Origin of the sequence: Pyxidicoccus caerfyrddinensis, from assembly GCF_010894405.1 — a bacterium.
GTDB classification, from domain to species: Bacteria; Myxococcota; Myxococcia; order Myxococcales; family Myxococcaceae; genus Myxococcus; species Myxococcus caerfyrddinensis.
This window is the reverse complement of the sequence record NZ_JAAIYA010000009.1, coordinates 57,672-113,495: the sequence shown is the minus strand read 5'-3', so window position 1 is coordinate 113,495 and position 55,824 is coordinate 57,672. Positions and strand designations below refer to the sequence as shown.

Genomic DNA, 55,824 nt, shown 5'->3' with positions numbered 1-55,824 from the left:
AGCCCGTGGTACCGGCGATGAGCAGGTGCGGCGCCTTGGCCAGGTCGAGGACGTACGGCATGCCCTCGATGTCCTTGCCCACGCACATGGTCAGCTTGCTCGCGCCCTTGTTGAACGCGTCCTGCTCGGCAATCTCCTTGAGGTAGACCGTCTCACGGTCCTTGTTCGGCACCTCGATGCCCACCACGCCCTTGCCGGGGATGGGGGCGACGATGCGCACGCGCATGGCCTCCATCGCCATGGCGAGGTCGTCCGCGAGCGCGGCAATCTTGCTCACCTTGATGCCGGGTCCCGGGAGGAACTCGTACATGGTGACGACGGGGCCGGGACGGATTTCCACCACCTCGCCGACGATGCCGAAGTCCGCCAGCTTCGCGCGCAGCTTCTCCGCGGTGATGAGGAAGGCGTCCTTGTCCAGCGCGGTGCGCTCCTGCCTGTCGCACTCGAGCACGTCCAGCGGCGGCAGCGAGAAGCTCTTGCGGTCGCCGACGAACTCGAACTGGTCCTGGCTCCTCTTCGCGGTGGGCTTGGGCGGCGCCTTGGGCTCCACGATGAGCGGCATGCGCGCCGCCAGCGCGGACGGAGGCGCCGGGACGATGGCGGCCGGAGCCGCCGGAGCCGCGGCGGGCAGCACCGGGGCCGCGGCAATGGGCGGCACCACCGCCGGAGCGACGGGCTCGGCGTCCTGCGCCTGCGCGGCGGCCAGCGCGTGCGCGGACACGGGCGGCGTGGACGGCTGCGGGCCGGTGACGATGTTGGGCGTCTTGCGGCCGCGGCGCGGGGGCTCGGCGTTCTCCGCGAGGGCGGGCACGGGCCGGGGCTCGGGCGCGAGGAACGACGCGGCCCAGGCAGGGTCCGCGCCGGGCGCCGGACGCTTCTCGGCGCGCGTGGGCGGCTTCTCGGTGACGGCGGTGAGGGACACCGGCGGGAGCGACTCGTCCTCCTCCTCACCGCGCACGGGGTTCCTCGCCGCCAGCTGCTTCTCCAGCTTCTCGCGGTCGCGGGTCTCCTTGAGGGCCTGCTTCGCGGCGACGGCCTGCTCCTTCTCGCTCTGCCTGGCCAGGCGCACGGCCTCCTCGGCCATGGCCTCCGCCTCGGCGGCCTCTGCCTCGGCGGCCAGCCGCTCGGCCTCGGCGAGCTCCTCTTCATCCGACTCGAGCTGCGCGAGGAAGGCGGCCTCCTCCTCCTTCTCCTGCGCGGCGCGCTCCTGGCGCTCCTTGTAGGCGACCTTCTGCGCCTCCCAGAAGACGAGGAAGGACTCGCGCATGCGGTTGCCCAGCACGCACATGCCGGCCCAGGCCAGCGAGCACAGCTTGAGGAAGGTGTACTGCGTGCCGACGATGAGCGCGGCGGCGCTGATGGCCGTCACGAGGATGACGGTGCCGACGGTGGAGAACAGCCCCTCCATCACCCCGCCCAGGCCCGCGCCCAGCGCGCCACCCGGAGGATGCGCCCAGCCCTTGTCGCCCGCGAACACGAGCTGCGCCAGCACGGACACGCTGGCCGTCAGCATCACCAGGCTGATGATTTGCGGCGCCCGCTTGCGGTCCCTGCTGCCTACGAACAGCACCATGGCCGCGTAGATGCCGCCCGCGGGAATCAGGTAGGCACACACGCCCAGCATTCCCCGCAGCGACTCCGCGATGAGGTGCCCCATGGGGCCCACCGCGTTGCGGAAGCCCGGCCCCACCCTGTCCTTCGCATCGAATGTGGCCACCGCCAGCAGGGACAACAGCGAGGCCGCCAGCAGGAAGACACCGGTGATGGCCCGCCCGGCGACACTTCCGCCCGGGCCAGCCTTCATCCGCTTGTCCGCAAGCTGCCTTCGCCGCGTCGCGATTTCCTGCCGGGACAGTACCGCCTTCTCCGCCCGACCCTTCTTCGCCGTCATGACCGTCTTCCCTCTGCGCGTCTCAGTCGCGTAGCGGGCTGTAGCAATGCCCGTCGCGAGTGTAGGGAGGGAGGGGGACCGGTCAATTTTCCAGCAGTCCGCCGAGCGTCGTGAGAGGGGAGCGGAAGACAGCTGACGGGACGCCTACATTTCGGCTGCGCCCCTCCACGGAGGGGGTATGTTGCCGCCATCAACGCCGCCCGGACGCGCCGCGTCGCGGGACGGTTGGACTTCGCCCAAGGAGCACCCCATGGCTGACGCCCGAACCGAAAAGCCGTCTTCCACCGAGGAGGAGTACTTCGCCCGGGAGGAGATTGAGAAGAAGCGCAAGCTGGCCATCCAGCAGGCCGCGGAGACCGCGGCGAAGCAGCGCGAGGAGCTCAAGCAGCTGCACTACATGAAGTGCCCCAAGTGCGGCATGGACCTGCACACACTGAAGCAGGGCAACATCGAAATCGACACCTGCTTCAACTGCCACGGCGTCTTCCTGGATGCGGGCGAGTTGGACCAGCTCATCAACCGCCACGGCCACGAGGGCAGCGGCAAGGTGATGGGCGCCATCCTCAACCTGTTCAAGCACAAGTAGCTCTGGCGAGGACGCGTCCATGGCCCTCACGCTCGAGCAGGTGCGCCACGTGGCCACGCTGGCGCGGCTGGCGCTGACTCCGGAGGAGGAGCAGCGCTTCACCACGCAGCTGTCCGCCGTGCTGGACGCGGTGGCGCAGCTCCAGTCGCTCGACGTGGAGGCCGTGGAGCCCACCTCTCACGCCACGCTCGCGGCCTCGCTGCTACGCGAGGACGTGATGAAGCCGTCGCTGCCGCCGGAGAAGTCCCTGGCCAACGCGCCGGCGAAGTCGGGCACCAGCTTCGCCGTGCCCAAAATCATCGAGTAGCCCGGAGGCTCCACGTCAATGCAGCTCACGGACCTCACGATGCTGGAGCTGGCGGCGAAGCTGGCCGAGCGGGCGGTCTCCTCCGAGGAGGCCACCCGCGCGTGCCTGGAGCGCATCCGCCAGGTGGACTCGAAGGTGCGCGCCTTCCTGCGCGTGGACGAAGAAGGCGCCCTCGCCGCCGCTCGCGCCAGCGATGCGCGGCGCAAGGCCGGCAGCCCCGCCAGCGCCCTGGACGGCGTGCCGCTGGGGCTCAAGGACATCTTCCTCACGGAAGGCGTGGAGACCACCGCGGGCTCGCGCATCCTGGAGGGCTTCGTCCCGCCCTATGACGCCACGGTGGTGCGCCTGCTGAAGGACGCGGGCCTGCCGCTGGTGGGCAAGCTGAACATGGACGAGTTCGCGATGGGCTCGTCCAACGAGTCCAGCGCGTACTTCCCCAGCCACAACCCGTGGGACCTCGCGCGCACGCCGGGAGGTTCGTCGGGAGGCTCGGCCGCGGCGGTGGCGGCGCGCGAGGTGTTCGGCGCGCTGGGCACGGACACCGGTGGTTCCATCCGCCAGCCCGCGGCCTTCACCAACACCGTGGGCCTCAAGCCCACCTATGGCCGCGTGTCGCGCTACGGAGTCATCGCGTACGCCTCGTCGCTGGACCAGCCCGGGCCCATGGCGCGCACGGTGGCGGACACGGCGGCGCTGCTGCAATTGATTGCACGGCACGACCCGCAGGACTCCACGTCGGCAGCCGTGGAGACACCGGACTACCAGGCGGACCTGGAGGCCGGCGTGCGCGGCCTGAAGCTGGGCGTGCCGCGCGAGTACTTCATCGAGGGCATCGACCCGGAGGTGGAGGCCTCCATCCGCGAGACGCTGCGCGAGTACGAGCGGCTGGGCGCGACGTTGGTGGACGTGTCGCTGCCCCACACGAAGTACGCGCTGGCCACGTACTACCTCCTCGCCTCGTCGGAGGCGTCCAGCAACCTGGCCCGCTACGACGGCATCCGCTACGGCCAGCGGGCGAAGGACGCGCGCGGGCTGAAGGAGTTGTACGCGCTGACGCGCGAGCGGGGCTTCGGGCCGGAGGTGAAGCGCCGCATCATGCTGGGCACGTACGCGCTGTCCGCCGGCTACTACGACGCCTACTACCTGCGCGCGCAGAAGGTCCGCACCCTCATCCGCGAGGACTTCACGAAGGCGTTCCAGCAGGTGGACGCGGTGCTGTCGCCCACGTCTCCGGTGCCGGCCTTCAAGCTGGGCGAGAAGGTGGACGACCCGCTGTCCATGTACCTCATGGACGTCTTCACGCTGCCGTGCAACCTGGCGGGACTGCCGGGCCTGGCCGTGCCGTGCGGCTTCACGAAGGCGGGCCTGCCGGTGGGCCTGCAGATTCTGGGGCGGCCGTTCGACGAGGCCCGCCTGCTGCGCATCGCCCGCGCCTTCGAGCGCGAGCACGACTTCTTTCGCCGCCCGGCGCCCCTGTAGGGCACGCCGGGCCGCACGCCCTGGTGACACCGCCATGCCCGTGAGCGATTTCCAGCCCGTCATCGGCCTCGAGGTCCACGCGCAGCTCCTCACGCAGTCGAAGATTTTCTGCGGCTGCTCCACCGCGTTCGGCGCCGAGCCCAACCGCAACACCTGCCCGGTGTGCCTGGGCATGCCGGGCGTGCTGCCGGTGCTCAACCAGCGCGTGGTGGAGTTCGCCGTGCGCACCGGCCTCGCGCTGGAGTGCACCGTCAAGAAGACGAGCGTGTGGAGCCGGAAGAACTACTTCTATCCGGACCTGCCGAAGGGCTACCAGATTACGCAGTACGACCTGCCCATCTGCGAGTACGGCCGGCTCGTCATCGACACGCCGCAGGGTGAGAAGGTCATCCGCGTGCGCCGCATCCACATGGAGGAGGACGCGGGGAAGAACGTGCACGACGCGGGCGGAGGCCAGAGCCTGGTGGACTTGAACCGCGCGGGCGTGCCGCTGCTCGAAATCGTCAGCGAGCCGGACCTGCGCGACGCGGACGAGGCGGTGGAGTACCTCAAGACGCTGCGCGACGTGCTCATGTACCTGGGCGTCAACGACGGCAACCTGGAGGAGGGCAGCTTCCGCTGCGACGCCAACGTGTCGGTGATGCCGAAGGGCTCGTCCACGTACGGCCAGCGCTGCGAGCTGAAGAACCTCAACTCGTTCCGCTTCCTCAAGCAGGCGGTGGAGTACGAGATTTCGCGGCAGGTGGACGTCATCGAGTCCGGCGGGAAGGTGAGCCAGGAGACGCGCCTGTGGGACGTGAACAAGGGCGTCACCCGCTCCATGCGCAGCAAGGAGGAGGCGCACGACTACCGGTACTTCCCGGAGCCGGACCTGCCGCCGCTGCACGTGAGCGATGAGGCCATCGACGCCGCGGCCAAGGCGCTGCCGGAGTTGCCCCGCGCGAAGCTGACGCGCTTCATGAGCCAGTACGGGCTGCCCGCGTATGACGCGCGCATCCTCACCGCCGAGCGCCCGCTGGCGGACTTCTTCGAGGCGTGCGCAGCGCACTACGCGGACGGGAAGAAGCTCTCCAACTGGTTCCTGGGCGAGCTGATGCGCTTGCTGAAGGAGGAGGGCACCCCCCTGTCCGCGCTGGCCTTCACCCCGGCGCAACTGGCTGAACTGCTGGGCGCGGTGGACAAGGGCACGGTGTCCTCGAACGCGGGCAAGGACGTGCTCGGGGAGATGTTCCGCACCGGCAAGGCGCCCTCGGACATCATCGCGGAGAAGGGCCTGGCGCAGGTGAGCGACACGGGCGCGATTGAAGCGGTGGTGGACGACATCCTCGCGAAGAACGCGGGCGAGGTGGAGAAGTACCGCGCCGGCAAGAAGCAGGTGTTCGGCTTCTTCGTGGGCCAGGTGATGAAGGCGATGAAGGGCAAGGGCAACCCCGCCCTCGTCAACGACTTGCTGAAGAAGAAGCTCGGCGACTAACCGCGCGCGGGCAGGGGCACGGTGACGTGGAGCACGTCCTCGTCCCGGGGATTCGCGGACTGGGCGAGCACTCGCACCTCGCCTGGTGCCGGGCGCTCGAGGATGAGCGAGGGTGCTTCGAAGGTGTTGTCGAGGAAGCCGCCCACGAGCTGCGGGTTCACCGCGTAGCGCACGCGGGTGAGGGTGCGCAGTTGCGTATAGAGCCCCTCGCTGAACCACTGCTCTCGGCGGAGCTGGGACTCGCCCGCGCCCGTGTCGTTGAAGGCCCACGGCGCATCCCAGGGCCATGCGTTGGCGGACGGCTGGGCGATGACGTCCACCCCCAGCGCGTCCAGGTACTGCGCGCAGGGGACGAAGTACGGCTCCTTCGCGGTGTGCGGCTCGCGGAAGCCGTCGTAGCAGACGAGCGTCCCCAGCCGGCCGAAGGGCGTCTGGAGCACGGGCAGGTCCTCGGGACGTCCCGGGCTGAGGTGCAGCACGTCCTCCTGCGTGGGCACCAGGTTCACCTTGCGCGTCACCGCCACGCAGCGGCCTTCAGGAGAGAAGGTGTAGCTGGTGTTGTACGTGCGCGCGCCGTCCGGCTCGAAGTCCGGCGTGTCCTGGCCCAGGCGGTTGGCGGGTAGCAGCGCGCTGCCCGCCACCACCCACAGGCCGAAGTCGCGGGCGATGCCGGAGAAGGTCTCCCACATGGCGCGGTGCACGCGGGGCGCCACCGCGGCGTAGAGGCACTCCTCCATCGTCGGGGGCCGGAAGCGGCGCCACGTGCTCCACATGGCCCGCCACTCCGCGAGCGCCATGCGTGTCATGGCGCCATTCGTGGTGCGGCAGCGACGCACGCGGGGCAGGTGCCCCATCAGTCCCAGCGCCGCGCCCACCATCTCAGGCCACACGACGAGAGCGGAGTAGAGGGGCTTGCCGTGGGCGTCCCTCGCGCGCAGGGCATCCACGCGTGTGGCCAGTGCACGGTGCTTCGCGGCGAAGGACTCGGGCGAGGCGTAGTCCTCCAGCGCGACGCGTGGCTGGACGGCGAAGAGCTCGACGTGGGAGGCGGGCAGGGGCGCGTCCATGGGGCGGCGCCGGTTACTTCAACAACCCAATCTCCCGCAGGCGCTGCTTGAGGAACGCATCCGCGGTGATGGGGGCGTGGCGCGCCGGGTTGCTTGGCGTCTGCGTGCACGGCAGCGGCTGGAGCACGCAGTCCGCGTACGGGTGCACGAAGAAGGGCAGGGAGTAGCGCACCGTGTCCTCGGCCGTGCCGCGTGGATTCACCACCCGGTGCGTGGTGGCGGGGATGACGTTGTTCGTCACGCGGCTGAGCATGTCGCCCGAGTCCACGACAATCTGCCCGCGCAGCGTGTCCACCGGCAGCCACTCACCGTCACGCGTGAGCAGCTCCAGGCCGCCCGCGGTGCCCTCGCACAGGAGGGTGATGAGGTTGATGTCCTCGTGCTCGGCGGCGCGCACTCCGCCGGGGATGAAGCGCTCCTTCAGCGGCGGGTAGTGGATGAGCCGCAGCACCGAATTGCCGTCCGTGGCCATGTCGCGGAACGTGTCGCGCTCCACGCCGAAGTACTCCGCCAGCGCCTGGAGCATCACCCCCGCCGCGCCGTCCAGCGCGGAGAAGAGCGACAGCGTGTGCTCGCGGAAGGTGGACACCTCCTCCGGCCACACGTTGGCGCCGTAGACGTCGTGGTAGCGGTGGCTTCGCGGCAGCTCGCGGCCCACGTGCCAGAACTCCTTGAGGTCGCCCACCTTGCGATTCTTGGCGTGCTCCTGGCCGTAGCCGATGTAGCCGCGCTGGCCCCCGCGCTCCCTGTCCGCGTAGCGGGCCTTCACCGCCTCGGGGAGGCCGAAGAAGCGCTCCACGTCCGAGTAGGTGCGGCGGATGAGCCCGTCATCGACGCCGTGGCCCTCCACGGTGACGAACCCGAACTCCTTGAGGCCGTCGCCGAACACCTGCACGAAGCGGGCGCGCTCCCGGGACGTGCCGGTGCGGTAGTGGGAGAGGTCGACGACGGGGATGCGACGTGCGGTGGAAGACATGGCGCCGCACTCTATCCAGCTGATGGATTCTCGGCAGGAGGTGCGTTCTGCGCGGGACGCTTGCCTGCGACCGGGGAACCGGTTGGCTCGGTACTAAGAGACATCCGCCTTTACCGACAGTGGATGCGTGAGTTCCCCGGTGTCCAAGCTGTGCAGGCAGGCCCGGGGGAGCGGTATGGCCGAGGTGAGCAGTCGAGGGGAGTGCGCGGCGTGTGGCCGGTGGCATGGGGCGGAGGCTCCTTGCTCGACGCTCGTGCGTGCGGACGCGGCGGAGGGCGGGGGGACGCCCCGGAACCGGTGTGCCTCGACGGGCGAGGAGGGGGACCCGCTGGTGGGGCAGCGCTTCGGCAGCTTCCGCCTGGTGCGTCGCCTGGGCCGGGGTGGCATGGGGGCGGTGTACCTGGGCGAGCACGTGTCGATTGGCAGCAAGGTGGCGGTGAAGGTGCTGCACGACCACCTGGCCATGTACCCGGAGCTGGTGCAGCGCTTCCACGCGGAGGCGCGGGCCGTGAATCTCATCGGCCACGAGAACATCGTCAGCATCTTCGATTTGAACGCCGCGCTGCCGCGCCCGTACCTCATCATGGAGTACCTGGACGGGGCGCCGCTGTCCGCGTGGGTGGGCACGCCGCTGCCGGCCGCGGCGGTGGTGGCCGTGCTCTCGCAGGTGTGTGACGCGCTCCAGGCCGCGCACGCGCGAGGCATCGTCCACCGCGACCTCAAGCCGGACAACGTCTTCCTCGTGCGGCGCGGGCGGGGCTCGCCCTTCGTGAAGGTGCTGGACTTCGGCATCGCCAAGCTGCTCGACGCGCAGATGCCGCAGACGCACGCGGGCATCATCGTGGGCACGCCCGAGTACATGGCCCCGGAGCAGTCCGTGGGCCGCCGTCTGGACGGGCGCGCGGACCTGTACGCGGTGGGTGTCATCGCCTACCAGCTCGTCACCGGGCGGCTGCCCTTCAACGACGAGGGGATTACCGCGCAGCTCGTGGCCCACCAGACGCGGCTGCCGCCGCCTCCGCGCTCGGTGCACCCGGGCGTGTCGCCACCCGTGGAGCGCGTCATCCTGCGCGCGCTGGCCAAGGCGCCCGAGGACCGCTACCCGTCCGCCTCCGCCCTTCGCGCCGCGCTGCAGGCCGCCATCGCGGAGGATGCCCGGGCGCCACAGGCAGAGGCGGGCCCTCTCGCCGCGACACCGCCCGCGCGGGCTCCAACGCCTTCCGGCGGGGCGCCGCGAGAGCAGGCGCAATCCGCTCCGCCCGCCGAAGTGTCGGAGCAGGGGCGGGTGCAGTCGCCTCCGGTGACGCCGGGTTCTCCAGAAACGCCGGGGCAGGGGAGGGCGTCGTCCTCACCGTCCTCGCCCGGTCAGAAGGGGCCGGACGCGCAGGGCTCATCCGCGCCTCCCGCCCAGGCCGCGACGCCCTCCCGGCCTCGCACGGTGGAGCTCCCGGTGCAGGTGGTGCTGCGCCAGGGCGAGGCGCCCGTGCGGCTGACGGGCTCGGACCTGTCCCGGGGCGGCCTGTTCCTGCACAGTGGGGGCTCGCTGCCGCCCCTGTGCGCCCGGCTGTCGGTGGTGCTGGAGCTGGAGTCCGGGCCCCAGTCGGTGCTGTGCGAGGTGGTGCGTCAGGTGCCTCCCGAGCAGGCCCGCGTCTGGGGCATGCCCACCGGCTTCGGCGTCCAGTTCGTGGAGGCCACCGCCGCCCTCAAGACCGCGGTGGATCAGCTCCTCAAGGGCGAGCCCGTGCGCCGCCCCACGCCCGGGCCCCGGGGGGACGACGCGGAGGCGGCCCGGGTGCTGGAGGCGTGGCGCCAGCGCTCGGCCGGGGACCACTACGCCGTGCTCGGGCTGCCCCCGGACGCGGACATGGAGATGGTGCGTGCCCGGACGCGCGAGGCCTGGTCCGCCATGGAGTCCCTGCGCCAGCGGCCCCTGTCCCCGTCGCAGCGCGCCCAGCTCGACGCGGTGCGGGTCCGCGTCCGCGAGGCCGGCGACGCGCTCGGGGCTCCCGTGCAGCGGGCGCTGTACGACGCGGAGCGGGGCAACCACCTGGGCGTGGCGCGGTGCCTGGAGGCCGGGCTCACGGCCGAGCAGTTGGAGTCGCTGCGGCGCGAGTTCCTCGCCCGCCATCCGCGGGCCGCGGGCCTCGCGCGCGTCCACTTCCTCTCGGGGGGCGGCGTGGAGCGCGACGGCCAGCTCGCCCGGGCGCTGGAGTTCTACGAGCGCGGCCTGTCGCTGGACCCGCTCGAGCCCGGGCTGCTCCAGCGCTACCGCGTGGTCCGCCGCGCCCTGGAGGCCCGCGCGGCCGTGACGCCGAGAAATGACAGGGCCCGGTCCCCTTGAGAGGGAGCCGGGCCCTGTGGCACCGTCGAATCAGACGACGGCGGCGACGACTACTCGCAGCTCACGCCAGAGGTCTTGTTGGCGCAGGCCTGCAGCTTGGCGACCCAGTCCGCCTCCTTGCCCGACTCGCAGTCCGGCATGTCGTTGATGCAGTCGATGGAGTCGTTCAGCTTGTCCTTGTCGTCGTCCGAGCAGTTCTCGAGGTCGTCCTTGCACTCATCGATGTCCTCGTCGGAGAACTCGAGCTCGCCCAGCGCGCCCTTGATCTCGGGACAATCGTCGGCCTTGTCGGCCAGGCCCTCATAGGCGTCCGCCGCGTCATCGCAGTAGTTGCCGCCACAGCCGGTGCCGAACACGAGAGACGACATGGCCACGAGGCCGATCATGATCTTCTTCATTGTGGATTCCCCCTCGAATAGAGGTTGGTAGAACGGCACCCATGCTAGCCGCCGTAGGCCCGCTTTTCAGTTAACATTGGATTCGGGAGTGAGTAAACCTCTTGGAAGTGTGCGGGATGATCCTTCATCCGCCTTGACTCCCCAGGGCATCTCCCGTAAATCCCGCCGCCTTTGGCGCAATTGGATGGTGGACCCGTCCGAAATGCGCGGTCGATTCCAAGGGTTGACCCAACCCGAAAGCTGACAGGGGTTAGACGATGTACGCAGTCATTCGCACGGGCGGGAAGCAGTACCGCGTCGCCGAGGGCGATGTGCTCCGGATCGAGAAGATCGCTGGAGACATCGGCGCCGAGGTGACCTTCACGGACATCCTCATGCTGGGTGGTACGGACAGCCCCAAGGTGGGCAAGCCGACCGTCTCGGGCGCTCGCGTGGTGGGCAAGGTCCTGGCTCAGGACAAGCACCGCCGCGTCCTCCATTTCCGCAAGGAGAAGGAGGGCTGGACGCGCCGCCGTGGCCATCGTCAGCCGTACACCGAGGTGAAGGTCACCTCCATCGCCGGCTAGTCCGGTCGGATTCCCCTCAAACTTCAGGAGCAAGGTGTCATGGCCCATAAAAAGGGACAGGGTTCTTCGCGCAACGGGCGTGATTCCAACCCGCAGTATCGTGGTGTGAAGGTGTACGGCGGTGAGACGGTGTCGGCCGGCAGCATCCTGGTTCGCCAGGTGGGCACGGTCATCCACGCCGGCTCCAACGTGAAGCTCGGCCGCGACTTCACCCTCTACTCGGTGGTCGACGGCGTGGTGAAGTACGAGCGCCTGGGCCGCGACAAGAAGAAGGTCTCGGTCTACCCGGCCGCTGCCCAGCCGAGCGCCTGACGGTTCGCCGGCCTCATGGCCGGCAGCCGTGTGGCACCCACGAGCGGGTCGCTTCTCCAGTCCACGCGCCCATTTCGGCGGCGGGACGCGAGGGCGGCCCGCTCTGCGTTTTTCCAGGAGTCTTAGATGAAGTTCGTCGATGAGGTCCGCATCTTCGTGAAGGGGGGCGATGGCGGTAACGGCTCCGTCTCCTTCCGGCGGGAGAAGTACATCGAGCGTGGCGGCCCCAACGGGGGAGACGGTGGCAACGGTGGCTCCGTCATCTTCGTGGCGGATCCGCAGCTCACCACGCTGCTCGACTACCGCTACCAGCAGCACCACTTCGCGAAGTCCGGCGAGCACGGCATGGGCAACGACTGCAACGGTCGTGGCGCCGAGGACATGATTCTCCGGGTGCCGGTGGGCACGCTGGTGAAGGACGCTGCGACGGAGGACCTGCTGGTGGACCTGGGCGAGCCCGGGCAGCGCTGGGTGGCGGCGCAGGGCGGCCGGGGCGGCCTGGGCAACATGAACTTCGCCACGTCCACGCGGCAGACGCCGCGCTTCGCGCAGGACGGGACGAAGGGCGAGGAGAAGACGCTGCGGCTGGAGCTGAAGCTGCTGGCGGACGTGGGTCTGCTGGGCTTCCCCAACGCTGGCAAGAGCACCTTCATCTCCCGGGTGAGTCGGGCGCGTCCGAAGATTGCGGACTACCCCTTCACCACGCTGGTCCCCAACCTGGGCATGGTCCAGTACAAGGACGGCCTGTCGTTCGTGATGGCGGACATCCCCGGCATCATCGAGGGCGCCAGCGAGGGCGTGGGCCTGGGGCACCAGTTCCTGCGGCACGTGGAGCGCTGCAAGGTGCTGATCCACCTCATCGACATGGGCGCGCAGGGCGAGGGCCGCGAGCCGCTGCACGACTTCGACGTGCTCAACACGGAGCTGGCGAAGTACAGCGAGGAGCTGTCGTCCAAGCCGCAGGTGGTGGCCGCCAACAAGCTGGACCTGCCCGATGCGCAGGAGAAGCTGGCCGCCTTCACCGAGGCGCTGCGCGAGCGCGGCACCCGCGTCTACCCCGTGTCCTGCGTCACCGGCGAGGGCATGCAGGCGCTGATGGACTCGGTGGCGGAGGTGCTCTTCACCGGCCGCACGGCGAAGCTGCACGTGGAGAAGCCCGTCCGGGCCGCGCCGGCGCGCAAGGCCGCGTCCGTGGCGAAGGCGGCTCCGGCGAAGAAGGCTCCGGCTCGCAAGGCCGCGACTCCGGCGAAGAAGGCACCGGCGCGCAAAGCCGCGGCTCCGGCGAAGAAGGCTCCGGCGCGCAAGGCCGCCGCGAAGAAGGCTCCGGCGCGCAAGGCCGCGAGCACCGGGCGTGCCGCCATGAAGAAGGCTCCGGCCGCGAAGAAGGCGGCTCCGGCGAAGAAGGCCGCGGCGAAGAAGGGGGCCGCGCGCAAGGCTTCCGCGAAGCGGGCAGCGGTGGCGAAGAAGCGGCCGGCCGCGAAGCCGACCCGGACCGTGAAGAAGGCACCGGCGCGCAAGCCCGGCGGCAGGAGGTCCTGAGGCGATGTCCGGCGGCGGTGCTGGTTACGAGCGCTTCGAGAAGGAGCAGTACGAGCCGGAGCAGTTCCTGCTCGATGCGCGCAAGGAGAAGATCGACAGGGTCATCAGCCAGCGCACTCGCAACTTCACCGTCGTCCTGGACCGGCTGGAGGACAGCTTCAACATGGCCGCGGTGCTGCGCACCTGCGAGTCCTTCGGCGTCCAGGAGGTGCACGTCGTCATCAACCCCGAGGCCCCCTTCGTTCCCAACTCGAAGGTGGCCCAGGGGTGTGACAAGTGGCTGGACGTGAAGCTCTACAAGAGCTTCGCCGAGTGCCGCGAGCACCTGAAGTCGCGCGGCTTCCTCCTCTACGCCTCCGCCATCCGTGAGGGGGCCACCAGCCTCTACTCCATGCGCTTCGAGGCGAAGACGGCGCTTGTCTTCGGCAACGAGCGGCGCGGGGTGAGCGAGGAGGTGCTGAACGCCGTGGACGGCACCTTCTGGGTGCCCATGCGGGGCTTCAGCCAGAGCCTCAACATCTCCGCCGCCGCCTCGGCCTGCATCAGCCGGGCGGTCGCCTGGCGGGACGAGCACCTGGGGGGCTCGGGGGACCTGCCCCCCGAGGAGGCCCAGGCCCTGCGCGAGCGCTTCTACGTGCTGTCCATCAAACAGAGGAAGCGCATCTTCAAGACGCAGCCATGAATGCCGTGCCCCTCTTCCCCGTCGGTATGGGGTAGATGGACGCCGCTGGCCTACACGGCCCGCCTGGAGATGCACGCCATGTTCCTGGAAACCCTGCTCGCCACGCTCCTGTCCGCGGTCACGCCGGCCTCCGCCACCCAGGCCGCTCCCACCGACAGCGCGGTGAAGCCCGCGGTGGTGGCCCAGGCCGCGCCGACGCCCGCTCCCGCCCCGAAGCCCGCGGGTGAGGCGACCAAGGCGCCCCAGGGGACCAAGGCCACGGAGACGCCGGCTGCCGCCACCCCGGCGAAGCCCGCCGAGGCTGGCAAGCCCGCCGAGGCCGGCAAGCCCGCCACCGCGCCGCAGGGCAAGCCCGCGCAGGCGGCGCCCGCGAAGCCCGCCCCGGCGATGACGCCGGAGGTGAAGTCGCTGGTGGACCGGATGCAGGCCTTCTACGAGAAGACGGGCGACTTCCGTTCCGGCTTCCGGCAGGACTACAAGTACAAGACCTTCCGGCGCACGCAGACGTCCGAGGGCACCGTCACCTACAAGAAGCCGGGCCTGATGCGCTGGGAGTACCAGAAGCCCACCGCGCGCACCTTCGTGCTGGCCGGCAACAAGATATATGCGTACGACCCGGCCGCGCAGAGCCTCACGGTGGGCGGCGTGGACACGAGCCAGCTCTCCGCGTCGGTGACGTTCCTCTTCGGCCAGGGGAAGCTGGCGGACGAGTTCGCCATCACCAAGGGCGCGTGCAAGGACTGCAAGGGCACGCTGCTGGTGCTGGACCCGCTGAAGACCGAGCCCCGCTTCCGCCAGGTGCGCCTGGAGGTGGACCCGGCCACGGCGCAGGTGCTCAAGAGCACCGTGGTGGACCCGGACGGCAGCGAGAACACCATCTCCTTCCTGGGCCTGAAGACGAACGTGGGCATCGACGCGGACAGCTTCAAGCTGGACGTGCCGGACGACACCCGCGTGGACGACTTCACCAAGGCCAAGAAGCAGTAACCTGCGGGACGTGCGCGGCGCGTTCCTCCTCGCGGGTGTGGTGATGCTGGCCGGGTGCCATCGAGGCGCCACGGCCTCCGGCCCCGCGCCTTCCCAGGGCTTCGCGGGGCACACCCTGCCGCTGTTGGCCTCGCCCGCGCTGCGGCTCACCGTGGCGGGGCGGCTGGGCACGCATGCGGTGCCGGTGGTGCTGGACGTGGCGCGGCCCCTGTCGCTCGTCTCGAAGGGCTGCTTCGAGGGGCTACTTCCCGCGCCCGAGGGCACGGTGCGCGCGCCGGAGCCCGCGGGTGGGTTCCGCTCCTGGCCGGTGGTGCGGCTGCCCGCCTTCTCCGTGGGGCCGGTGGTGTCGCCAATGCGCACCGCGGGCCTGTCCGGCGAGCGCGCCTGCGCGGTGACGCTGGGCGCGGACGTCCTGGAGCCCTATGCGCTCACCGTGGACCCGCTGCGCCGTGAGGTCACCTTCTCCGCGTCCCGTGCGCGCGAGGCGTATGCCGCGGAGGCCGCCGCGTCGGATGCCGCTCGCGAGGTGCACGTGGTGGAGCTCAGCCGCGAGCCGCTGGGGGACTGGCCGCTGCTGGCCGCGCGCGTGAGGCAGGGAGAGGCGGACCTGACGGGGCCGTTCGTCCTGGGCTCGCGCGAGCCGTTCTCCCGGCTGGCGGTGGGCCCGGCCGAGGCGCAGGGGCTGCAGCCGCTGGAGACGGCGGCCAACCTGCCGGCGCGCACCTTCGCGGTGGACGCGGTGGAGGTGTCGGAGGGCGTGGGGGCGCGACCACTGGTCGTGGAGGCGGCGGGGCGGTGGGACTCGCCGAGCAGCCTGGGACGGCTGGGGCCGGACGTCTGGGGCCGCTTCACCGCGACGCTCGACGCGAAGGGTGGGGCGCTGGTGCTGCGGAGGCCGCGCGTGGGGCCGCCGGTGGCACCTCCGGCTTCGGCTGAGCCTCCTCTCGCGTCGGGCCCTGCCCCGAGCTCGGCTCCTTCCGTGGGCGCACCCGCCGCGTCGGTTTCGCCCCCGGCTCCCGCGGCATCGGCGCCGACTTCCGTGGGGGCCTCGCCTCCTGCGCCGGGCGCACCCCCGGCTCCCGCTGAGCGCCAGCGGTGCGCCAGCCCGGGCGGCACCTACAGCGAAGAGGCCTGCTACGGCCTCCACGTGCGCCGCGAGCCGGACGGCAGCGTGTCCGTCAGCGGCGCCGTGTACCGCGACCTGCCCGAGGGCGGGCGGCTGCACCTGGAGCCCGTGGGCGCGGATGGCCAGCGGCTCGAGACGGGCTGCGGCGTGGGACTGAGCTTCCCCTCGACCAGCCGGGGACTGACGACGCAGCACCGGTTGCCGTGGACCTCGCTCGCGCAGGCGCTGCCCGCCTGCCATGCGGCGCTGGCCACGGCCACCGGCTTCACGTTGGCCCTGTTCGAGGAGGGCCGCCAGCCCGAGTGCCCCACGGCCTGCGCCTTCGTCACCGAGGCCGCCTCACGCCGTACCGTCTGCGAGTGCCAGCCCACCCCCCTGGGCGAGGGCGTGGGGCTGCCCTCCCGCACGTCACCCTCGCGCGAGCCTCCCCCGGAAGAGCGCGAGCTGGAGCCCGAGGACCCGAAGTAGAAGGCGGGGCGGAGGGCTGGCGGACTGACGGGGGGCCGCGACAGTCCCACGCCGGTTGCCTGGACAGTCGGCGGGGCCTGCGTTCTGCTCCGGGCTCCACGTCCCACGGGTTTCCTCCTTCATGCGACCGCCCCCGACCGAGTTCGACCGTCAGTACACCGAGCAGCGCCATTCCATCGAGCTGGCCCGCCAATACCTGGAGAAGGAGGGCTTCGCGCGGATGCAGCGCGTGCTCGTGAAGGACGTGGAGCGGGGCAAGCTGACGAAGGAGGAGGGCGCGGGCGCCGTCCGCTACGCGCTGCTGGCCGTCGTCGAGCGCGTGGCCGCGCGCGTCGGCTACACGCGCTACGTCGAGCTGATGAAGGACCCGGAGATGGCGGACGCGATGCGCTTCGCCTTGGACGACATCAGCGAGCGGCACAAGGTCGAGGCGCCCGAGGCCCGTGAGCGGCTGCGCCAGTCCACCTTCCAGACCGTCCTCCGCCACTGGCACCTCGTCGCCCACGAGCAGCGCGGCCGGCAGCGCTACGAGGTGACGGCGGACCTCGCCCGTCGACTGCTGACGGGGACGCCGCCCACGCTGCCGTGTGATGACGTGAAGCTGCCGGTGGACTCGCTGGTGCTGGTGGTGCCCGAAGAGCTCGGCCTCGTGGGCCGGCTGCCCGGCGGCGGCATGGCGCCGATTACCGAAATCTACGCGGTGGAGTCCCCCGCGCCCGAGGGGCGCTACTGGTTCCTCTGGCTCAGCATGCGTGAGCCCTCGGGCACCGCGGCGTTCTCCCTCGTCAACGTGTACCTCGCGCCGGGGACGACGCTGGGGCAGGCCGTCCTCCTCACCCGCAGCGAGGGTGGCCCCGGACAGGACCCGGGCTGGGAGAACGCCTGCGTGCTCCTGGCGGGCGCCGCGCACTACCTCGCGTCGGGCGGCACCACGCGCCAGGACTGGTACGACGAGACGGCGCGCGACCTGCACGAGAAGCTGGCCGCGCTGCCGAAGGGGATGCAGAAGGAGCGGGAGAAGCTGCGCGAGCGGCTGCAGGCCGTCAGCCCGGGCCGTCGCATCATCCTGGAGGACGCGCCCACGAAGTGAGCGCGTCGCACCGCGCGGGCCGTGGCGCACTCGCCACGGCCCGGGTGACTCACTACTCCGCGCGCGTCGACGGGCGCGGCTTCGCAGTCATGGGCACCGGCGCGGGGTGCGCGTCGCGGGCGGTGTGCGTGCGCTGCTTCGGGTCCGGGCGCTCCACCACGCGGCCGACCAGGTCGTAGTCGTGGGCCTCCGTCACCTCCACCGTGACGAGCTCCCCCGGGTACGCCAGGCCGTCGTTGATGTACACGAGCCCGTCGATGTCCGGCGCCTGGCCCTGGTGGCGGCCCACCAGCAGGTGCTCCGTCTCCGGCGCGGGGCCTTCCACCAGCACCTCCAGCCGCTTCCCCACGAGCTTCTTGTTCTGCTCGCGGTTGATGCGCTTCTGGATGGCCATCACCTCGCGCCACCGGCGCTCAATCGTCTTCTGCGGCACCTTGTCCGGAAGGTCGAACGCGGCGGTGCCCTCCTCGTCGGAGTACTGGAAGACGCCCAGCCGCTCGAAGCGCTGCGCCTTCACGAACTCCTTCAGCATCTCGAAGTCTTCTTCCGTCTCACCCGGCAGGCCGACGATGAGCGAGGTGCGCATCACCAGCCCGGGCACGCGCTCGCGCAGCTTCGTCAGCAGGCCCTTGAGGAACTCCGAGTTGCGGCCGCGCTTCATGGACAGCAGCAGCTTGTCGCTGACGTGCTGCACCGGCATGTCCAGGTAGCGGGCAATCTTCGGCTCCGACGCCATGACGTCGATGAGCTCGTCCGGGAACACACGCGGGTACGCGTAGTGGAGGCGGATCCACTTCACGTCCACCTGCACCAGCGCCTTGAGCAGGTCGTGCAGCTTCGGCTTGCCCGGCAGGTCATGCCCGTACGCGGTGAGGTCCTGCGCGACGAGGTTCAGCTCCTGCACGCCGCTCTCCACCAGCCGCTTCGCCTCGATGAGGATGTCGTCGATGGGGCGCGAGCGCTGCCCGCCGCGCAGCGTGGGGATGATGCAGAAGGCGCAGGCGTTGTCGCAGCCCTCGGACACCTTGAGGTACGCCGTGTACTTCGGCATCGAGTTGACGCGCGGCGTGTTGGAGTCGTGGATGTAGTCGGGGTCCGGAATCACCTGACGCGGCGACGCCTCGGCGGCGAGCAGGTCGCCAATCTGCGCGTAGGCGCTGGTGCCCAGGAAGTGGTCGACCTCCGGCATCTCCTTCGACAGCTCCTGGCCGTAGCGCTGGGACAGACAGCCCGTCACCACCAGCGTCTTGCAGACGCCGGACTTCTTCAGCTCCGCCATCTCCAGGATGGAGTCCACCGACTCCTGCTTCGCCGGGCCGATGAAGGCGCACGTGTTGACGACGATGACCTGGGCTTCGGAGGCCTCCTGCACCAGCTTGTAGCCGTGGTGCTGCAACGTGCCCAGCATCACCTCGGAGTCCACCCGGTTCTTCGGGCAGCCGAGGGTCATCATGTACAGGCTCTTGGTGTCTTCCACTGCGTCTACCGCTTTCCGAGTTCGGTTCGCTCGAAGTGGTCTCCACTCCAGGCGAAGTTCATGGTCGCGCCGTTCGAGTAACCGATGGCCAGCGCTCCCTCTTCATCCAGCTCCATCGAAGCAGCCCGGCCCAGCGCGCAGGTGGCGGCCGGCCACTCGAGCACCCGAAGCGCCGTCTTCCCCGTCACCAGGTACAGCCCCACCCGCAATTCACTTTCGGAGTCACACCGACCGTCGACGGCATAGGGATTCTTCCCCGTGAGCACCGAGACAATCGGGCGCCCGTCCGGCAGGCTGAGCGTCTCCGGGACATTCACGCCCATCTTCGTCGCATCCAGCGCCTGTGGCACCACCAGCGCGTGCAGCGAGGAGGGAGTCAGGGGCACGTCCGCCTGGGCCCAGGCCGGGTAGCTGAACGCGTCCCAGCCCAGCCAGCCGTCCTTCGCGGGCTCCAGCGCGTTGACGGCCTCCGGCGGCTTCAGCTTGAGCGCCTTGCGCACGTCGTCCGGCAGCCGGAGCGCGTCGCCCACCATGGTGCCGCTCTGGCAGTTGGAGACGGACGTCGTCTTGCCGCCCGTGCCGTCCTGGTCCTCGTAGGTGAGGCACAGGTCCATCACCAGCGGGTCTTTCGCGGGGAAGCGGGGGAAGGCGCGCACGGGGATGGCGGCCATCAGCGCCAGCGTGTTGCCCCGGCGCTGCACGGCCGCGTTCACCTTCTCCTGGGCGAAGGCCGGCGTGCCGCTCTCCGCGCCGGACGCGCGCTTGCCGTCGAAGGCGAAGCGCCACAGGTGGCCGGTGGCGGTGGGGCCGGCACCCGGGAAGAAGAGGGACACGGTGAGCAGGTCCGCCGCGCCGAGCTGGTCGTCCGTGGCTTCCACGCCCACATAGAGGGTGTCCTTGCGGTAGCCCACCTTCGCGGTGAAGGACGCGCTGGCCCCCGCCACGGGCACGGGCTTGAGCACCAGCGGCGAGGCGAGGCCCTTGAGGCCGCTCTGGAAACTCGGAGCCTTCGTCAGCGAGGGCACCGGCTTCGAGGCGCGCTCCTCCTGGGCGGAAGCCACGGCCGGGACACAGAGCATGAAGAGGGACAGGGCGGCGGCGCGCATGGGGCGTCTTCTCTAATCGCGGAAGTTGGTGAACTGCATGTCCAGCTTCAGCCGGTCCTGCTCCTGGCGGAACAGGGCGATGGCGGCCTGCAGGTCGTCCCGGTTCTTCCCGGTGACGCGGAGCTGGTCCGCCTGGATGGAGCCCTGCACCTTCATCTTCGAGTCCTTCAAGAGCTTCACCAGCTCCTTGGACTTCTCCACGGGGATTCCCTGCTGGAGCTTGATGACCTGCTTCACGTTGTGCAGGCCCGTCTTCTCGATGTCGCCGTACTCCAGCGCGCGCAGGCTGATGTTGCGCTTGGCCAGCTTCACCAGCAGCACTTCCTTGGCGGCCTGGACGCGCTCTTCACTGTTGGCCTTCACGGTGATGGCGGTATGGTCCGGGGCGACCACGACGTCCGCCTGGGCGCCCTGGAAGTCATAGCGGGTGCTGAGCTCCTTCTTGGTCTGATTGACCGCGTTGTCGAGCTCGGCGAGGTCGATTTTCGAGACGACGTCGAAGGATGGCATCGGCCGGGGCCCTTACCATACCTACACCCGGACGACCATGGGCACCACCAGGGGCCGCCGGGAGGTGTACAGCTTGAAGGCGCGGCGTACCGCCCGGGTGAGTTCCTCTCGCACCAGGGCGTCATCCCCCCGGAGCTGGGGCGACAGGGCCTCGAAGAGGGTGCGGGCCTCCTGGGCCACCCGGGGGAGGATCACCTGTTCGTCCAGGTTCAGTCCCTGGCCTGACAGTTGAGGACCGGCCACCAGCTTCTGGTTGTCCCGCTGGAGGACGACGACGGCCGCCACCATGCCCGTCTCGGACAGCCTCACGCGCTCCTGCAGGGCGTCCGGGGTGATGATGCCGCTGCTGGAGCGGTCCTTGAGGACTCGGCCCGCCGGCACGCTGCCGCTGAAGCGGCCCCGGCCCTGGTCGAACGTCACCACGTCTCCGTCCTGTGCCAGCAGGCACTGCGCGGGGTCCATCCCCGCCTCGCGCGCGGTGGCCAGGTGCCGGTGCAGGTGGCGGCCCTCGCCGTGGACGGGGACGAAGTGGCGCGGGCGCACCAGGTCCAATACCCGACGCTGCTGTGGCCGGCTGGCGTGGCCGGAGACGTGGACGCCTGGCTCCAGCTGCGCGTAGGCGACCTTCGCGCCGCGCCACTGGAGGTCGTCGATGAGGGCGCCCACGGAGCGCTCGTTGCCGGGGATGGGGCGCGAGCTGAGCACCACCAGGTCTCCGGGGTCCAGGCGCACGGGCCCATCTCCGGAGGCGAGCTGCGACAGGCCCGCGCGGGGCTCGCCCTGCGCGCCGGTGGTGATGACGAGCACGCGGTGGGCCGCCAGCTGCGCCACCGTGTCCAGGTGGATGAAGAGCGAGTCGGGCACGTCCAGGTAGCCCAGCTCGCGCGCCATCTCCACGTTGCGAATCATGCTCCGGCCCTGGAGGGCCACCTTGCGCCCCAGCCGCTCGGCGAGCGCGAGGAGGTGCCGCACGCGGTGCAGATTGGAGGAGAAGAGGGCGACGATGATGCGGCCGGTGGCGCCGGTGAAGAGGCGCTCGAAGGTCTGCTCCACCACGCGCTCGCTGCCCGTCTCCTCGGTGAGCTCGGAGTTGGTGGAGTCCGACAGGAGGCACAGCACGCCTTCTTCACCGGCCTCGCCCCAGCGCTCCAGGTCCGTGCGCAGCCCGTCGATGGGGTCCGGGTCCAGCTTGAAGTCCCCGGTGTGGATGAGGGTGCCCTCGGGGGTGCGGATGATGAAGCCCACCGCGTCCGGCACGGTGTGCGTGACGCGGCTCGCCTCCACCTTGAACGCGGTGCCGACGGGGAAGGGCTCACGCGGCTCGATTTCGCGCAGGTCCGCATCCAGCCCCATCTCGTTGAGCCGGTGGCGCGCCATGGCCAGCGTGAAGCGCGTGCCGTAGACGGGGACGGGGACTTCGTTGAGCAGGTAGGGGAGCGCGCCGAGGTGGTCCTCGTGGCCGTGCGTGAGCAACACGCCCTTGAGCTGGGCGGCGTTCTGCTTCAGGTGGGTGAAGTCCGGGATGATGATGTCCACCCCGGGCATGCCCGCCGAGGGGAACATCAGCCCGGCGTCGATGAGCAGCATCTCCCCGCGACAGGCGACGACCATCGAGTTGAGGCCGATTTCGCCGAGGCCGCCCAGGGGAATGACGTGAAGCATTTGACGGAAGTCTAAGGACTCACGTCGTCGCGCGTGTTGGAAAGTTGCATGGCGAGGAGGCAGGAAGGCGTCCGTGCCCGTTCGCCAGCCCCCCAGGCCGGCGGCGTTCGAGGGCGGCGGCAGCTCAGGAAATGCGGATGGGGATGCCCTTGCCGCGTGTCCCGCCGCAGTCCACCACCTGGCAGGCCATATGCCCGCCGAGCCGGAAGAAGGGCTTGAAGATGTGCGGCAGATGGACCCAGGGCCTCAGCGCGGTGCCACACCAGGGCTTCAGGGGCGAGCCGTGCCATGGCCGCAGGGGAAGGGGCGCCGCGTGGGGCTGGCTCTTGCACGCGCTGATGCGCACGGGGATGCCCCGGCCGGTGGGCGGCGCGAAGCGGTCGACGACGGCCTCACCGCGGCCCTGGCGCGGACCGGCCGGGCGGGGAGTGGACGGCATGGGCCACCGGGGCGTCTGGGGCAGCAGCTCCTTCAGCACGCGACCCAGCAGCCGGAGCTGCGGGAACAGGGCCCGGAAGGCCGGCGTCCGCGCGGAGGCGGCGGACAGGACGGCGGCGGCGGGACGCGAAGCGGTGGGGCTGGTGGGAGCCTGCTGGGTAGGGATGCGCACGACGCAACTCCGGTCGGGTGGAACGACACCCGCGTAGAACCTCTGTCCTGGTTATCGGGACGAGGTCCTCCGGAAGTGCGTGGGAAAGCGCCGCCGCGCCTTGTCAGGGGGCTTGGGTCCGGGGAGACCCGGAACGTCGGCCCCGGAGCCACTCGCGGACGTGGTCGGCCTCGGCGGAGAAGGTGGCGGCGTCCGAGGCGTAGAAGTCCAGGGCCTGGGTGGCCAGCGCGCGGGCCCGGGGTGCGTCCTTCCACGCCAGGGCCCGGGCGAGCGCGAAGCGCGTCTTCGCGAGGTCCTCTCCCGGGCCGGGGTTGCTCGTGCGAAGGGCGAGCGCGCGCTCCAGCGAGGTGTGGGCCTCGCGCGACTGTCCCTGGGCCAGCAGGGCCTGTCCCAGCGTGGTGAGCGGCGCGGCCACGTCCGGGTGGTCCTTCTGGAAAGCCTCGTAGGCCGCCACGCCGCGCCGGGCGAAGTCCACCGCGTCGCGTGGCCGGCCCTCGCGCAGGGCCAATTCACCGAGCGCCGTCAAATCGGTGGCCGTCTCCGGGTGCGCGGGGCCGTAGGCCTTCAGGTCCAGGTCGAGCGCGCGCTCGCGCAGGGGACGGGCCTCCGCGTAGCGGCCGAGTGCCTCCAGCGCGTCGGCGAGGTTGTTGAGCGGGTAGCTCAGCGTGGCGCTGTCGGGGCCCAGCGCCTGCTCCTCCAGGGTGATGGCCCGGCGCAGGAAGGGCATGCCCTCCTCGAAGCGGCGGCTGGACACGAGGTGATAGCCCACGGCGTTTGCGGCCATGGCCGTCTGCGGATGGTCCGGGCCCATCACCCGCTCCGTCGTCTCCAGCACGCGGCGCAGCAGGCCCGCGGCGCGCTCGGTGTCTGGCGTGCGGGACAGCGCCGCGGCCTCGTTGCGGAGCGACTCCACGGTGAGCAGGTGCTCGGCGCCGAAGTACTTCTCGCGCAGCGCGGCGGAGCGGCCGAAGGCCTCGGCGGCCTGCGCGTACTGGCCCCGGAGGAAGGCGTTGCGGCCGAGGCTCGTCTGGAGCAGCGCCTCCAGTTCCGGAGCACCGCCGGCGCGCTCGATGGAGGAGCGGGCCTGCGCGACGCTCCACTCCTCGAGCGTGGGCTCGGAGGAGACGGTGGTGACGAGGCGCGCGGCGGCGCGGGCGGCGAGCTGGTCATGGCGGAGGGCCTGCGCGGTGAGGAGCGACTCGCGCAGCGCGGCCTGGGCACGCGCCTCGTCGCCCGTGACGAGCCCGAGCCGGCCCTCCAACTCCAGCGCCTCCGCGAGCACCGGCCGGGCGCCGGACGCGCGCGACTGCTCCAGCGCCGTCTTCAGCTCGGCCTGGGCCTGGGCATAGCGGCCCGCGTCCACCAGCGCGGTGGCGCGGTCCACGTGGGTGCGCAGGGACTGCACGCGCTCGCGCTGCTCGGGGGACTCGGGCAGGCCGCGTTGCAGGGCCTCCACGTCCGCGCAGCCGGACACGGGCGGCAGCCGTTGCGCGGTGTCCAGCGCGGAGTCGAGCGACTCCACGTCCGTCTGCGCGAGCACGCCCGTCACCGCGTCGAGCGCGGAGCGGCGCCGGTCCAGGCAGGCCATGCGCAGCGACAGCACCTCGTCGGACTGGTGGCCGCGCACGCGGGTGGCCTCGCAGGCCTCGCGGTGCATGCCGGTCCACTCGCGCGCGAAGCCATCGAGCGCCGCCGCCACGCGGGTGAAGGCCGCGGACGCGTGGGGTCGGCCCGTGGCGGTGAAGGCCTTCTGGACGTCGGCCTTGCGCTGCGCGTCCCAGACGCCGGCCAGCCGAGCCTCCGCGCCGAGGCACGGTGCCTGACGTTGGTTGCCCACCCACCAGGTGACGCCCACCGCGCCGGTGAGCAGCAGCGCGGCGGCGGCCACGACTCCACGGCGGCGCCACGCCACGGACGGGTCCTGGCCGAGCGCGTCCAGCAGCACGGCCATGGATGGGTAGCGCGCCTCGGGGGCGGGAGAGAGGCCGCGCGCGACGGCGCGGAACAGCCAGGCGGGGACGCGGCTGCCACGGGGCGGCGGGCGCACGCGGCCGGCGCTCACCTCGAGGAGGTACTCCGCCGAGCGCTTGCCCTCGAAGGGGAGCTGTTCGTAGAGGGCCTCGTAGAGTGAGGCGCAGAAGCTGAACTGGTCTCCGCGTGCGTCGGTGCGCCCGTCCTCGTGCTGCTCGGGCGGCATGTACGCGGGCGTGCCCATGACGAGGCCGGCCTCGGTGAGGGGCGACTCCAGGAAGTCGTCCTGGAGGATGGGCACCTTCGCGGGTGCGGTGCGCCGGCCTGCCTCCGCCGCCTCGAGGTCCGCGGTGGTGCGCGCCAGCCCGAAGTCCGTCACCTGCGCGCGGCCGTCCTGGCTGACGAGCACGTTGGCGGGCTTGAAGTCGCGGTGCACGAGGCCCGCCGCATGGGCCGCCACGAGTCCCCGCCCGGCCTGGCGGAAGACCTCCAGCACCTCGCGCCAGGTGCGGTGCTCGGCGCGGAGCCAGTGGCGCAGCGACAGGCCGTCCACCAACTCCATGGCGATGAAGACGCGCCCGGCGAAGGTGCCCGCGTCGTGGACGGAGACGACGTTCGGGTGCGAGAGGCGGGCCATGGCCTGGGCTTCGCGCAGCAGGCGCGAGGCACCATCGGCACGTGCCACGGTGTTGGCGTCCGGGTGCAGCAGCTTGATGGCGACGCGCCGGTGCAGCTCCGGGTCATAGGCGCTGTAGACGACGCCCATGCCGCCGGAGCCCAGCTTGTCGAGGATGTGGTAGCGGCCCACCGAGGCGCGCGACGACGGCTCCCGGTCTGCATGGGCCCTGCGTCCGGGGACGGTGGGGATTGCGTCGGAAGGGGAGAAGGGCTCGGGCGGGAGCGGTGCTTCGGGGCTTGCGCGCTCGGGCAGAGGGGCGCGTGGGTTGGCGTTCTGCGGTGGAGCGGGGCGGGCGCTGGCGCCCGGGTGCTGCGAGGGCGGAGGGATGCGTACGCTGGCGCCCTGGGGTGGAGCGGGGGGAGGGACGATCAGCGTCACCTGCGCGGGCGGGGTGGCGGGTGATGCAGCGGGGCCCGCCTCCGACGTCGCGGACGGAGGAGAGGCCGCGGTGCCTGAATCGGCAGGCACGGGCGTTGCGGACCGCTTGCCTTGCTTCGGGGGCGCAGGCTGAGCACCACCGTTGCCAGGAGTCGAAGCTGCCGACGGGGCGGCAGTGACTGACGCGTGTACCGGGTTCGCCCGTGATGCACCCGGGGATGGCGGCGGCGAGACAATCGTCGGTGCTTCGGGCCGCTCAGGCGGCGGCGAGACAATCGTCGCGGGAACGCGCGGCTCGGGCTGCGGCGAGACGAGCGTGGCTGGCTCGGGAGCGACGTTGACCTCCGTGCGCGCCTCCGCGGAGCCCGGGCTCGCACCCGTCCACGCCTTCGAGAGCCGGGCGAGGACGATGGGCTCGGTGACGCCATCCTCATCGACACCGCCCTGCGCGTCGCTTCCCGGTGCGGCGGCATTCCTGCCCGTGACCTCATCCTCCGGCGCGGATACGCGACGGTGCGAAGCAGTGCCCGGAGGCGTCACCCGGGCCAGGAGCGCCGCGCATTGTCGGCACCCCTCCGCATGGCGACGCAGCCGGTTGGCCTCCACGGAGGGAAGCATCCCAGCGGCGAGCGAACGTGCGGTCTTCTCATCGAAGCAGGACACGGCCGGGATGTTCCCCCACGCTCCGTGTCCATGAGAAGGGGCCCACCCCGGGGCCCGGGGACTTGCTTTCCCCAGGAAACTTCAGGCAGGGCCCGCCACCCGCGTGGATTCCCATGCACCGGGCCCGAGACTCCGCTTCCCGTCAGGAGCGACGCGTGCTGCCATGCGGCGCGTCCGGCCGATTCCCCGACAGGAGCCCTCCGTGTCCGCCACTTCGCGTGTCCTCGAGCTCACCTCGCCTCCGCCGCTCGCGCGGGAGTTGCTGCGCGCCGCCGTGGCCCGCCGCCCTTCGCGTCCCGGCGAGGTTCCCCGGCTGGAGGTGAAGCTGCGGCACTTCTCGCCGGACCCGGTCCAGCTCGCGCGCTACCGCGAGGTCTGCGGCTTCCCCGCCGACGGACATCTGCCCTTGCCCTTTCCCCAGGTGCTCGCCGCGCCGCTGCACATCGCGCTGCTGAATCACCCGGACTTTCCCTACCGGCTGCTCGGCATGATTCACGTGCGCAATCGCATCCACCAGCACCGCCGGCTCGCGGAAGGCACCGCGCTCTCCGTGCACACGTGGGTGGAGGGCCAGCGCGAGGTGCGGCAGGGACGCGAGTTGGAGCTGCACACCCACGTCGAAGTGGAAGGCACGCGCGTCTGGAGCGCCCTCACCACCATGCTCCGCCGCCTCCCCAGCGCCGATGCGCGCCCGCGCGAGCCGAAGCCGGTGAGCCCGTCAGCCGTCACGGAAGAGGACACACTCTTCGCGAACAGCCGCCCCGCGAGCTGGACGGTGCCCGAGGACACGGGCCGGAGGTACGCGCGGGCCTCGGGGGACTACAACCCCATCCACCTGTATGCCCTCACCGCGCGCCTCTTCGGCTTCCCGCGCGCCATCGCGCACGGCATGTGGACCGTGGGGCGCTGCGTGGCGGAGATGGGCGAGGCCTCGGAGGCCTCCGCCCTCACGCTCACCTCGGAGTTCCGCCGTCCACTGCTGCTCCCCTCGCGCGTGGTGTTCCAGACGGCCCCGCGAAACGATGGCGCGGTGGCCTACCGCGTGAGAGCAGAGGACGGCCAACCCCACGTCCAGGGAGTGCTGTCTCCGGGCGCCTGAGCCACGTCTGCCCATTCCTCCACCGGTTCTCGCCCCGAGCTTCAGGGCCCCGGAGCCACACCCCGAGGCGGCTTCTGAAACAATGCCCCGGGGCCCACGCCGCGCGAGCGCTCAGCGCGGAATCAGCGAGATGTCATCCAGGTACACCGTGCCCTGGTCCCCGCCCGACGCATCCTGGAAGTACAGGTCCACCAGCGTCCCCGAAGAGATTCCCAGGCTGCTGAACGGGACGGTCACCTTCTGCCACGTGCCCGCGGCAATGGGTGCCGCCAGCGCCGAGTCCAGCGACACCGCCCCGAGCGTCTGCGTGCCGTCATGGAGCACCAGCTGCACGGCCTGTCCGCCCGTGGTGCCGCCGTGCACCCACAGCTCGATGGCCTGGTACCCGGACAGGTCCACCCCCGAGTGGTGGAACATCAGCCCCGACCAGCCATCCGGCTCGAAGCGGATGGCGTTGGAGCCCGCGTGCACCACGCCCGTCTCGTCGAGCGAGTGCGTCGCCCAGCTCCAGTCCTGGAAGCCGCCCTCCAGTGCGTCCGCGTAGATGGGCAGGCCCGCCGTCGGGTCCGGCTCCGTCTTCCCCTCCATCATCGCCACGCCCTGCGACAGCGTGACGGTGCGCGCGCCGCGCGTCCGGATGTAGTCGAGGATGGCCGTGAAGTTGGCCGTCTTGTACTGCGTGTCGCGCGTGGGCGTGCCGTCCACGAACTCGTGGAACACGAGGATGAGCCAGCTCTTCTCGGCGATGGCCTGGTCAATCCACCCGCGCACCGTGGCCACCGTCACCGAGCGCGCCACGTCATTGGCGCGCAGCTCGTACACCACCGTGTCGCGGAAGTTGCGGCCGGCGCTCACGGTGCGGCTGCTGGCGTAGTACTGCTTGATGCCCGTGAGCACGGTGCCGTTGTAGATGCCGTAGGGCACCGCGAAGTGCGGCACTGCGGGCAGGCTCAGGTTGCTCACCAGCCACGCCTGCGAGTCCTGCAGCTCGGAGGTGAGCTGGGGCGCGGTCAGCGTCGTCAGGTCCGGGTGCGTGAGCGTGTGGCTCGCGATGTCGTTGCCCTCGGTGACGAGCGTCCGCACCTGGTTCGTGGTCATGTACCCGCCCCAGCCCTGCGCGAGGGCGTTGGTGATGAGGGCGTAGGTGGCGTCCATGTTCCGCGTGTTGAGCGCCGGACGCGCCTTCGTGTACTGCGTGGCCCAGCCGTCATCCAGGGTGATGGTCACCATCCCCTGTTCGAAGGGATTGGCGGCGGACGCGGGCAGCGCCAGCGCCACGAAGCACAGTGTGACAATCCCTCTCAAAGCCTTGCGTGAGTCCAACATGGTGTTCCCCCTCCCGGCGCCACGCGGGTGTGACGCGGAGGCAGGGGCGATAGCAGACGTCCCGCACGCCGGGCAATCGAGCGGACATGCCTGCCAGTCCTCGCCTGGCGGTCACATCCGGGGCCATAAACCGGCGGAAAAGGATGGGATTCAGGATGCGCTTCACCCTGTTCGTCAGGACTCGCAGCACTTCACGAAAGGGATACGTCACATGAGGAAGATCGCGGCGCTCGCATGCCTGTTGGGACTGCTTGGGGCCCTCCCCGCCACCGCTGCCGAGCTCAAGGACGTATTCGGCAGGGAGGTTCCCATCGGCCAGGGGCGCCCCACGCTGGTGCTCTATGCCAATCGTGGCACTCGTGACGAGCTGCGTCAGAATGTCTACAAGTTCATCTACGGCGTGCGCGAGCAGCGGCCCATCGTCGTGGTGCGCGTGGACCTGCGGGACGTGCCCGGCCTCTTCAAGGGCATGGCGAAGGGTGAAATCAAGAAGAGCCACCAGGAGTCGCTCGACCTGATGAGCAAGGAGTTCCGTGAGCACGGGCAGGCGGCGCCGGCGGAGATGGACGCGTCGCTCTTCATGGTGGCGGACTCCAAGGGTGAGCCTCACCAGTCCGTCGGCCTGAAGAAGGGCTTCGACCAGGTCGTCGCGGCGGTGCTGAACCCCGCCGGGCAGGAAGTGGCCCGAGGCCCCTTCCCGGACAGCGCCCGCAAGCTCAGCCAGGCCATGGGCAACCCGCCGGCCAGGGTGGCCGGCCGTACGCCCTGACGAAGAGTGTCACCGGCCGAGCGCGGGGTGTGGAGGGGCAAGCCCTCCCCCGCCGGAAGCGGCGCGAAAGGGGCAGTCGAGCACGCTGGAGCGCCCGCTGTGGCTCCTGCCCCTCGCGGCTCAGGCGGACAGCGCCGCCGCGCCGCGCTGCCTGCCGAGCTTCAACTGGGAGCGCAGCCACGCCGCCACGGCCTCCGCGCGCTCCGCATCGGACACGTCGACGATGACCTCCCGGCGAGGCCCATCATCTCCGGGGAGCTGAAGGGTGGGGCGGTACGTCGTCCGGATGCCCTTGCCCGTCTTCTGCTGGTGGGGCTCCACCGTGACGGCATGGACTTCGTCCCACGCCACCTCCAGCCGCGCGTTGCGGCCAGAGATGGCAGGCAGGGACAGTCGCCGCGCGCGTGAATCCAGCACGAGGTCGTAGTGGCCGGACTCCACGCGCGCCCGCGTCCACCGAAGCGCATACACCCCCGCGGCCACGACGGCCCCCCAGGTGACGAGGGCCACGGGCAGCGGCGGGTCGAAGCCCGTGGGGATGCCCACGAGGAACACGGACCCGAAGCTCGCGCCGCCCACACCCAAGGCCCCAGCGAGCTTCGGCGAGATGTCATTGAACGCCACGTGCAGTCTGCCTTCCTTCTGCACGGGCACCACCGCCGTGTCCTCCGGCCGCCGGCCCCGGAACCCGCCGAGCGCCATGCCCACCATCACCAGGTTGAAGGGCATGAGGAACAGCAGCACGAGGAGGTCTCCCCCGTGGATGCCGGGCTCCAGCACGGAGTCGCTGCCATCCGGAGCGTGGAACACCGTGACGGGCGAGCCCACGGGGTAGCGCCGCACCAGCGCCTCCGCCGCACCGCTGTTGGAGGTGCTCCAGCTGGAGAAGCGGTGCTGGTTACCCTCGTACGGCCTGCCGTCGACGGAGTAGCTGTAGCGCACGGCCAGCTTGTACGTGGTGCTCTTGCTGCCCCGGGACGCGCTGACGGAGCTGTGGGTGATGGTGCCCTGGGCCGCGGGCCAGGCCGTCGCCCGGAGGCTCTTCACCATGCCGTGGAGGGCAAGCCCATCCACCGTCAGGGTGATGAGAGACCAGAAGAGCAGCAGGAACGCGAAGAAGAGGGTCGGGCCCGTCTTGCGGAGCATGGGCCAATCCTAGCCTGAGCGCGGGCGGCCTCCGTCTCAGCTCCCCGTGGCGGGCGGCTCCGCGGGGGGACGCGAAATCCACGCGGCGATGAACACGTCCAGCTCGCCGCGCATCACGTCCTTCACGCGCGGGCTGCCGGCGCCGGTGCGCGGGTCCTCCACGCGGGCGCCCCGGCCCACGTAGTAGCGCCGGGCCTCGTCCGTGGAGCCACCCTGGCCGGCCACACAGCGCGCGGCGATGTCCTTCAGTTCATCCAGCTCGCCCGCGCCGGTGAGGGTGAGCACGCGTCCGGTGGACTCGTCCTTCACCGTCACCTCCGTGCGCACGCGCTGCAGGTAGGAGCCCTCGTGGCTCTTCACCGGCCGGCCCTGCACGTCCAGCAGCTCCAGGTCGCCTTCCTCCAGCGCGCCGCCGCGGTGCACGCGCACGTACGCGCGCTGGCGCTTCTCGTCCTCCAGGCGCCGGTGCAGGCCCGCCTCGCCCGCGAGGAAGCCGTACGCGCCCGGGCCGGCGATGCGCACCACCACGCGCGCGGGCTCCTCCGCCTCGGCCACCGCCACGGCCTCGTAGCCGCGCCGCTGCGCCCAGCCCAGGTACATGGTGGCCAGCTCCTGCACCCACGCGTCCTGCGCCTCCGCCGCGTCGCTGGCGCAGATGTCCACCAGCGCCTCGTTGTCCTGCTGCGTGGCTCCGGACGCGTGCAGCGCCTCGGCCATCTGCACCTCGCGCGCGACGTCCTCCACCTGCTTCGCCGCGGAGGCGAGCTGCACCTCGTTCTTCGCCTCGCGCACCAGCCGGCGCGCGAAGAGGCACGCGGCCTCCAGCCGCTCCAACTCGTTGAGGTGCGCCTCCACCGAGCGGAAGGCGCGGATGACCTCCGCCGCGCGCGTGGGGTCATCCCAGAGGTTGGGCGCCTGCGTCTCCGCCAGCAGCGCCGCGCGCCGGGTCTCCAGCTCCGGCCGGCCCGAGGACACCGCCAGCGCGCGCGTCTTGCCCACCAGCCGGTCCATCTCGAACAGGAGCGACTTGCGGTCCAGCCGCCGCTTCACCGGGGCCGCGCGGGCGGACGGCAGGAGCAGCTGCGCGGTGGGGGAGGGCGGCGCGGCGGGGGGCTCGGCCACGGCCACCACCCGGCTTCCGGGCCGCGTCTCCACCCGCACCGGTGTGCCCGGAGGCAGCGGCTTGCGCGCAATCTCCACCGCCAGCGCCGCGGTGAGTGTCTTCTCGATTTCGCGCTGCAGGTAGCGCGCGCCGAACTGCGGCGAGTAGCCGCGCTCCACCAGCAGGTCCACCACCTGCGGTGTCACCTCCACGTCCAGCGAGCGCGCGCGGATGCCCTCGCGCTCCAGCACGCGGCCCACCTCGCGCTGGGCAATCTTGCGGATGTCCACCTTGGACAGCGGCCGGAAGTGACAGATGGCGTCGAAGCGGTTGAGGAACTCCGGGCGGAAGGACTCGCCGATGCGGCGGTCCACCTCCGTCACCATCTCCTCCGCGCGCTTGTGGCCCACGAAGCCCATGCCCGACTCGCGGTACACCTCCGCGCCCACGTTGGACGTGGCGACGATGAGCGTGTTGTTGCACGACACCGTCTCACCCGCCCCGTTGACGAAAGTGCCCTCGTCGAAGAGCTGGAGGAAGCGGTCGTGCACGCTGCGCGCCGCCTTCTCGAACTCGTCGAGCAGCAGCACGGTGAACACTTTTCCATCGAGCAGCGCGCTCAGCTCGCCCCGCCGCGTCTCCAGCGCGGGGGCCCACGCCGCGCCGAAGGGGACGCTCTCGTCACCGTCGTTGGGGTAGTCCGCCATGTTCAGGCGCACCAGCCTGTCCGCCGAGCCGAAGAGGTACTCCGCCAAGAGCTTCGCCAGCTGCGTCTTGCCCACACCGGTGGGGCCCGCGAAGAGGAACACACCCAGCGGGCGGCGCGGGTCATTGAGGCCCGCCTTGAGCAGCGCCACCGAGCGCAGCACCGCGCCCACCGCGTCCGTCTGGCCGAGCAGCCGCTCCCCGAAGAAGCGCTCCGTCTCGTCCAAATCCAGCGGCATCGCGTCGTCCACCACGAAGCGCGGCAGGCGCGTGGCGGAACAGAAGCGGGTGAGCACGTCCTCGGGACCGACATGGTCCTTGGCCGCGCTCGCGGCCTCCGCCGCCGTCTCCTTGAGCAGCTCAATCGCCTTGCGCGGCATCCGCTGCGCGAGCAGGAACTTGGCCGACAGGCGCAGGGCGAGGTCACACGCGGCCGGGTCGATGGGCAGCCGCAGCTCCTTCTCCAGCTCCTCCGCCACGCGTCCCAGCACCCAGCGCGCCTTCTCCAGCGGGGGCTCGTGCAGGGGCAGCAGGTGGAGCCGCTCGGCGAGCGCCTCGTCCGAGCGCAGCAGCTCCTGCACGCGCTTGGGCTCGGTCTCGAAGATGAAGCGCAGGCCGCCGGTGCGCAGCGCGCGCACGGCCACCGGGGCCAGGGGGCCACCGAGGGCCGCCGGCAAGTCGCGGATGTAGACGATGGGACAGGAGTGACGGCCCAGGTGCGCGAGCAGCTCCTCGAAGCTCTCCGCGGCCTGGCGCTGGGTGCTGCGCGCGAGGATGTTGGCGACGGACACCTCCACCAGCCGTCCCTGGGCCAGCTCGGCGTCCACGCGCCCTTCCGCGATGCGGCGCGCCACCTCCTGGACGAGGGCGCTCTTGCCCACGCCGGGCTCGCCCGCCAGCAGCGGGTGCTTGCCGCCCCGGGTGAGCAGGCCGAGCACCTCCGTCACGGCGGCGTCCACGCCGTGGGCGGCCGGCAGCTTGCCCTCCCGCGCCAGCGCGGTGAGGTCGCGGTCGATGAGCCGTTCCTGGTCCTCGCTCTTCCTCGTCGCCATGTCGTCAGACGCCCCCTCGCCGGTTGCGCACTCTAACCTTGCTGAACCGCCGTGGTGAGCGCGCAATCCCGAGGAGTCGCCAGCGGGCCCCGGAAGGCCGGGGCCGGGCGGCGAGTGGCCGCTCTCAGGGTGTCGGGGCGGGCGCCGGCCCAGGCCGGGCCGGGGGAATGGCCCGCAGGTACTCGTAGATGGCCCGCAGGTCCGCGTCCCGCATCATCCCGTAGATGGGCCAGGGCATCACCTGGAGGATGTCCCCGCTCGGCTCCCGGCCGGTTCGCATCAGGGCGAGGAACTCCTCATAGGTGAGACCCGCTGGCAGGCCCTGCGCGTCGGGGGTGAGGTTCCGGGACACCACACCACCCGGAAGGAAGAGCATTCCGCCCGCCAGGAAGTTCTCGGTGTTCACCTGCGTCGGCTCTCCCAGGAAGGGGTTGCCGCCGGGGGCATAGGGCGGGTTGGTGTGGCAGTCATTGCAGGCGGCCTGGGAGTTGACGATGTAGCTGCCCAGTCCCACCAGGTCCCGGTCCAGCCCCGTCAGGTTGACGGGCACCGGCGAGTGCATCAGTCCCATCTCGATGCGCTCGCGGTCCTCGGCTCCCACCGGGACCTGACTCTGCTCGTCCTGTGGAAGGTCCGACGTGGTGCCGTCCGACCCGCAGCCGAGGGCAAGTCCCGTCGTGACGGTGAGCAACCCCAGCCCCGCCGCCGCCCAGTGGCCCATCCGGAAGTCCTTCATGTGCGCGCATCCTTTCCCTGCTCCCGGGAGGTCCCGGTGGCGGGAGGCTAGGGACGGCGAGGCGCGCGGCCATGCTGCGTGCCGGTGTGGGGGCCGAGTCGCCCGGTGTACACCCGAAGCACGGCACTGCCCCACGGGGCATGGAAAGCGGAAGTCGGAGGACTCGAACCTCAAGCCGGAGTTCCGGCTCGCACCCGTTAGCAGCGGGGCCAGGCGCCATCGCCAGTCCAACTTCCAGAAAAGACGGAGCAGGGTGGAGTCGAACCACGAGCCCACGAGGGGCTCTCCTGGTTTCCAACCAGGCGACCGGCCACCCGGTCTGCATGCTCCAGAGAAGACAGCGGAAGGCAGGGGACTCGAACCCCAAGCGCAGTGCGCTCGCACCGTTTTCGAAACGGGCCGCCGGCCTCCGGCGTCGACCTCCCAGGTGAAAAGTGCCGGCAGCAGCGTTCCCGCCTGCCGGCGCGCGGGGAGGTCCGCGTGGAGCGGGAGGCCCACCTCTGGTGGGACTTCCTAGGGGCCACCTCTGGTGGTTCCCCTATTGCTCCGCGACCTCACTCCTCCAGCTCCACGTGCCAGTACGCCATGTCACCCAGGAACTTGGCCCACGACACGGGCATGCCCTTCTCGAACAGGAAGGTCAGGTGCAGTGCCTCGGGCAGCTTCTTCGGCTTCGCCGGCGTGCTGCGCAGCGCCATCTTCGCCACCACCGGCGTGCGGTTGCCCTTCTTCTGGTTGCAGGGCACACACGCGATGACGACGTTCTCCCAGCAGGTCTTGCCACCCTGCGCGCGGGGGAGGACGTGGTCGTACGTGGCCTCGGGCCGCGACACCTTGCTGCCGCAGTACTGGCAGCGGCAGTTGTCGCGCAGGTACACGTTCTCCCGGCTGAACTTCACGCCCTTGGGACCCCGGCGCAGCCCGCGGATGAAGCGGATGACGGACGGCATCTTCACCGCCACCGTCACCGAGCGCACGAAGCGGTCCTCGTACTCCTCGACCACCTCGACCTTGCCCTGGAAGATCAACATCACCGCGCGCTGCCAGGGGACCCGCGCGACGGGCTCGTAGGATTGACTCAGTACCAGCGTCTCCATGACACGGCGCCTCTCGGGTTGATGTCCACGGCGAGATTCGAACTCGCACTCGGCCGGGTTTGAGCCGGCGGCCTCTCCCAATTGGGCTACGTGGACGTGCTTCGGGAGCTTCTTCTGACCACACCTCTGTACGACTCACTGCGACTGCATGTGCACGCCCCGGGGATCGAACCCGGCAGATACGGTGTGTGGGACCGTCGCCGTCTCCAGCTGGCTCGGCGTGCATGAAAGTTGCGGAGCAGGGAGTCGAACCCTGCGACCCGGGCTTATGAGGCCTGGTGGGACGTCCGGTCCCACTCCGCATCAAAGACGTTGGTATGTGCTCCCGGCAGGACTCGAACCTGCGACCGTGCGCTTAGGACGCGCCCGCTCTGAATCCACTGAGCTACGGAAGCGTGTGGCAGTTGCCTCTGGCAGGGCTCGAACCTGCGGCCTCACGGTTCGGAACCGTGCGCTCTCATCCAACTGAGCTACAGAGGCGTGAAGTGGAACCACCGGGATTCGAACCCGGACATCTCGGGTGCAAGCCGAGCGCTCTCCCATTGAGCCATGGCCCCATGAAACGGTACCGCGGTGCGACGAGTGCTCCCGGTCGGGTTCGAACCGACGACCCCCGGTTTACGAAACCGGTGCTGCTACCAGCTGAGCTACAGGAGCGTCTGAGACAGGCCGCCAGGGTGTTGATCCCCGCTGGCTTCGATTTGGAGTCGAGGCTGCTCCCCGGAGCGCGGCCTATGAAGGTGCTGCTTGCTGCGTGCTGCGAGTGCCGGCCCCCGGAATCGAACCGAGTCCTCCTGTGCTTCAGACAGGCGCGCGGACCACCTACGCCAGGCCGGCAGATGCTTCTTGTGAGACGGAGAGGCCAGTGCGGGAGTCGAACCCGCCTCAAACGGTTTTGCAGACCGCTGCCGCCCCAGGCGGAACAGGCCATGTGAATCAGCTCCCCGGGAAGGACTCGAACCTTCAACCCCGCGGTTAACAGCCGCGTGCTCTGCCATTGAGCTACCGGGGAATGTGCTGCGCTTGCTGCGTGCTATCGAGAACCAGGGGCAGGAATCGAACCTGCGCTTGCGGAGTCAGAATCCGCCGTCGTAGCCGTTTGACCACCCTGGTAGAGAAGACGTGAAAGCGGGTGACGGGATTCGAACCCGTGTCGTCGGTATGGGACACCGAAGTCCTGCCGCTGGACGACACCCGCGTGAGTACCTCCGGAGGGATTCGAACCCTCACCGCCCGGGTAAGAGCCGGGTGCTCAGCCGTTGAGCTACGGAGGTGTTTGCGTGCCGCCCCTGGAGTGAGCGGGCGGCGTGCTTTCACCACTGCGATTCAGTTGTCAGAGAGTTGCTGCTGGTTGACCAGAGGGAATCGAACCCTCTTCCCCGGGGTCACATCCCGGTGGCTCACCATTCGCCGTTGGCCAACATGAAGTCGGGGCACCCGGAGTCGAACCGGGACCGCCCGCTTATCAAGCGGGAGCTCTGCCTTTGAGCCATACCCCGTGCACTGCAATGTGTTGCGTATCTGGGTGACAGGATTTGAACCTGCGGCCTCACGGACCCGAACCGTGCGCTCTGGCCAGACTGAGCTACACCCAGGAGTGGTGCTGCGAATCTGCGGTGATGGGGACGCTGGGAGTCGAACCCAGCGGGCCCTCTCGGGCTCCAGCTCTACAGGCTGGCGCGTCTCCGTAACGCTCTACGTCCCCGGATGGAGCGGGAGCCCAAAAGCCGAGAGGCCGGGGTCCCTTTGGGGAGCCCGGCCTCTGCATGGCTTCGCGTGTCGGAGACACGACGGGAGCGTCAGCAGGAGTCGGGCGAGAGGCCGTGATACGAGCGGAGTCCCACGGAAAAGCTTGGGACGGCGGCGGGGCGCATGCACGGGAGGACAGAGATGCTGTGCCAGGGGTTGTTCTTCAACTGGGACTGCGTCGGGCTCTTCCGGTTCGTCGTATTCATGGCCACCGCTCCTTTCATGGGGGACTGACGCGGCGATAATTCGTCCCTGACAGCGCTCTGATTTCTTTTCCGTGCGGGGCCCTCCGAGCCCGCGCCTGCTCGGCGGTGTGTCCCGCCGGGGCCAGGGGCCGGTGCCTACGTTTGCGGGCATGAGCAAACCGATGAGGCCCGAGGGGAAGCAGGTCACGGACGCCAGCGCCACTGAAGGAGGGGCAGGCCAGGCAGTGGCGAAGGAGGGGGCGGAAGCCTCCCCGCCCGGTGCCTGGAACGGCCACATCCCCGAGGGCTTCACCGAGCGCTTCGCCGACGTCAACGGCGTCCGGCTGCACTACCTCACGGGTGGCCAGGGCAGTCCGGTGGTCCTGCTCCATGGCTATACGCAGACGGGCTACGCGTGGCACTCCCTCATGCCGTTGCTCGTCCGGCGGCACACGGTCATCGTCCCGGACCTGCGCGGTGCAGGGGGCTCGGACAAGCCGGTGTCCGGCTACGACAAGAAGAACATGGCCGTGGACATCCACGAATTGGTGTCGTCCCTGGGGTTCGAGCGCGTCACCATCGTCGGGCACGACATTGGAATGATGGTGGCCTATGCCTTCGCCGCGCAGTCCCCGGAGGCGACCGAGCGCGTGGTGCTGATGGATGCCTTCCTGCCCGGGATTGGGAACTGGAGGAACTTCGGGCTCGCGAAGGACACGTGGCACTTCCACTTCTTCGGCGAAGTGCCGCTGGCCCTGGTCCAGGGGCGCGAGCGCATCTACTTCGAGCACTTCTGGAATGACTTCGCGGCCGACCCCCAACACTCGGTGCCGGAGGAGGACCGCCGCATCTACACGGCGGCCTACGCGCAGCCGGGAGGCATGCGCGCCGGCATGGAGTACTTCCGCGACTTCGAGCGGGATGCCCGGGACTTCGCCCAATTGGGCACGAAGCGCCTGGAGATGCCGGTGCTGGTCCTCGCCGGCGAGAAGTCCGGCGGCAGGTTCCTCATCGAACAGGTCGAGCAGGTGGCTTCCGATGTCCGGGGCGAGGTGGTGACGGGCTCTGGGCACTGGCTGATGGAGGAGGCGCCCGGGAAGGTGATTCCCGCCATCAGCGGGTTCGTCGACGCTTCCGCCTGAGGCCGCGCCCTGGCGCCGTAAGGGAGAGCAGGGGGAAGAAGCGTCGCGCAGGAGGGGTTGCTCAGGAGGAGGTCGAGATGCCCACGTTGTCGCTGCCAGCCCAGGGGAAGCACCACACCCGCCGGGCCGGGCTGCGCCTTCGTTCGTGCATCCGTCACCGGGCAGCCGCCTGGCTCCTCGCTCGCGCAGGGACGCCTCGCTCGTAGAGGGGTCTCGCGCTTGCTGAGTGGAGCTCGTGCTCGCCGCACCGCGTGACAGCACGCGGGAGTGCCGTGCCGTGGGGCCCCGCCCCACATGTCGCTCCGACCTTCCCCCCTGAGTCGTCATCCCACCCCCTGCCCCCGGGAGAGCCATGCGCTACCTCGCCCTTGCCATGAACCTGGATGGAACCCTTGCGACCGGCGGCCGTGCCGATGAGGCCGCGCTGGCGGCGCTCTCGCGCCTGCGCCACACCGGGCGCCGCGTCATCCTGGTCACCTCGCGGAGGCTCGCGGACCTCACGTCTGTCTTCTCGTCCCTGGAGCTCTTCGACTGTGTCGTCGCGGAGAACGGCGCGCTCCTCTACTGGCCCGCGCGCCGCGAGAGCACGGCCCTGTGCCGCCCGGTTCCCGAGTCCTTCGTCCGCGCGATGCTCCAGCGTGGTGTCACCCCGCTCGTGCGCGGACAGGCGGTGGTCTACGCCCCGCGCGCCCAGGCCGGCGCGTTCGTGGAGGCCGTGGGCGAGCTGGGCCTCGAGCTGCAGGTCATCTTCGCCGGGGAGCGCGTTCTCGCCGTGCCGCCGGGCATCAACAAGGGAGAGGGACTGCGTGAGGCCCTGCTGTCGCTCGGGATGTCGGTGCACGAGGTCGTCAGCCTCGGCGCCGGTGCCAACGACCACTCGCTGCTCGACGTGAGTGAGTGCGCGGTGGCCGTCGCCAACGCCCTGCCGGCGCTCAAGGAGCGGGCCGCCTTCACGACGCGCGGCGCGGCGGGCGCGGGGGTGGTCGAGCTCGTCGAGGAGCTGGTCCAGCACGACCTCCGGACGGACGGGGTGTGGACACCTCAAGACTCGCTGACCCTCGGGTATGGCCCGTCGGGTGAGCGCGTGGGCATCCCCGCGTACGGAGAGAACCTCCTCGTCGTCGGACCGCGCGGTGACGAGGGGGCCAGCTACGTGCAGGGCTTCCTCGAGCGCCTCCTCCAGCGGAGGTACCAGCCCTGCGTCATCGACTGCATCGGGGACTTCGAGCCGCGCGACGACATGGTGAAGCTGGGCGACAGGCTGCACGTCCCCCGGGTGTCCCAGGTGATGGCGGCGCTGACGGCCCCTGCCGTGAAGCCCGTGGTGAGCCTCGCCGCGCTGGCGCCCGAGGCGCAGCCCGGCTTCTTCCGCGAGCTGCTGCCGGCGCTCGAGGGGATGCGGCTGCGGACGGGGCGCCCCCACTGGCTCATCGTCAACGGCGCGCAGCGCCTGTGGCCCGCCGGAGCGCGGGACGCGCTTCGCGACGCGCCGAAGCTCGGGGAGACACTCCTGCGGGTCGAAGACCCGGGCGCGGTGGCGCGCCCCATCCTCGAGCAGATGGATGTAGCGGTGGGCGTGGGGCCGGCGCCTGCCCGGGCCCTCCAGCAGCTCGCCGGTGCAATCGAGGAGACGGCGCTGCACCTGCCCCTGTCCGCGGGGGCGGAGCATGCGGTGCTCGCCTGGTTCATCGCGGAAGGGCGCTGGCCGCTGCGGCTCCGGGCCCCGCCGCGGCGGGCCGAGCGCCTGCGCCGTGTCCCCGAGCAGGTGGAGGGGGACCTGGGCGCGCTCGGCTTCACCTTCCGGGGCCGTCGCGGGCGGACCAGCCCGCGAGCCCACAACCTGCGCGCCTTCTGCCGCCTGGCGGCGCAGGTGGACGACGACACCTGGCTCTTCCACCTCTGGAACGGAGACTTCTCACGCTGGCTCCGGGACGTTCTGCACGACGACGCGCTCGCCCGGAAGGTCGCCGCCATCGAGTGCCGCTACGAGCTGCCCGCGTCGGACAGCCGCCGCGAGGTGTGCGGCGCCATCACCCACCATTACGCGCTGGCGGCCTGAGGCGGGGGCGGCTGGTGCGCCCGAGCATCCACCCAGGAGCGTCACATGTTCACCGATATCTCGCTCGTGCTGGCCATCGTGCTGGTGACCATCGTCCTCTTCTCCCTGGAGCGAATCCCGCTCGAGGTCACCTCGCTGGCCGTGGTGTGCCTGCTGGGGCTCACGGGCGTGCTGACGCCCGCGGAGGCCTTCGCCGGGTTCTCCAACGAGACGGTCATCTTCATCTTCGCGCTGCTGGCGATGACCGAGGGGCTGGCCTCCGCGGGGGTGATGCACCGGGCCGGCGCCTGGCTGTCCCACCTGGGCCGGCTCGGGCCGAGGGGCTTCCTGCTGGGGGTGATGGTCCTGGTCGCGGCCTTCTCCTCGGTGGTCTCGAACACGGTCACCACGGCGGCCTTCCTGCCGGTCGTCCTGCGCGGAGCGAAGGCCGCGGGGCTGCGCCGCAGCTGGGTGCTGATGCCGCTCGCCTTCGCGTCCATGTTGGGTGGGATGGGCTTTCTCTACGGCACCTCCACCAACCTGGTGGTCTCCGCGCGTCTGGAGGACCTCGGCCTCGGGCCCATCGGCCTCATCGAGCTGACACCCGCCGGGCTGCCCCTGGCGCTCCTGGGAATCGTGCTGGTCGTCCTCCTGGCGCCCCGGCTCCTGCCTGTTCGCACGGGCGCGGAGGCGGACGGCGGGCAGGGCCGCCACTTCGTCACCGAGGCCCGGGTGCCCCACGGCTCCCGGCTCGTGGGGAAGGGACTGGACTGGCTCGAGCGCCGCCTGGGGCTGGAGGTGGTGTCGCTCACGCAGGCCGGCTCCATGCTGGCACTGGGGCCGGGCGTCCTCCTCTCGCCGGGGGACCGGCTGCTCCTCAGCGGGCGGCGCCGGGACATCCTGCGTCCGGTGCAGCTGCGCGGCCTGGAGACGGCGCACGGCGTGGACACGCGCACTTCGCGGCGCGGGTCGGAGCCCGTGCTCGCCGAGGCCATCGTCCAGCCGACGAGCGGGCTTGCGGGAGTGCGGGTGGGCGACGTGGGCTTCTCGCGGCGCTTCGGCGTCCGCCTGCTGGCGCTGCACCGCCACCCGTCCATCCAGCGGCCCCTGCGCTCCCAGGAACTGGGTTCCCTGCGGAACGTGCGGCTGCAGCCGGGAGATGCGCTGCTGCTCGCGGGCCCGCGTGAGCGCCTTCACGCGCTGGTGGACGAGCCCACGCTGCTGCTGATGCCGGACCTGGGCTTCCTGCCGCTGCCGCGCCGCTCGCGGGCGCTGCTCGCCGGCCTCATCTTCGTCGCCGCGCTGGTGGCGGGCTCGAGCGGCGCGGTGTCCCTGGCGTTCGCGGGAGTGGCCGGCGTGCTGCTCATGGTCCTCACCGGGTGCCTGGACGCGAAGCTCGTGTTCCGCATCGACTGGCGGGTGGTGCTGCTCATCGGGTCGATGATGGCGCTCGGGCTGGCCATGGAGAAGAGCGGGGCGGGGCAGCTGCTCGGCGGCTTCGCCGCGGGGCTCGCGGAGGTGGGTGGCCCCCGACTGGTGCTGCTGTGTCTGATGGTGCTGACCGTCATCCTCTCCATCCCGATGAGCAACCAGGCCGCGGCGCTCGTCATGCTGCCGGTGGCGTTGAGCGCGGCGTCGGGGCTGGGCGTGGACCCGCGCGGCTTCGCCATGGGGATTGCGCTCGCCGCGTCGTGCTCGTTCCTCACGCCCCTCGAGCCGAGCTGCATGCTCGTCTACGGGCCCGGGCGCTACCGCTTCAGCGACTTCCTCCGGCTCGGAGGGCCGCTCACCGCGCTGATGCTCGCCGCGCTCGTGCTGCTCGTCCCCTGGGTGTGGCCTCTGCACGGGCGGTGAGGCATGGGGGAAGACAGTCCACGGACGGCGAGGCACGGCCGGTTGCCAGACGGTATTGGCGCACGACCGCCGTGCTCGCCGTGTCGGACCGCGGCATGTCGAGGCGCCTCCCACTTGGAGAAGCGCCCCAGGAACACGCTGTCCGAGGACTAGTACGGGCTCAGCGCGAAGGCGGACACCCGGCCATCCGGGATGATCGCCACCCGGTAGCGCAGCGTCGTGGAGCCGGCCTTCACCAGGTACGTGTAGACGCGGTCATCGCCCAGCACTTCCCGCTTCGCCAGGACGAGCGGTCCCGACGGCCCCAGGCTCTGCAGCAGCGACTGGTAGTACGGCACGGCCTCCGGGAAGAACCACCCGGGGACGTACGCGAACTCGGCCGGGTTCAGCGTTCCTGCCCGCAGCTGCTCGAGCAGCGTCGCGAGCCGGGCGGTGACCTCCGGCTCGAGGTCCGGAATGGCGGCCAGCGGAGGCACGGCGAGCGCGGGGTTGACGATGGCGGCGATGCCATTGACGAAGGCCGCGGGGTCCGCCTGATTGAAGTTGAGCAGCACGATGATGGAGAGGTCGTCGCCGAGGAAGCGGTAGTAGGCGGACATGAAGCCCTGCCATGAACCGGTGTGCTGGTGCAGGGGCTGGCCGTTGCGCTCCTGGAGGACCCACCCGAAGCCGTAGGGGTAGGAGGCGCCGCTGTCGAGCTTCACGGGCGTCAGGATGTCCCGCCAGCTCGCCTTCGTCAGGACGGCGCGGTCATCCACGGCTTCATCCCATGCCAGCATGTCCTTCAGGGAGAAGTAGAGCGAGCCGTCCCCCGTGGTGTTGAGGGAGGGGGAGACCCACTCCTGGTTCTTCACCACCCCGTCGAGCATGCGGTAGCCGGCCGCGCGGTTCGGAACGATGTCCGCCTCGCTGATGCCGCGCGCCGTCTTCATGCGGGTGGGCTTGAACACCTGCTCGCCGAGGACGTTGACGTAGGAGGTGCCCGCGACCCGGTTCACCAGGAGGCCCAGCAGGACGTAGCCGGAGTTGCTGTAGCTCCATCGCAGGCCGGCGGGGAAGTCCAGGGGCAGCGTGTAGAGGAACTGCGCGAACTCCGCGTCCGTGTAGTCCTTGCGCACGTCGATCAGCCCATCCAGGTCCCCGAGGCCGGAGGTGTGTGTCAGCAGGTGGCGAATCGTGATGGGGGCCCAGGTCGCGGGCGCGTCGGGGAAGTACTTCTTGATGCTGTCGGACAGCGAGATGCGGCCCGCCTCCACCTGGAGCATCACCGTCATGGCGGTGAACTGCTTGCCCAGGGAGCCGGACTGGAAGAGGGTGTCCGGGGTGACGGGAACCTGATGCTCCAGGTTCGAGAGGCCATACCCCTTCGCCACGATGACCCTGCCGTGGCTGACGACGGCCACCGCGACGCCCGGCGCATTCTGCCGCTTCTGCTCCGCGCGCACGAAGGACTCGATGCGCTCACGGAGCGGTTCATGGGCTGAAGCGGGATGGCCCGCGAGCAGACCCACGAGGAACACCATCGCCAGGGAAAAGGACTGCCACGAACCGCGCATGGGAGCTCCAGAGGCCCCGGGCAGGGATTGCCCACGGGCCCGCGCAGGGGACCACCGTCCTTCCACGGTGGTAAAGGATTCGGAGGAGGGGAGCTACGATAGTTGTCGTACGATGGGTATCGTTGGGCTCCGGAGTGGCCGCTCCGTTACGTTCATGGGAGCCTGCAACCCGCGATGATGAGCCCCGTGGTAGACTCACTCGCCTGGATGGGGAGGGCCGCCCGGCCCTCCATGGTGTGATTGCCCTCATGGCCCTCGTGACGTCAGCCCTGGTGAGCACTGGAAGCCGCCAGGTCGCGGACGGCCGGGTCCTGCTCGCACACGGCCGGGCCACGGCCTGGCTTGGGACGGACGCCACGCGCCTTTCCTAGCGTGCGGCGTCCCCCCCTCCCATTCAGCCCTGAGCCTCGGCGTCGTCCCCGGGTGCGCGACAGCGCCACCGCTGTCGGGGCGCACCCACGTCCATCCTCCTGCCGCCTCCGTCTCTCATTGCAAAGGAACCCCCATGCACACCCCACATACCGTTGCCGTCACCGAGCTGGACCTGGAGCGCCTGCAGCGGGTGCTCGACCTCCACGGAAGTGACGCTCCCTCCGAGCACACCGAGGCGCTCGAGTGGAAGCTCTCGAAGGCGCGCGTCACCTCCCCCGAGGCCGTGCCGCCGGGCCTCGTGACGATGAACAGCACCGTCCTCTTCGAGGACGAGGGAAGGGGCGAGTTCCAGCAGGTGACGCTCAGCTACCCCAAGGACTCGCGGAGTGCTCCCGGCCGCGTGTCGGTGCTCGCGCCGGTGGGCGTGGCCCTCCTGGGGCTGTCGCTGGGGCAGCGCGTGGAATTGGAGGTGCCCGGTGGCCGTCGGCGCCGGCTGCGCGTGGTGGCCGTGCCCTACCAGCCCGAGGCCGCGGGACACTTCCATCTGTGAGCGCGTCCGAGCTCGGGAACGACACCATGCGCGAGGACCGCTGGCAGCACCTCCTCCACGCCGCTTTCCTGCTCGAAGAGGAGGACAGCGCGGCGCGGGCCCGGGGCGACACGTCTGGAACGGAGGAGCGCCAGCGGCGGGTGAAGCGGCTCCTGGACAGCCTGCTCGAGGTGTTCCCCTCCAGCCTCGACCCCGTCGACGACTTCGAGGGCTACGCCGTGCGAAGGCTGGCCCAGGTGCTCCTGCGCACGCTGGAGTAGACCTCCGTCCACGCAAGAGGCCCCGGAGCTCGTGAGCCCCGGGGCCTCTGTTTTCTCACGCGCCCATCGTGGGGATGACCGCCGTCAGGTTGACCAGGGCATCGCGCTTCACGCCGTGCTTCACGAAGTCCTGCACGGCGCGGGCGAGCGTCGCGGCCAGCAGGCCCAGCAGGGGCAGGTGCGCGCCGCCCTCGCAGGTGGCCTGGCCCGCCGTGTCCTCGGCATCCGGGGTGAAGCGCTCGTCCCAGCGCACCAGACCGAAGGTGCCGTCCGCGCTCACCGCCCCGTGCACCAGCGGCTTGCCCGCCTTGCGCGCGTACTCGCTGAGCAGCAGGCGGCTGTCCCGGTTGTCGAAGCAGTCCACCAGCAAGTCACCCCCGCCGCACAGCGCCTCCACGTTGTCGCGGGTGAGGCGCACGCCGAAGGACTCGGCCTTCACGCCGTGCAGGTTGAGCAGCTGCAGCTTGAGGGCCTCGGCCTTGTTCTTCCCCACCGAGGGCTTCACGTACGCCTGGGCGAGCAGGTTCTTGGACTCCACCCGGTCGAAGTCGATGAAGGCCAGCTGGGCCTCCAGGTTGCGGCACAGCACCGCCGCCGAGGAGCCAATGGCCCCCACGCCACAGAAGAGGATGCGCATGGCCTCACCTCACCGGGCGCCGAACGGCACCTTGGGGCGCAGGTAGATGCGCTCGTCGCCGCGCGCACCGCGGAACCGGTCCACCACGTAGTGCTGGAACGCGTCCTCGCGCAGATGGTTCAGGTGCAGCCCGGGCACCCCGCCGGAGCGCACCAGCTCCGCGGCGATGCGCCGCACGTCCGTGTCCGACACCGGCCGGTCCAGCTCCACCGGCACGTCCGCGGACATCCCGTCATAGGTGATGTTGAGCGTCGCCATGGCCTCTCGTGCCTCCTCACGCCGCGGGCGGGACGCGAGGAGCGCGGCCGGCCGGGCACTGTCGCCGGGACGCGGGCGGCGGGGGCTTCCTGACGTTTCCCGAGGCCCGGGGCCCGCAAAGCAGACAGCCCGGCTCCCGTAGGCGGGGAGCCGGGCTGCCTGGAGCACCTCCGCGTGGGAGGGGTTACCGCGGGGTGCTATCAGTGACGGGAGCCGGTGCCTGGATGCGCGCCCTCATGACGGTGGGGAGCAGGGGCACGGCGCCGATGAAGCCCGAGTAGGCCATCCGGTTGGGCGAGCACCAGCCGGGGTTGGCCACCTTGTCGGTGGTGAAGTTGGAGATGAGCGCGGTGGTGATTTCGTCCGGCGTGGCCTTGGGGTTCATCTCGAGGAAGAGGGCCACCACGCCCGCCACGTGGGGCGACGCCATGGAGGTGCCGCTGAGGACGCGCGTCGCATCGTCGCCGTAGTGCCACGAGGAGGTGATTTTGTTGCCGGGCGCGAAGACGTCCACGCAGTCACCCCAGTTGGAGAAGGACGCGCGTTGGTCCCCGTCGTCGGTGGCGGCCACGGTGATGGCCTCCGGCGTGCGCGCGGGCGAGTGCTTGCAAGCGTCCGCATCCTCGTTGCCCGCGGCGACGACGTAGGTGACGCCCGAGGCGATGGACTGGCGGACCGCGTCGTCGATGGCCTGGTCGGTGTCACCGCCGAGGCTCATGTTGGCGACCGCGGGGGACTGGTGGTTCTTCGTCACCCAGTCGATGCCGGCGACGACGCCCGAGGTGGAGCCGGAGCCGTCACACCCGAGCACGCGGACGGAGTGGATGCTGGCGTTCTTGGCGAGGCCGTAGGTGCTGCCCGCCACGGTGCCCGACACGTGCGTGCCGTGGCCGTGGCAGTCATTGCCCTTCATGCTGTCGCCCACGGAGTCGAAGCCGAGCGAGGCCCTACCGCCGAACTCCTGGTGCGAGAAGCGCACGCCCGTGTCGAGGATGTACACGTGCACGCCCAGCCCCGTGGCGGTGTACATGTAGAGCCGGTCGAGCGGCAGGTCGCGCTGGTCCACCCGGTCGATGCCCCAGGTGGGGCGGGGCTGGCTCTCGGCGAGGGAGACGACGCCGTTCTCCTGCACGTAGGCCACCGCCGGGTCATTGGCCATGGCCCGCGCCTGGGCCTCGCTCATCTTGCTGGCGAAGCCGCGCAGCGCGTGCTCGTACACGGCGAAGGCGCTGCCGCCGTACTTCGCGGTGAGGCTGTGCGTGGCCTGCGTCACCGCCACCTGCGCCACGCTCTGCTCCGGCGCCTTCAGCACGATGATGTACTCGCCCGGCACCTTCTTGCGGACGGTGAGGAACTTTCCGGTGCGCTGCTGGCTCAGGGTGATTCGCTTCGCGGCCGGGTCTCTGCACGGCGCCTGCTGCGACGCACACCCACCCAGGAACACCAGCGCGCCCACGGTGAGCGTCCACTTCAAGATGTGTCGATACATGTTTCACCTTCGGGAAAGGAGTTGTCCGGGTGAAACGAATCGACGTTTAAGGCGGTTTATCCCTGATTCGGCCCCCTGGGATGAGACAGCGGTCGGTCAATGAACAGGCGTGCTCAACGCGACCAGTCGATGGCGTCGAGGAGCGCGTGGAGGCGGGCTCCACGCTGTGGGTGCACGGAAGCCACCCATGCAACACGTCCCACCAGGTGCGCCCTGAAGTCAGGATGACCTGTATGGTTTTGCGTCGACGGGCCCTGCCGGATGCAGTTGGTCAGGGTGGCCTTGAGTGTGTCGAAGTCGGCGCGTGGCACATTGGGACGCGCGTTGACCACGACGCCGGCCACCTGCTGCCGGACGCTCTGGCGCAGCACGCGCGTCTTGCGGACGTTGGGGACGAAGCCTTCGTCGCGGATGACGGTCTCCACGAGGTGGCGGAAGCGCTCCAGGGCGTGGGACAAGTCCTCGCCGCCGGAGAAGACCAGGTCATCCGCGTAGCGCGAGTAGCGCACGCCCATGGAAGCGGCGAGTGTGGACAGGCGGACGTCCAGCCCCCATGCACACAGGTTGGCGAGCGCGGGTGAGGTGGGCGCGCCCTGGGGCAGGTGGGGCGAGGAGAGGCGGGCCCGTGCGCGCCAGTGGGCGTCGATGTCCTCCACGGAGGCGGGGCGCGGCATGTCGCGCAGCACGAGGAGGGGCAGGGCGTGGGTGCAGAGGGAGGCCAGCGTGCTCGACACGGCCTCCGGGTAGCCGGCGGTGCGGAAGACGCCGAAGACGCGGCCGGCGGAGATGGAGGTGAAGAAGTCCTCCAGGTCCATGCGCAGCAGCACGTGCTGGCCCACGTGGGGCGCGGCGAAGGTGAGGACGGAGCGGCCCTGCTGGAAGGCATGGGCTGACTCGTGGGGAGGAATGGCGTCCAGGATGGCGTGGAGCACCTGCCGCTGGAGCGCCTTGAGTCGGGCCTTGGGAGATTCCAGCAGGCGCACGCCGCCCGTGCGCTTGGGCACCCAGCGCCATTGATAGTGGAGCAGGCGCGTGTCACGCGCGGAGTGACTGTAGCCCTTGCGGTCCGCCAGCCAGTCCAGGTCCTCGTCGGACAGGCCGAGCCACGCGGCGAGCTCACCCGTGGTGGGCAGGGCGGGCACGGGCCAGCGCATGCGCCCCATGTCCGTGGGGGCGACGAGCCAGTGCCGGATGCGCGGGCGCGTGTCTGGATGGGCCATGGCCTGCCGGAAGGAGGGCAGGTGCGCGATGTAGCGGGCCAGTGTGTCGGGCGCGTCCACGGGGGGACGGTGGAAGCCGCGGCGGACATTTCGGACGACGCCGGTGAGCCACTGGAAATGCTGGCCGAGCGCGGTGACGGCGCGCTCGTGCATTGCAATGGACGTCCATTCGCCTGCCAGGAGCGCGCTGGCGAGTCCGCGGGCAAGGGTGTGAAGAGGCTTCTTCATCGTGCCTGGGGCGGGTGTGCGGCGGTGGGCCCCATCCTGTCCTGTCCTACGTGCCCCGCGGTGCGCAACGCGCACTACCGGGCATGTGCTGTGAAGTCCGACGTCCCACGGCATCCCCGGGGTAGCCCCGGAGAGGGAACGCGCCGCCCGAAGACGACTGCGTCACCCCTTGAGTTGAGGCCACCGCCGCACGGCGCGGAAGGTAGCACGCGGCGGATACAGTGGACCGTGCCGCGCGGTGTTCCCAAGAGCAGGCAGGGAGGCGGCGGCGCTGGATTTCCGGCGTGTCCGGGCCCATGGCAGGCTGTGCGCACGGCTTCGTACGCACACACCCCAGGTCCACGCATCGATGAAGACGCTCCGCACCACGCTGCTCGTGCTCGGCGGTGGGCTCGCCGCCCTCGCGCCGATGACGGCTCCCGCCAGGGGCTCCAGGCCCGCGGCCCCCGTCGTCGTCAGCTTCGCGGCCCCCGAGTCCATCAAGCGCCTCGAGCGCAGTCGCTACAAGGTGGACTTCTTCCACCTGGCCAACCAGTTCGAGTCCCAGGGCAACAAGGCCTTCTGCGGCCCCACCTCGTCCGTCATCGTGCTCAACGCCGTGCGCATGGGGAATGACGCGGTGGCGAAGCCGCAGGACCCCTCGCTCGTGTCCGCCGAGGACCGCGCGCGATTGCCCCCGGGCTTCGACCCGCTCTTCTACCGCTACACGCAGAACAACTTCTTCGACGAGAAGGTGCGCGAGGTGAAGACCCGCTCGGAGGTCTTCGGCCAGCCGCGCGGCGAGGGTGGTCAGTCGGACGCAGGCATCCAGCTTCGCCAGCTCGCGGGGATGCTCGCGGCGCAGGGGCTGGACGTGAAGCTGCGCGTGCTCAACGACTCGCTGAAGGACGCTGTCGTCCGTGAGGAGCTGAAGAAGAACCTCAAGACGGAGGGAGACTACGTCATCATCAACTACTTCCGGCCCGTGCTGGGACAGCAGGGCGGCGGACATGTCTCCCCATTGGCGGCGTATGACGCGAAGTCCGACTCGTTCCTCGTCATGGACGTCAACGCCACGGACCAGCGCTGGGCGTGGGTGAAGGCCACCGCTCTCCTCGCGTCCATGCGCACGCCGGACGTGCAGGAGAACCGTGGCTACCTGCTGGTGAAGGAGGGCAGGCCGGCGCAAGCGCGAAGCACGCCGTAGCTGTGCGCTACCACGGGCGCACGGTGGTGCCCCACCAGTAGAGCGCCGCCTCCAGGGGCTGTTTCCGGGGGTGCTCCAGCGTGGTGCGGATGCCCATCTCCCTCGCGGCGTTGAGCAGGTGGGCGTGCCATTGCGCGTGCTCGCTGGAGAGTCGGGTGGCGGCGATGGCCAATGCGCTCGCGCCCACGGAGTAGCCGCCGAAGACGAGCGGTCCGCTGGCGGAGTCCTCCCGTCCCTTCACTCCGCGCGGCCACTCGCGGCAGGCGGCGAGGGGCAGGGCGTTGCCGGCGGGATGGTCGCAGTAGCCGTCCACCAGCGTGGCCGTGAAGCGCTTCGCCGCCGGATGCGAGGCCATGGCCAGGAAGGCGCCCGTCCACGCGAGGGTGGTGGCGCGTTGCGTGGGCTCTACCAGCCGTCCCTTCGCGTCCACCTTCGTGGGGAAGCCCGTGGGCAGGTTCGACAGCTCGACCAGGCGCGCGACGAGCTGCTCACCCGTGGCACGTGACTCGGCGTTACCCCGGAGCCGTCCGTGGAGTAGCAGGCCCGCCGCAGCCGGAGCGCTGTCACAGGGCCAGATGGACCGGCCGAAGCTGGGCAATAGGAGCTGTCGCGAGAGTGCTTCCACGAGCTGTGCGGCCAGGCCGTCGAAGAGGGCGGTGGACTCCGCGTCCGCGAGACCGGCGCGTTCCATGCCCGCGAGCATCAGCAGGACGTAGCCCTGGTAGAGCACGCTGGGCGGGAGTGCCTGCCCCGCGATGTTCGTGGTGCTCTGGGTCTTGAAGGGGCCCCGGGCCCGGCCGAGTGCATCCGCCAGCAGCGCCTTCAGCCGCCGCTGCGAGTCCGGCACCGGGTGCCCGTCCAGCGAGGCCTGGACGAGGACGAAGGACAGGTGCGCATCGCAGAGGAGCTGCGCCTCGACGAAGCGGCGGTCCGCGTTGCCGAGCAGCTTGGGCTCGCAGCCCTTGCCGAGGATGCGCTGCTCCAGTGCCTCCAGTGCGTCCTTCGGAAGGGAATCCGTCGTGGGCTCCGGCGATGGTTGGGGCGTGGTGGTGCCCCCGTCGGTCGGCAGTTCCTCCGCGAGTGCGAAGACCGGGGCGCAGCAGCACAGGACCAGGAGCGGGAGCAGGGCCCGCCGGCTGTAGGAGGAAGAGGAAGCTCCGGACATGCGCGGAGACGTCACCACGTCCTCGCGTCCCCGGGGCCGGCGGGGTGGCCGCCGGTCGGGACTCCTGATGGAACGGTCGTTCCGCCCAGGTGGGAGGCCGTGCCGCCACCGGTTGCCCGGACGAAACTTTCATTCCGATGGCATGGCTGCCCGGGCGGCCGCCGGTCGGTCTGGAAGGAACGTTCATTCCGGTGGGAGGTCCGCCCGGGGGGCGGTCGGTCTGGAAGGAACGTTCATTCCGGCGGGAGGGCCGCCCGGGGGGCGGTCGGTCTGGAAGGAACGTTCATTCCGGCGGGAGGGCCGCCCGGGGCTCGGGTCGGTCTGGAAGGAACGTTCATTCCGGCGGGGGAGCGGTTCTGGCAGCCTCCCGTCCCTCGTCGGCGGAACGGCCATTCCGACTTCGGGAGGCGTCGGTCAGGGCACCTCGCGCTGGACCTTGAGGTCGTCGAAGCGCCCCTCTCGCTCCAGTTGCCACAGATCCTCGTCGGTGACGAAGGGCTGACCGAGCAGCTCGCGGGCCTTCTTCACCTTCGCCATCAGCACCGGGTCGGTGATGGGGGTGCTGTTCTCCTTCGTGGGCCGGGGCGGAGGCCGCATCACCGAGAACGTCCCCCTCGCCGGGTGACCGTCCAGCGTGTTGCCCTCCAGTGCGTACGTGACGACGGACACCTCCGGCTCGGCCTTCGTGTCCAGCGACACCGTCACCTCCACGCCCTGTCCCTCGGGAATGACATCCACGCCCAGGGACACCTCGGCCGCTTCTTCCGGCAATGGCGGAGCGCCAACCTCGGGCACCCGGGCGCGAAGGGCCGTCACCCGCTCCAGTCGCACCAGCCCCTTCCACTGGTGATACAGGCGGAAGGTCTGGCGCACCACGCCGTCCCCACCCAGCTCCGGGAAGCGCGGCGTGCCCCGGGCCAGCAGCGTGACGACGCCCTTCTTGTCGAAGTTCTCGAAGGACGTGTTGAGCACCTGCATCGACGAGCGGCCCGTCAGCTTCCGACCCTTCGCGTCGAATACGTCCACCCGCACCAGGTGCTGCAGGTACATGGCCCACGGCTGCGAGCCCGCGCCGCTCAACGTGTGGGACGCCGTCGGCGCCGTCGTCGTCACCGTGTGCTGGTCATCGAACGTCCACACGTACTTCACCGACGTGAAGGGCGTGCGGGGCGCCGCGTCCCGCTTCGGCACCTCGACGATGCGGGCGAGGAACTCGTAGTCCTCGTCGGCGTTGGGGAGGCGCCGGGAGAGGACCTCCACCAGCCGCTCGGGCTCGCACGACTTCACCGTGTAGCGAGGCACCGGCACCGTCGTGGACACGTTGTCCTTTCCGAACACCGTCACCACCGGCTGCGCGTACGTCCCATCCGGCTCCAGCCACACGCGCAGGGGCACGCGCATTCCAGTGCCCGTGCCGATGGTGGAGTGCAGGTACGTGTCATTGCCATCCGGCGAGTGCGCCCGGACGCTGATGAGGTTGTCCTCGCCGGAGCACACCTCCTGTTTCTCTACCGTCACCGCGTCGATGACGGGCGGAGGCACCGGTGCCTCCTTGGGCGCGTCCACCGCCACCGTGGGCGGCGGCGCGGCGGGCGCTGGAGGTGGGGCAGGGGAGAAGCGCTCGGACTCGGGCGCCTTCGCAACCTCCGGCGCCGGACCCGGAGGAGGAGGCCGCTCCCGCGAGAGGAACCAACCGGCCACGAGCACCAGCGTGGCCAGTCCAATCATGCGTGCCCAGCGCCGCTTCCAGCAGGGACGGTCCACCGGCTTCATCCGAGGCCTCCTCTCTTCCCGTCAGGGAGCTGACCTTCGCGTCACTGCCAGCAGCCGTACACGTTGCCGCCCGAGTTCCACTGGAGCTGGTGCGAGTAGTCGCTCGCCCACAGCGTGGCGGAGATGGGGTGGACGCCCCAGCCGCCGATGCGGTCCGGGCTGATGGAGGTGGCGGTGGTGGAGCCGTTGTCACGCACGCCCTTCCAGATGCTGCTGCTGCTCGTGTCGCAGCGGCCGGCGGCCATGCAGTTGGCCACCTGGTTGCCGGCGTTGCCGCACACGTTCCAGAAGACGGGGCAGATGACCGTCAGGGCCGCGTTCTCGAACCACCCGAGCGACGACTTGCAGTGGTTGTAGACGCCCGAATAGAGCGAGTTGGACGCGTTGGCGATGCGCTCATGCGGGTACGTGTACGCGGAGACGAAGCCCCGGCCCGCGTAGTTGTGCGCGTAGGCGAGGAAGGTGGAGCACACCATGCCGTTGTTCGACGCGCTCCCCGGCATCTGGTGGACGCTCTGCAGGTCGCGGTACTGGAAGAGCGAGTAGGGCACGCGCGCGCCATTCCACAGCGGCCGGTCGATGTACTGACCCGAGTCGACTTGCGATGCGTCGCTGACGTACGGGTGGTTGAACCAGAGGTTGTCCGCCACCTGGGCCGCGCCCATGGCGTCGCCGAGCTGCCACGCCGTCCACTCGGGGCCGCTCCCGTTCGGGTCGTACATGTAGTGGTAGATGCCGCCCTGGTTGACCTGCTCCAGCCCCGGGTAGCCGTACTGGAGTTGATTCACGTTGAGCGGCGTCCCGCACACGGTGGGCCAGCCGTTCTGGTCCGGGTCCTTCATGGTCGCGTGGGACACGCTGCCGATGGCGCCGTGGGACAGCATGGAGTGCGTCCGGTACTCGCCGATGGCGTCCATCACGTTGCGGATGGGGCCCTCGCCGCGGTCGAACACCACCGCGCCATTCGGGGCATTCCAGCCGGCGGCCGTGTAGCCACACTCGGACGCGTTGGCGGAGTGGGCGAACAACAGCGCGGACACTGCGAGACAGCCTGCGAGGAACCGATGCATCTCAACCTCCCGTACCAGGGAAGGTCCACGCTACGCCCGTCATCCCTACCCTCCACAAGAGGCGGGACGCGACGCCGGCCGACCAAAGAACAGGGGCTTTGCTCCGCGGGGGGGCCTCGCGTCCGGTAGTCCACGGTTGGATGAAAGGGAGGTGACGTGGTGGGTTGCCTCGGGGCAGGAGGGCTCCAGATTGGGCTGCAGTCACGGGAGGGCCGGCGCATGGAGCTTCAGGACGAAGTGGGCCGCTGGGATGTCACGCCCACGGAAGCGGTGGCGCTACAGCGCCGGTTGCGGGAGTTGCTGGTGCTCCAGCCCCCAGCGGGGCTGAAGGTGGCGCGCGTGGCGGGCGCGGACATCTCCACGGAGAAGGGCAACGACACGGGCTACGGCGGCATCGTCGTCCTCGACGCGGCCACGCTGGCGCCGGTGGCGCAGTCGGGCGCGGCGGTGGTGCTGACGTTCCCCTATGTGCCGGGCCTGCTGTCCTTCCGGGAGCTGCCCATCGTGAAGGCCGCGTGGGAGCGGCTCACCGTGCGTCCGGACGTGGTCATCTTCGACGGGCAGGGCACGGCGCACCCCCGGCGCATGGGGATTGCCTGTCACGGTGGGCTGTTGTTCGGCGTGCCGTCCATCGGGTGCGCCAAGTCGCTGCTGGTGGGGACGTACGGGAAGCTGGGAGACGCGCGAGGCTCCACTTCGCCCATCACCCACAAGGGCGAGGTGGTGGGCATGGCGGTGCGCACGCGAAAGGGCGTGCAGCCCGTGTATGTATCGCCGGGCCACCTGATGGACCTGCCCACCGCGGTGGACCTGGTGCTGAAGGTGAGCCCGAAGTACCGCGAGCCGGAGACGACGCGGCATGCGCACCGGCTCGTCAACGCGCTCCGCCGAGCGGATGGGGAGGCGGCGGAGCTGGAGTGAGGCCCGGCGCACCGGGACGGATTTTGACCGGTGCCAGAAGCCCTTCTATGTCCGGGTCCTGGCCCTGGGGCACGCAGGCCCAAGGAATGGCGGCTCGGGCGTCTGTCTCCCTGGTCGCTCTTCCCCGTCTGCCTGCACTGGCTGTAGCACCTGGAGTGCGTGAGGGGCGGAGCAGGGCGGGAAGAAGCCATTGGGAGCGTCGATGCGCAGGCTGTCGTCACCTTGGAGCGAGCTGCAGGCCCATTACTCCGTCGTGGTGGTGGGCTCGGGGTATGGAGGCGCCATCAGCGCCAGCCGGCTGTCTCGGGCGGGGCAGGAGGTCTGCGTGCTGGAGCGCGGCCGCGAATTGCTGCCCGGCGACTACCCGCGCACCGAGTCCGAGTTCTTCAAGGAGCTGCAAGTCCACTTCGACCCCGAGAGCGGCCTGGACGTGGGCAATCCCACGGGCCTGTTCGAGGTGCACCGGGGGGGCGACGTCTCGGTCGTCAACGGCTGCGGCCTGGGGGGCACGTCGCTCATCAACGCCAGCGTGGCCCTGCGGCCGGACCCGCGCGTCTTCCTGGACACGCGCTGGCCCCAGGCGCTGCGGGACGACGTGGACGCGCTGCTGGAGGACGGCTTCGCCTGGGCGGAGCACATGCTGCGCCCCATGCCCTACCCGGAGTCCGCGCCGCCGCTGGCCACGCTGCACGCGCTGGAGCGCGCCGCGAAGAAGCTGGGCGGCACCTTCCGCCGGCCGCCGCTGGCCGTCACCTTCGAGCCAGGCATCAACGCCGCCGGAGTGCGCCAGCCCG

45 protein-coding genes and 17 tRNA genes (2 of these 62 running past the window's edge) are annotated in these 55,824 nt (G+C 70.5%); 22 read left to right on the top strand and 40 right to left on the bottom strand.

Annotated elements, in window-relative coordinates:
- A protein-coding gene (locus G4D86_RS22705) for an FtsK/SpoIIIE family DNA translocase (protein WP_205519687.1) crosses the window boundary here: on the bottom strand, positions 1-1,891 show its 5' portion. It extends 1,208 nt beyond the left edge of the window; only the first 1,891 of its 3,099 coding nucleotides appear in the window; it begins with the start codon at positions 1,889-1,891; its stop codon lies off the left edge, out of view.
- A gap of 250 nt (positions 1,892-2,141) precedes the next feature.
- On the opposite strand from G4D86_RS22705, the gene G4D86_RS22700 reads away from it, so the two are divergent.
- Genes G4D86_RS22700 through gatB form a run of 4 tightly spaced genes read left to right on the top strand, consistent with a single transcriptional unit; the run spans position 2,142 to position 5,737 of the window.
- Positions 2,142-2,477 carry a TFIIB-type zinc ribbon-containing protein gene (locus tag G4D86_RS22700; RefSeq protein ID WP_163996089.1) on the top strand — a complete coding sequence of 112 codons (336 nt, stop codon included), beginning with the start codon at positions 2,142-2,144 and terminating at the stop codon, positions 2,475-2,477.
- A 19-nt stretch (positions 2,478-2,496) separates the two neighbouring features.
- Positions 2,497-2,784, top strand: a complete 288-nt coding sequence (gatC, locus tag G4D86_RS22695; protein ID WP_163996088.1) for an Asp-tRNA(Asn)/Glu-tRNA(Gln) amidotransferase subunit GatC — start codon at positions 2,497-2,499, stop codon at positions 2,782-2,784.
- A gap of 18 nt (positions 2,785-2,802) precedes the next feature.
- Positions 2,803-4,263 carry an Asp-tRNA(Asn)/Glu-tRNA(Gln) amidotransferase subunit GatA gene (gene gatA / locus G4D86_RS22690; RefSeq protein ID WP_163996087.1) on the top strand — a complete coding sequence of 487 codons (1,461 nt, stop codon included), beginning with the start codon at positions 2,803-2,805 and terminating at the stop codon, positions 4,261-4,263.
- Positions 4,264-4,297: 34 nt separating this feature from the next.
- On the top strand, positions 4,298-5,737 hold the full coding sequence (gene gatB / locus G4D86_RS22685) for an Asp-tRNA(Asn)/Glu-tRNA(Gln) amidotransferase subunit GatB (protein ID WP_163996086.1): 1,440 nt from the start codon (positions 4,298-4,300) through the stop codon (positions 5,735-5,737).
- On the opposite strand, the gene G4D86_RS22680 is transcribed toward gatB, so the two are convergent.
- Positions 5,734-6,804 carry a carbon-nitrogen hydrolase family protein gene (locus G4D86_RS22680; RefSeq protein ID WP_163996085.1) on the bottom strand — a complete coding sequence of 357 codons (1,071 nt, stop codon included), beginning with the start codon at positions 6,802-6,804 and terminating at the stop codon, positions 5,734-5,736. The genes gatB and G4D86_RS22680 overlap by 4 nt on opposite strands.
- Before the next feature lie 13 nt (positions 6,805-6,817).
- Positions 6,818-7,780, bottom strand: a complete 963-nt coding sequence (locus G4D86_RS22675; RefSeq protein ID WP_163996084.1) for an isopenicillin N synthase family dioxygenase — start codon at positions 7,778-7,780, stop codon at positions 6,818-6,820.
- 175 nt (positions 7,781-7,955) lie between these two features.
- Here G4D86_RS22675 and G4D86_RS22670 point away from each other — a divergent pair, with 175 nt between their 5' ends.
- Complete coding sequence (locus G4D86_RS22670) at positions 7,956-10,121, top strand: protein kinase domain-containing protein (RefSeq protein WP_163996083.1); 2,166 nt, start codon at positions 7,956-7,958, stop codon at positions 10,119-10,121.
- A gap of 50 nt (positions 10,122-10,171) precedes the next feature.
- On the opposite strand, the gene G4D86_RS22665 is transcribed toward G4D86_RS22670, so the two are convergent.
- The gene (locus tag G4D86_RS22665) at positions 10,172-10,519 is read right to left on the bottom strand and encodes a hypothetical protein (RefSeq protein WP_163996082.1); all 348 of its coding nucleotides are present in this window, start codon (positions 10,517-10,519) and stop codon (positions 10,172-10,174) included.
- Between the two features lie 257 nt (positions 10,520-10,776).
- Here G4D86_RS22665 and rplU point away from each other — a divergent pair, with 257 nt between their 5' ends.
- From rplU to G4D86_RS22630, 7 genes are all read left to right on the top strand, one after another.
- A complete protein-coding gene (gene rplU, locus G4D86_RS22660) occupies positions 10,777-11,085 on the top strand; it encodes a 50S ribosomal protein L21 (RefSeq protein ID WP_163996081.1) in 309 nt (102 codons plus the stop codon).
- Between the two features lie 39 nt (positions 11,086-11,124).
- The gene (gene rpmA, locus G4D86_RS22655; protein ID WP_163996080.1) at positions 11,125-11,397 is read left to right on the top strand and encodes a 50S ribosomal protein L27; all 273 of its coding nucleotides are present in this window, start codon (positions 11,125-11,127) and stop codon (positions 11,395-11,397) included.
- A 126-nt stretch (positions 11,398-11,523) separates the two neighbouring features.
- Positions 11,524-12,936, top strand: coding sequence for a GTPase ObgE (gene obgE / locus G4D86_RS22650; RefSeq protein WP_163996079.1), 1,413 nt, complete (start codon positions 11,524-11,526; stop codon positions 12,934-12,936).
- 4 nt (positions 12,937-12,940) lie between these two features.
- Positions 12,941-13,618: a TrmH family RNA methyltransferase gene (locus tag G4D86_RS22645; protein WP_163996078.1), complete on the top strand. Its 678-nt coding sequence runs from the start codon at positions 12,941-12,943 to the stop codon at positions 13,616-13,618.
- A 78-nt stretch (positions 13,619-13,696) separates the two neighbouring features.
- Positions 13,697-14,605, top strand: a complete 909-nt coding sequence (locus tag G4D86_RS22640; protein ID WP_163996077.1) for a LolA family protein — start codon at positions 13,697-13,699, stop codon at positions 14,603-14,605.
- Positions 14,606-14,615: 10 nt separating this feature from the next.
- Positions 14,616-16,199: a hypothetical protein gene (locus tag G4D86_RS22635; RefSeq protein ID WP_240360415.1), complete on the top strand. Its 1,584-nt coding sequence runs from the start codon at positions 14,616-14,618 to the stop codon at positions 16,197-16,199.
- Between the two features lie 121 nt (positions 16,200-16,320).
- Positions 16,321-17,289 (top strand): hypothetical protein, encoded by a 969-nt coding sequence (locus G4D86_RS22630; protein WP_163996076.1) that lies wholly within the window; start codon positions 16,321-16,323, stop codon positions 17,287-17,289.
- Between the two features lie 52 nt (positions 17,290-17,341).
- Here G4D86_RS22630 and rimO read toward each other — a convergent pair whose 3' ends face one another.
- The 6 genes from rimO to G4D86_RS22600 all read right to left on the bottom strand — a co-directional run bounded on the left by rimO (position 17,342) and on the right by G4D86_RS22600 (position 25,772).
- On the bottom strand, positions 17,342-18,739 hold the full coding sequence (gene rimO, locus G4D86_RS22625) for a 30S ribosomal protein S12 methylthiotransferase RimO (RefSeq protein ID WP_420821864.1): 1,398 nt from the start codon (positions 18,737-18,739) through the stop codon (positions 17,342-17,344).
- A 32-nt stretch (positions 18,740-18,771) separates the two neighbouring features.
- Positions 18,772-19,872, bottom strand: a complete 1,101-nt coding sequence (locus G4D86_RS22620; protein WP_163996074.1) for a DOMON domain-containing protein — start codon at positions 19,870-19,872, stop codon at positions 18,772-18,774.
- A gap of 12 nt (positions 19,873-19,884) precedes the next feature.
- On the bottom strand, positions 19,885-20,382 hold the full coding sequence (locus tag G4D86_RS22615; RefSeq protein ID WP_163996073.1) for a YajQ family cyclic di-GMP-binding protein: 498 nt from the start codon (positions 20,380-20,382) through the stop codon (positions 19,885-19,887).
- 21 nt (positions 20,383-20,403) lie between these two features.
- The gene (locus tag G4D86_RS22610) at positions 20,404-22,044 is read right to left on the bottom strand and encodes a ribonuclease J (protein ID WP_163996072.1); all 1,641 of its coding nucleotides are present in this window, start codon (positions 22,042-22,044) and stop codon (positions 20,404-20,406) included.
- Positions 22,045-22,168: 124 nt separating this feature from the next.
- Positions 22,169-22,654 (bottom strand): hypothetical protein, encoded by a 486-nt coding sequence (locus G4D86_RS22605; RefSeq protein WP_163996071.1) that lies wholly within the window; start codon positions 22,652-22,654, stop codon positions 22,169-22,171.
- A gap of 103 nt (positions 22,655-22,757) precedes the next feature.
- Positions 22,758-25,772, bottom strand: a complete 3,015-nt coding sequence (locus tag G4D86_RS22600; protein WP_240360414.1) for a serine/threonine-protein kinase — start codon at positions 25,770-25,772, stop codon at positions 22,758-22,760.
- 775 nt (positions 25,773-26,547) lie between these two features.
- Between G4D86_RS22600 and G4D86_RS22595 the strand changes: the two genes are divergently transcribed.
- Complete coding sequence (locus G4D86_RS22595) at positions 26,548-27,444, top strand: MaoC/PaaZ C-terminal domain-containing protein (protein WP_163996070.1); 897 nt, start codon at positions 26,548-26,550, stop codon at positions 27,442-27,444.
- A gap of 111 nt (positions 27,445-27,555) precedes the next feature.
- Here the strand turns inward: G4D86_RS22595 and G4D86_RS22590 are convergent, their stop codons facing one another.
- The gene (locus G4D86_RS22590) at positions 27,556-28,770 is read right to left on the bottom strand and encodes a polysaccharide deacetylase family protein (protein ID WP_163996069.1); all 1,215 of its coding nucleotides are present in this window, start codon (positions 28,768-28,770) and stop codon (positions 27,556-27,558) included.
- Between the two features lie 211 nt (positions 28,771-28,981).
- Between G4D86_RS22590 and G4D86_RS22585 the strand changes: the two genes are divergently transcribed.
- Entirely contained in the window at positions 28,982-29,539 is a 558-nt protein-coding gene (locus tag G4D86_RS22585; protein WP_163996068.1) for a hypothetical protein, read from the top strand.
- Positions 29,540-29,659: 120 nt separating this feature from the next.
- On the opposite strand, the gene G4D86_RS22580 is transcribed toward G4D86_RS22585, so the two are convergent.
- From G4D86_RS22580 to G4D86_RS22480, 21 genes are all read right to left on the bottom strand, one after another.
- Positions 29,660-30,685: a DUF3592 domain-containing protein gene (locus G4D86_RS22580; protein ID WP_163996067.1), complete on the bottom strand. Its 1,026-nt coding sequence runs from the start codon at positions 30,683-30,685 to the stop codon at positions 29,660-29,662.
- Between the two features lie 36 nt (positions 30,686-30,721).
- A complete protein-coding gene (locus tag G4D86_RS22575) occupies positions 30,722-33,544 on the bottom strand; it encodes an AAA family ATPase (protein WP_163996066.1) in 2,823 nt (940 codons plus the stop codon).
- Positions 33,545-33,668: 124 nt separating this feature from the next.
- Positions 33,669-34,280: a cytochrome C gene (locus G4D86_RS22570; protein WP_163996065.1), complete on the bottom strand. Its 612-nt coding sequence runs from the start codon at positions 34,278-34,280 to the stop codon at positions 33,669-33,671.
- Between the two features lie 244 nt (positions 34,281-34,524).
- Positions 34,525-34,610: transfer RNA gene (locus tag G4D86_RS22565), tRNA-Ser, on the bottom strand.
- 224 nt (positions 34,611-34,834) lie between these two features.
- Positions 34,835-35,377 carry an HNH endonuclease gene (locus tag G4D86_RS22560; protein WP_163996064.1) on the bottom strand — a complete coding sequence of 181 codons (543 nt, stop codon included), beginning with the start codon at positions 35,375-35,377 and terminating at the stop codon, positions 34,835-34,837.
- Between the two features lie 22 nt (positions 35,378-35,399).
- Positions 35,400-35,473: transfer RNA gene (locus tag G4D86_RS22555), tRNA-Leu, on the bottom strand.
- Between the two features lie 135 nt (positions 35,474-35,608).
- Positions 35,609-35,680, bottom strand: a tRNA-Met gene (locus G4D86_RS22550).
- A 17-nt stretch (positions 35,681-35,697) separates the two neighbouring features.
- Positions 35,698-35,772, bottom strand: a tRNA-Arg gene (locus G4D86_RS22545).
- 10 nt (positions 35,773-35,782) lie between these two features.
- A tRNA-Arg gene (locus G4D86_RS22540) sits at positions 35,783-35,857 on the bottom strand.
- A gap of 6 nt (positions 35,858-35,863) precedes the next feature.
- Positions 35,864-35,934 (bottom strand) — tRNA-Ala (locus G4D86_RS22535).
- Between the two features lie 26 nt (positions 35,935-35,960).
- A tRNA-Thr gene (locus G4D86_RS22530) sits at positions 35,961-36,034 on the bottom strand.
- A gap of 107 nt (positions 36,035-36,141) precedes the next feature.
- Positions 36,142-36,214 (bottom strand) — tRNA-Phe (locus G4D86_RS22525).
- Positions 36,215-36,236: 22 nt separating this feature from the next.
- Positions 36,237-36,306, bottom strand: a tRNA-Cys gene (locus G4D86_RS22520).
- An 11-nt stretch (positions 36,307-36,317) separates the two neighbouring features.
- Positions 36,318-36,389: transfer RNA gene (locus G4D86_RS22515), tRNA-Asn, on the bottom strand.
- Positions 36,390-36,418: 29 nt separating this feature from the next.
- Positions 36,419-36,490 (bottom strand) — tRNA-Gln (locus G4D86_RS22510).
- A gap of 14 nt (positions 36,491-36,504) precedes the next feature.
- Positions 36,505-36,575, bottom strand: a tRNA-Gly gene (locus tag G4D86_RS22505).
- 5 nt (positions 36,576-36,580) lie between these two features.
- Positions 36,581-36,651 (bottom strand) — tRNA-Lys (locus G4D86_RS22500).
- Between the two features lie 74 nt (positions 36,652-36,725).
- Positions 36,726-36,797: transfer RNA gene (locus G4D86_RS22495), tRNA-His, on the bottom strand.
- A gap of 8 nt (positions 36,798-36,805) precedes the next feature.
- A tRNA-Ile gene (locus G4D86_RS22490) sits at positions 36,806-36,876 on the bottom strand.
- 21 nt (positions 36,877-36,897) lie between these two features.
- Positions 36,898-36,972: transfer RNA gene (locus G4D86_RS22485), tRNA-Pro, on the bottom strand.
- 25 nt (positions 36,973-36,997) lie between these two features.
- Positions 36,998-37,082, bottom strand: a tRNA-Tyr gene (locus G4D86_RS22480).
- Positions 37,083-37,556: 474 nt separating this feature from the next.
- Between G4D86_RS22480 and G4D86_RS22475 the strand changes: the two genes are divergently transcribed.
- The 3 genes from G4D86_RS22475 to G4D86_RS22465 all read left to right on the top strand — a co-directional run bounded on the left by G4D86_RS22475 (position 37,557) and on the right by G4D86_RS22465 (position 42,345).
- The gene (locus G4D86_RS22475) at positions 37,557-38,453 is read left to right on the top strand and encodes an alpha/beta fold hydrolase (protein WP_240360413.1); all 897 of its coding nucleotides are present in this window, start codon (positions 37,557-37,559) and stop codon (positions 38,451-38,453) included.
- A gap of 352 nt (positions 38,454-38,805) precedes the next feature.
- The gene (locus G4D86_RS22470; RefSeq protein WP_163996063.1) at positions 38,806-40,512 is read left to right on the top strand and encodes an HAD family hydrolase; all 1,707 of its coding nucleotides are present in this window, start codon (positions 38,806-38,808) and stop codon (positions 40,510-40,512) included.
- Between the two features lie 45 nt (positions 40,513-40,557).
- On the top strand, positions 40,558-42,345 hold the full coding sequence (locus tag G4D86_RS22465; RefSeq protein WP_163996062.1) for an SLC13 family permease: 1,788 nt from the start codon (positions 40,558-40,560) through the stop codon (positions 42,343-42,345).
- Positions 42,346-42,494: 149 nt separating this feature from the next.
- Here G4D86_RS22465 and G4D86_RS22460 read toward each other — a convergent pair whose 3' ends face one another.
- Positions 42,495-43,901 carry a serine hydrolase domain-containing protein gene (locus G4D86_RS22460; protein WP_163996061.1) on the bottom strand — a complete coding sequence of 469 codons (1,407 nt, stop codon included), beginning with the start codon at positions 43,899-43,901 and terminating at the stop codon, positions 42,495-42,497.
- Positions 43,902-44,406: 505 nt separating this feature from the next.
- Here G4D86_RS22460 and rnk point away from each other — a divergent pair.
- Together rnk and G4D86_RS22450 are read left to right on the top strand one after the other, a co-directional pair.
- Positions 44,407-44,823 carry a nucleoside diphosphate kinase regulator gene (rnk, locus tag G4D86_RS22455; RefSeq protein WP_163996060.1) on the top strand — a complete coding sequence of 139 codons (417 nt, stop codon included), beginning with the start codon at positions 44,407-44,409 and terminating at the stop codon, positions 44,821-44,823.
- 26 nt (positions 44,824-44,849) lie between these two features.
- On the top strand, positions 44,850-45,083 hold the full coding sequence (locus G4D86_RS22450; protein WP_147477335.1) for a hypothetical protein: 234 nt from the start codon (positions 44,850-44,852) through the stop codon (positions 45,081-45,083).
- A gap of 55 nt (positions 45,084-45,138) precedes the next feature.
- Here G4D86_RS22450 and G4D86_RS22445 read toward each other — a convergent pair whose 3' ends face one another.
- The 4 genes from G4D86_RS22445 to G4D86_RS22430 all read right to left on the bottom strand — a co-directional run bounded on the left by G4D86_RS22445 (position 45,139) and on the right by G4D86_RS22430 (position 48,840).
- On the bottom strand, positions 45,139-45,720 hold the full coding sequence (locus G4D86_RS22445) for a HesA/MoeB/ThiF family protein (RefSeq protein WP_163996059.1): 582 nt from the start codon (positions 45,718-45,720) through the stop codon (positions 45,139-45,141).
- A gap of 9 nt (positions 45,721-45,729) precedes the next feature.
- Positions 45,730-45,978: a hypothetical protein gene (locus G4D86_RS22440; RefSeq protein ID WP_163996058.1), complete on the bottom strand. Its 249-nt coding sequence runs from the start codon at positions 45,976-45,978 to the stop codon at positions 45,730-45,732.
- Between the two features lie 184 nt (positions 45,979-46,162).
- Entirely contained in the window at positions 46,163-47,467 is a 1,305-nt protein-coding gene (locus G4D86_RS22435) for a S8 family peptidase (protein ID WP_163996057.1), read from the bottom strand.
- A gap of 113 nt (positions 47,468-47,580) precedes the next feature.
- Positions 47,581-48,840: a reverse transcriptase family protein gene (locus G4D86_RS22430; protein WP_240360412.1), complete on the bottom strand. Its 1,260-nt coding sequence runs from the start codon at positions 48,838-48,840 to the stop codon at positions 47,581-47,583.
- 424 nt (positions 48,841-49,264) lie between these two features.
- Here G4D86_RS22430 and G4D86_RS22425 point away from each other — a divergent pair, with 424 nt between their 5' ends.
- Complete coding sequence (locus G4D86_RS22425) at positions 49,265-50,101, top strand: phytochelatin synthase family protein (protein ID WP_163996055.1); 837 nt, start codon at positions 49,265-49,267, stop codon at positions 50,099-50,101.
- A gap of 7 nt (positions 50,102-50,108) precedes the next feature.
- On the opposite strand, the gene G4D86_RS22420 is transcribed toward G4D86_RS22425, so the two are convergent.
- From G4D86_RS22420 to G4D86_RS22410, 3 genes are all read right to left on the bottom strand, one after another.
- On the bottom strand, positions 50,109-51,266 hold the full coding sequence (locus G4D86_RS22420) for a hypothetical protein (RefSeq protein WP_240360411.1): 1,158 nt from the start codon (positions 51,264-51,266) through the stop codon (positions 50,109-50,111).
- Between the two features lie 414 nt (positions 51,267-51,680).
- A complete protein-coding gene (locus tag G4D86_RS22415) occupies positions 51,681-53,039 on the bottom strand; it encodes a hypothetical protein (protein ID WP_240360410.1) in 1,359 nt (452 codons plus the stop codon).
- Between the two features lie 41 nt (positions 53,040-53,080).
- Positions 53,081-54,109, bottom strand: a complete 1,029-nt coding sequence (locus G4D86_RS22410; RefSeq protein ID WP_163996054.1) for a hypothetical protein — start codon at positions 54,107-54,109, stop codon at positions 53,081-53,083.
- Positions 54,110-54,328: 219 nt separating this feature from the next.
- On the opposite strand from G4D86_RS22410, the gene nfi reads away from it, so the two are divergent.
- Positions 54,329-55,030 (top strand): deoxyribonuclease V, encoded by a 702-nt coding sequence (gene nfi / locus G4D86_RS22405; RefSeq protein ID WP_163996053.1) that lies wholly within the window; start codon positions 54,329-54,331, stop codon positions 55,028-55,030.
- 202 nt (positions 55,031-55,232) lie between these two features.
- Positions 55,233-55,824: the 5' end (the start) of a GMC family oxidoreductase N-terminal domain-containing protein gene (locus G4D86_RS22400; RefSeq protein ID WP_163996052.1), read on the top strand. 1,751 nt of this gene lie beyond the right edge of the window; 592 of the gene's 2,343 nt are visible here — the first part of the coding sequence; it begins with the start codon at positions 55,233-55,235; its stop codon lies beyond the right edge, outside the window.

Bases quoted from the DNA above. Each gene is read 5' to 3' on its own strand.
- G4D86_RS22700 (WP_163996089.1), top strand. From the start codon at position 2,142: ATGGCTGACGCCCGAACCGAAAAGCCGTCTTCCACCGAGGAGGAGTAC.
- gatC (WP_163996088.1), top strand. From the start codon at position 2,497: ATGGCCCTCACGCTCGAGCAGGTGCGCCACGTGGCCACGCTGGCGCGG.
- gatA (WP_163996087.1), top strand. From the start codon at position 2,803: ATGCAGCTCACGGACCTCACGATGCTGGAGCTGGCGGCGAAGCTGGCC.
- gatB (WP_163996086.1), top strand. From the start codon at position 4,298: ATGCCCGTGAGCGATTTCCAGCCCGTCATCGGCCTCGAGGTCCACGCG.
- G4D86_RS22680 (WP_163996085.1), bottom strand. From the start codon at position 6,804: ATGGACGCGCCCCTGCCCGCCTCCCACGTCGAGCTCTTCGCCGTCCAG.
- G4D86_RS22675 (WP_163996084.1), bottom strand. From the start codon at position 7,780: ATGTCTTCCACCGCACGTCGCATCCCCGTCGTCGACCTCTCCCACTAC.
- G4D86_RS22670 (WP_163996083.1), top strand. From the start codon at position 7,956: ATGGCCGAGGTGAGCAGTCGAGGGGAGTGCGCGGCGTGTGGCCGGTGG.
- G4D86_RS22665 (WP_163996082.1), bottom strand. From the start codon at position 10,519: ATGAAGAAGATCATGATCGGCCTCGTGGCCATGTCGTCTCTCGTGTTC.
- rplU (WP_163996081.1), top strand. From the start codon at position 10,777: ATGTACGCAGTCATTCGCACGGGCGGGAAGCAGTACCGCGTCGCCGAG.
- rpmA (WP_163996080.1), top strand. From the start codon at position 11,125: ATGGCCCATAAAAAGGGACAGGGTTCTTCGCGCAACGGGCGTGATTCC.
- obgE (WP_163996079.1), top strand. From the start codon at position 11,524: ATGAAGTTCGTCGATGAGGTCCGCATCTTCGTGAAGGGGGGCGATGGC.
- G4D86_RS22645 (WP_163996078.1), top strand. From the start codon at position 12,941: ATGTCCGGCGGCGGTGCTGGTTACGAGCGCTTCGAGAAGGAGCAGTAC.
- G4D86_RS22640 (WP_163996077.1), top strand. From the start codon at position 13,697: ATGTTCCTGGAAACCCTGCTCGCCACGCTCCTGTCCGCGGTCACGCCG.
- G4D86_RS22630 (WP_163996076.1), top strand. From the start codon at position 16,321: ATGCGACCGCCCCCGACCGAGTTCGACCGTCAGTACACCGAGCAGCGC.
- rimO (WP_420821864.1), bottom strand. From the start codon at position 18,739: ATGACCCTCGGCTGCCCGAAGAACCGGGTGGACTCCGAGGTGATGCTG.
- G4D86_RS22620 (WP_163996074.1), bottom strand. From the start codon at position 19,872: ATGCGCGCCGCCGCCCTGTCCCTCTTCATGCTCTGTGTCCCGGCCGTG.
- G4D86_RS22615 (WP_163996073.1), bottom strand. From the start codon at position 20,382: ATGCCATCCTTCGACGTCGTCTCGAAAATCGACCTCGCCGAGCTCGAC.
- G4D86_RS22610 (WP_163996072.1), bottom strand. From the start codon at position 22,044: ATGCTTCACGTCATTCCCCTGGGCGGCCTCGGCGAAATCGGCCTCAAC.
- G4D86_RS22590 (WP_163996069.1), bottom strand. From the start codon at position 28,770: ATGTTGGACTCACGCAAGGCTTTGAGAGGGATTGTCACACTGTGCTTC.
- G4D86_RS22585 (WP_163996068.1), top strand. From the start codon at position 28,982: ATGAGGAAGATCGCGGCGCTCGCATGCCTGTTGGGACTGCTTGGGGCC.
- G4D86_RS22580 (WP_163996067.1), bottom strand. From the start codon at position 30,685: ATGCTCCGCAAGACGGGCCCGACCCTCTTCTTCGCGTTCCTGCTGCTC.
- G4D86_RS22575 (WP_163996066.1), bottom strand. From the start codon at position 33,544: ATGGCGACGAGGAAGAGCGAGGACCAGGAACGGCTCATCGACCGCGAC.
- G4D86_RS22570 (WP_163996065.1), bottom strand. From the start codon at position 34,280: ATGAAGGACTTCCGGATGGGCCACTGGGCGGCGGCGGGGCTGGGGTTG.
- G4D86_RS22560 (WP_163996064.1), bottom strand. From the start codon at position 35,377: ATGGAGACGCTGGTACTGAGTCAATCCTACGAGCCCGTCGCGCGGGTC.
- G4D86_RS22470 (WP_163996063.1), top strand. From the start codon at position 38,806: ATGCGCTACCTCGCCCTTGCCATGAACCTGGATGGAACCCTTGCGACC.
- G4D86_RS22465 (WP_163996062.1), top strand. From the start codon at position 40,558: ATGTTCACCGATATCTCGCTCGTGCTGGCCATCGTGCTGGTGACCATC.
- G4D86_RS22460 (WP_163996061.1), bottom strand. From the start codon at position 43,901: ATGCGCGGTTCGTGGCAGTCCTTTTCCCTGGCGATGGTGTTCCTCGTG.
- rnk (WP_163996060.1), top strand. From the start codon at position 44,407: ATGCACACCCCACATACCGTTGCCGTCACCGAGCTGGACCTGGAGCGC.
- G4D86_RS22450 (WP_147477335.1), top strand. From the start codon at position 44,850: ATGCGCGAGGACCGCTGGCAGCACCTCCTCCACGCCGCTTTCCTGCTC.
- G4D86_RS22445 (WP_163996059.1), bottom strand. From the start codon at position 45,720: ATGCGCATCCTCTTCTGTGGCGTGGGGGCCATTGGCTCCTCGGCGGCG.
- G4D86_RS22440 (WP_163996058.1), bottom strand. From the start codon at position 45,978: ATGGCGACGCTCAACATCACCTATGACGGGATGTCCGCGGACGTGCCG.
- G4D86_RS22435 (WP_163996057.1), bottom strand. From the start codon at position 47,467: ATGTATCGACACATCTTGAAGTGGACGCTCACCGTGGGCGCGCTGGTG.
- G4D86_RS22430 (WP_240360412.1), bottom strand. From the start codon at position 48,840: ATGCACGAGCGCGCCGTCACCGCGCTCGGCCAGCATTTCCAGTGGCTC.
- G4D86_RS22425 (WP_163996055.1), top strand. From the start codon at position 49,265: ATGAAGACGCTCCGCACCACGCTGCTCGTGCTCGGCGGTGGGCTCGCC.
- G4D86_RS22420 (WP_240360411.1), bottom strand. From the start codon at position 51,266: ATGTCCGGAGCTTCCTCTTCCTCCTACAGCCGGCGGGCCCTGCTCCCG.
- G4D86_RS22415 (WP_240360410.1), bottom strand. From the start codon at position 53,039: ATGAAGCCGGTGGACCGTCCCTGCTGGAAGCGGCGCTGGGCACGCATG.
- G4D86_RS22410 (WP_163996054.1), bottom strand. From the start codon at position 54,109: ATGCATCGGTTCCTCGCAGGCTGTCTCGCAGTGTCCGCGCTGTTGTTC.
- nfi (WP_163996053.1), top strand. From the start codon at position 54,329: ATGGAGCTTCAGGACGAAGTGGGCCGCTGGGATGTCACGCCCACGGAA.